We start from the raw sequence: 57,671 nt of genomic DNA, 5'->3' as shown, positions 1-57,671 counted from the left end.
GCCGACCGCAGGGCGCTGCTGCTCCTGGACGACGTCGCCGACATCGCCGCTCCGCCCGTCGCCACGGACGCCGACGGGACCGACGCCGCGGACGAGGCCGAGGACACCGGCGCCGTGCTCGCCGCCGGCGCCGCCGCGCAGGTCGACCCGCTGCTCCCGGACACCCCCGACTGCCTGGTCGTCGCCGTGTCCGGCGGCCCCCTCACCGGCATCCCCGACGTGCGGCCCTGCACGCTCGGCGGCCTGGACACCAAGGCCGCGCTCGACCTGCTGACCCGCAGCGCGGGCTCGGTGCGCATCACCGTCGACCCGCGCTCCGCCGAGAGCCTGGTCGAGGCCTGCGGCGGCCACCCCGCGGCCCTCGTGATCGCCGGGGGTTGGCTCGCCGCCCGGCCCAAGGCGGCCGTCGCCGACCTCACCAAGCAGGTCCGCGAGCTCCCCGAGGACGGCGCGGCCGACTCGGGGCTCGCCCGTGTGTTCCGCCAGGCCTACGCAGGCCTTCCCGGCCCCGCCGCGCGGATACTGCGTCTGCTGTGCCTCGCCCCCGCCGGGTACGTCGACCCGCACACCGCGTCGGCGCTCGCGGGCTGTTCGGTGAGCGCGGCGCGGGCCACGCTCGACGACTTCGTGGCGCTCGGCCTGCTGCGCGCCGTGGACTCGCCGCTGCCGCAGTACGACGTGCCGGGCTGTCTGGTGCCGCTGCTCCGGGAGTTGACGGAGGCCCAGGACCGGCCCGGTGAGGTGCAGTTGGCGCGCGCCCGGATGCTGGAGCGGACCGTGCGCCTTCTCCAGTCCTGCCGCGCGGTCACCGAGCCCGGCGACTCGGCCGCGCGCAAGAAGCTCGCCGGGCTGCCCCGCGCGCTGCGCTTCCCGAACCCGCGCGCCGCCGCCGAGTGGCTGCGCATCCGCAGGCCCGCGCTGCTGGCCGCGGCCCGGCTCGCGGTCGCGGACGGCGAGCTCGACACGCTCGCCCGGCGGCTGATGTCGGCCCTGACCCGGGCGCTCGCCGCGCACTGGGGCACCGAGGCCGCCGCCCCCGACCTGTACGGCATCCACCAGCTCGTCCTCGACGTGGCCGAGCGCCGGGACCTGCCGCGCGAGCAGGCCGCCGCCCTGTTGAACCTCGCGGACCTGGACGCGCGCACCGGCCGCACGCACGAGGCCCTGGCCCGCTACCGCGCCGCCCTGGACTGCGCCCGGGCGGCGGGCGACCCGTACGCGACGGGGCGCGCGATGGAATCCGTAGGCGGCGCCTACCAGGAGCTGGGGGACTACCCCCGGGCCGCCGACTGGTACGGCAGGGCCCTCGCCGAGCACCAGGCCCGGGACGAGCGGGCCGAGGCCGCGCGGCTGCACGGCCGCATCGCCACCGCCCACACCTACGCGGGCCGCTACGGCGAGGCCCTGCGCAACTGGAGCTCGGCCGTCGCGGGCCACCGCAAGACCGGGGACCTCCCCGCCCGGGCCCGCGCGCTCGGCGAGCTGGCGCGGGTCCAGGAGTACGCGGGCCGCCCCGAGGACTGTCTGCGCACCTGCCAGGAGGCGGTCGACCTGGCCCGGCAGGCGGCGGACACCCGGCTGCTCGCGGCGCTCCAGCTGCGGCTCGCCGACACCCTGGACCGGCTCGGCGATCCGGCCGCGGCCCGGCTGCACCGCGCGGCCGCCGAGCGCATGCTTGGAAGTGAGCTGAGCGGTGGGTCCGCCGAGGTCGCGGGGCCTGCCTCAATGGATGGAGCCCCGGCCTCCGCCTACGAAATCCGTAGTGCATCCGGTAGGGATTGATGCTTTGAAAGGCTAGACAGCGAGAACTCCTTCATTAGAATGGCTCCGCCGCGTGTCTACGTGGTGTCTTCCGATGCGCCCGCGTGCGTGCCGGTATGTACTGCATTGCCCTAAATCCCCCTGAGCCAAGGACCGTGATCGACGTGAAGGTCGGCATCCCCCGCGAGGTCAAGAACAACGAGTTCCGGGTGGCCATCACCCCCGCCGGCGTGCACGAGCTGGTGCGCCATGGCCACCAGGTCGTCATCGAGCGCAACGCCGGTGTCGGCTCGTCGATCACGGACGACGAGTACGTCGCCGCGGGCGCCGAGATCCTCGAGACCGCCGACGAGGTCTGGGCCTCGGCCGACCTGCTCCTGAAGGTCAAGGAGCCGATCGCGGAGGAGTACCACCGCCTCCGCAAGGACCAGACGCTCTTCACCTACCTGCACCTGGCCGCCTCCAAGGAGTGCACGGACGCGCTCCTGGAGTCGGGCACCACGGCCATCGCGTACGAGACGGTGGAGCTGCCCAGCCGCGCCCTGCCGCTGCTCGCCCCGATGTCCGAGGTCGCGGGCCGCCTGGCCCCGCAGGTCGGCGCCTACCACCTGATGCGCGCGGTCGGCGGCCGCGGCGTGCTGCCCGGCGGCGTCCCCGGCGTGGCGGCGGGCAAGGCCGTCGTCATCGGCGGCGGCGTCTCGGGCTGGAACGCCGCGCAGATCGCCATCGGCATGGGCTTCCACGTCACCCTGCTCGACCGCGACATCAACAAGCTCAAGGAAGCCGACAAGATCTTCGGCACGAAGATCCAGACCGTCGTCTCCAACGCCTTCGAGCTGGAGAAGGCCTGCCTGGAGGCCGACCTCGTGATCGGCGCCGTCCTCATCCCGGGCGCCAAGGCCCCCAAGCTCGTCACCAACGAGCTGGTCTCGCGCATGAAGCCCGGAAGTGTTCTTGTCGACATCGCGATCGACCAGGGCGGCTGCTTCGAGGACTCGCGTCCCACCACGCACGCCGAGCCGACCTTCCCGGTGCACAACTCGGTCTTCTACTGCGTGGCCAACATGCCCGGCGCGGTGCCCAACACCTCCACGTACGCGCTGACCAACGCGACGATGCCGTACATCGTGTCCCTGGCCAACAACGGCTGGGTCGAGGCCCTGCGCCGCGACCCGGCGCTCGCCCTCGGTCTCAACACGCATGACGGCAAGGTCGTTTACAAGGAGGTCGCCGAGGCCCACGGCTACGAGCACCTCGAGCTGGCCTCCCTGCTCGGCTGATCTCGGCGAACGTCAACAAAAGTCGTCAATCTCACGCCAGCGGCCGGACCTTGCGAGGGGTCCGGCCGCCGGTGGTTCGGCGCGAACACGGTCAACTCGCCGTGAAACTTACCCTTTAACCGTTTCGCGCACCCCGGAAACGTGCCGACGAAGCGGCATACGCCCTTGACACCGGGGTGTTCCGTTGCCGACACATCGGGCCGGGTCCGGCGGATTGTGTTGCTGCGGAGCGGTGACACGCCATAGAGTCGCCAACCGTCGGCATGGTGCCACGCTGACCTATCTAGAAATTTCCTGGTCACCAAGGAGGTAAGACGACTTGTGAATGAGTCGACATTTGCTCCCGGGGGTGGTCAACCAGGAATGTCTGGACGGGGCCAGGGTCCCGTCGGGCTCGAGGCTGTCGGCTCCGTCGCTGTCCACACCTTCGAAGCCCGCCAGAGTCCGACACCGTCAGCACCCCAGAGCATGGATGGCCAACACGTGAACGCCATGGCCGGCGACCGGAGTGGCGACAACACCACCCCTACTTCCCTCGCCGACTACGAGGAACTGCCCCAGGGTCATTTCTACGACCCCGACGCGGAGTACGAGCCCGACCCGGAGTACGCGGCCACGCTCGCCCCCGACGCCGCGCGTCAGCGCCGCGAGCGCATCGGCCCGACCGGGCGTCCGCTGCCGTACTTCCCGATCCCGGGACCCCTGACCGACCACGGCCCCGCGAAGATCATCGCGATGTGCAACCAGAAGGGCGGCGTCGGCAAGACCACGTCGACCATCAACCTGGGTGCCGCGCTCGCGGAGTACGGCCGCCGGGTCCTGCTCGTCGACTTCGACCCGCAGGGCGCGCTCTCGGTCGGCCTCGGCGTGAACCCGATGGAGCTCGACCTCACGGTCTACAACCTGCTCATGGAGCGGGGCATGTCCGCCGACGAGGTGCTCCTGAAGACCGCGGTCCCCAACATGGACCTGCTGCCCAGCAACATCGACCTCTCCGCCGCCGAGGTGCAGCTCGTCAGCGAGGTCGCGCGCGAGTCCACGCTGCAGCGCGCCCTGAAGCCGCTCATGGCCGACTACGACTACATCGTGATCGACTGTCAGCCCTCGCTCGGCCTGCTCACGGTCAACGCGCTCACCGCGGCCCACAAGGTCATCGTGCCGCTGGAGTGCGAGTTCTTCGCGCTGCGCGGTGTGGCCCTGCTCACCGAGACGATCGAGAAGGTCCAGGAGCGGCTCAACCCCGACCTGGAGCTCGACGGCATCCTCGCGACGATGTACGACTCGCGCACGGTGCACAGCCGCGAGGTGCTCGCGCGCGTGGTCGAGGCGTTCGACGACCACGTCTACCACACGGTGATCGGCCGTACGGTGCGCTTCCCGGAGACCACCGTCGCCGGTGAGCCGATCACGACGTACGCCTCGAACTCGGTCGGCGCGGCCGCCTATCGCCAGCTCGCCAGGGAGGTGCTCGCCCGGTGTCACGCCGAGTGAGTCTGCCCGGGGCCGACGAACTGTTCCGTACGACCGGGGGCATGGCGCTGCAGGCCTCGACGCCGCGGCGCCAGACGAATGGCGAGGCGAGGGTGCCCGCACCGGCGGGCGAGAGCGACGAGGCCGCCGCGGAGGAGTCGCACGCCTCCGCCGCCGCACAGGGTGACGGCGAGTCCGCCGAGCACCCCGCGGGCGAGGAGGAGCCGGGCAGCGACGCGCAGGGGCGCCGCCCGGCGCAGGAAGGTTCTGGCAGCTCCGGCGCGGGCAAGAACGCGGGCTCCACGGCCACCCAGACGCGCAAGCGCGGCCGGGCCGCCAACCGGCGCCCCAGCGGGCGCGAGCGGCACGACGAGAAGATCACCGTGTACGTCTCCGCCGAGGAGCTGATGGACCTGGAGCACGCGCGCCTCGTGCTGCGCGGGGAGCACGGGCTCGCGGTGGACCGCGGGCGCATCGTGCGCGAGGCCGTCGCCGTCGTCCTCGCCGACCTGGAATCGCGGGGGGACGCGAGCATTCTCGTACGACGGCTGCGCGGGCGGTAGCGGTACCTTTCCGCGTAATGTCCACCACCTCGACGAGCAGCACATCCGCACCGCCGTCCGCACGCCGACGCGCGCTGGGGCGAGGGCCGGGGGCGGACGCCTCCCCGAGCCCGTCCCCCGTGGAGGAGGCCCCGCAGCGGCCTCCGGAGCCCCGTGACGACGAGCCCACCGAGCCCGACGACGGGCGGTTCACGGTCCGCCTCGCCAACTTCGAAGGCCCCTTCGACCTGCTGCTCCAGCTCATCGCCAAGCACAAGATGGACGTCACCGAGGTCGCGCTCTCCAAGGTGACCGACGAGTTCATGGTGCACATCCGGGCCATGGGCCCGGCCTTCGACCTGGACCAGACCACCGAGTTCCTGGTGGTCGCCGCGACGCTGCTCGATCTGAAGGCGGCCCGTCTCCTGCCCGCCGCCGAGGTCGAGGACGAGGCGGACCTGGCGCTGCTCGAAGCCCGTGACCTGCTCTTCGCGCGGCTGCTCCAGTACCGCGCGTACAAACAGATCGCCGACATCTTCAGCGGCCGCCTCGACGACGAGGCGCGCCGCTATCCGCGGACCGTCGGCCTCGAACCGCACCACGCCGAGCTGCTGCCCGAGGTCGTCATCAGCATCGGCGCCGAGGGGTTCGCCAAGCTCGCCGTGAAGGCGATGCAGCCCAAGGCCGAGCCCCAGGTCTACGTCGACCACATCCACGCGCCGCTGGTCTCCGTGCGCGAGCAGGCCGCCGTGGTCGTGGCGCGGCTGCGGGAGCGCGGCGAGGCCAGCTTCCGGGGCCTGATCGAGGAGCTGGGGCCCGACGACACCCTGACCGTCGTGGCGCGCTTCCTGGCCCTCCTGGAGCTCTACCGGGAGAAGGCCGTCGCCCTGGAGCAGGAGGACGCGCTCGGCGAGCTGACGGTCCGCTGGACCGGCGGGGACGGCGACGGCGAGCCGACCGTGACCGACGAGTTCGACCGGGCCCCCGAGCCGGATCAGGAGAAACCGTGAGCATCGAGAGCCCCGCGGGGGAGCTGCGGGCCGAGGTCGCGGAGCTCGCGCTGAAGCCCGCCCTTGAGGCCGTCCTCATGGTCGTGGACGAGCCGGCGACCGAGGAACACCTGGCGAAGGTCCTCCAGCGGCCCCGGCGGGCCGTCGCGGGCGCCCTGCGCGAGCTGGCCGACGAGTACACCGCTCAGGGCCGGGGCTTCGAGCTGCGCCTGGTGGCGGGGGGCTGGCGGTACTACACGCGCCCCGCGTACGCGCCCGCGGTCGAGGGCTTCGTCCTGGACGGGCAGCACGCCCGGCTCACCCAGGCGGCTCTGGAGACGCTCGCCGTCGTCGCCTACCGCCAGCCGGTCAGCCGCTCCCGGGTCTCCGCGGTGCGCGGAGTGAACTGCGACGGGGTCATGCGCACCCTGCTCCAGCGCGGTCTGGTGGAGGAGGCGGGCGCGGAACCCGAAACAGGTGCGATCCTGTACAGGACGACGAACTACTTCCTGGAGCGGATGGGCCTGCGCGGCCTGGACGAGCTCCCGGAGCTCGCGCCCTTCCTCCCGGAGGCGGAGGCGATCGAGGCCGAGACGCAGGAGGGACTTCCGTCGTTCGATCCGGACGCGCCCGACGCCCCGGACGAGAAGACGCAGACGACCTAAGACGGAACTTTGATGCGAAGCAGCAGCGGCAGGAACAGCAGCGGAAACAACGGCGGGAGCCGTGGTGGCAACAGCGGCGGCCGCGGCAACAGCGGCGGCCGCCCCAGCGGTGGCGGTCGCGGTAACAGCGGTGGTCGCCCCACGGGCGGTGGCCGCGGCAACAGCGGTGGCGGCGGCGCCCGCGGGAACTTCCGTGGCGCCGGCAACGACCGCGACGACAAGCAGGGCAGCGGCCGCCCCAGCAAGCCCCGCCCCGAGGAGCGTCGCTACGACGTAGGCCCCGGCGCCACCCAGGACGGCCCCAAGTCGGGCCGCGGCGCCTCCGCGCGCGGCGGCGCCAAGGGCGGCCCCAAGCGGAGCCAGGACCAGCGTGGCGGCGGCCGCGGCCGTCCGGCCCCGGCGTACTCGCGCGAGTACGAGACGCGGGCGGAGGAGCGCAACCGCGAGCGTTACGCGGGCAAGCCGAAGGTCAGCACGCCCAAGACCTTCCCCGGCGCCGAGCAGGAGGGCGAGCGCCTGCAGAAGGTCCTCGCCCGCGCGGGCTACGGCTCCCGGCGCGCCTGCGAGGAGCTGATCGAGCAGGCCCGGGTGGAGGTCAACGGCGAGATCGTCCTTGAGCAGGGCCAGCGGGTGCAGCCGGAGAAGGACGAGATCAAGGTCGACGGCCTGACCGTGGCCACGCAGTCGTACCAGTTCTTCGCCCTGAACAAGCCCGCGGGCGTCGTCTCCACCATGGAGGACAACGAGGGGCGCCAGTGCCTCGGCGACTACACGAACAACCGCGAGACGCGGCTGTTCCACGTGGGGCGGCTCGACACCGAGACCGAGGGCGTCATCCTGCTCACCAACCACGGTGAGCTGGCCCACCGCCTGACGCACCCCAAGTACGGCGTGAAGAAGGTCTACCTCGCGCACATCGTCGGCCCGATCCCGCGCGACCTGGGCAAGCAGCTCAAGGACGGCATCCAGCTGGAGGACGGGTACGCGAAGGCGGACCACTTCCGCGTCGTCGAGCAGACCGGCAAGAACTACCTGGTCGAGGTCACCCTGCACGAGGGCCGCAAGCACATCGTGCGCCGCATGCTCGCCGAGGCCGGGTTCCCCGTCGACAAGCTGGTGCGGGTCGCCTTCGGCCCGATCACGCTCGGCGACCAGAAGTCGGGCTGGCTGCGCCGCCTGTCCAACACCGAGGTCGGCATGCTGATGAAGGAAGTCGATCTGTAGTGCTCGCGGAGTCGGTGGTGGACGCGCTCGACCTGGGCGCCGTAGCGGCGGAGCAGGCCGATCCGCTGCTGTTCGCGACGGTGTCCGGGGCCCATCTGTACGGGTTCCCGTCCCGGGACTCGGACGTGGACCTGCGGGGCGTCCACCTGCTGCCCGTGGCCGACCTGGTCGGTCTGCGGGAGGCGGAGGAGACGCGTTCGCGGATGTGGCTGCGGGACGGCGTCGAGATGGACCTGGTCACGCACGACCTGCGCAAGTTCGCGCGCCTGTTGCTGCGGCACAACGGCTACGTCCTGGAGCAGCTGCTCTCCCCGCTGGTCGCGCACACCACCGACGCGCACGCGGAGCTGGCCGCCCTCGCGCCCACCGTCCTGACCAGCCACCACGCGCACCACTACCGGGGCTTCGCGCAGACGCAGTGGCGGCTGTTCGAGAAGAACGGCGAGCTGAAGCCCCTGCTCTACACCTTCCGCGTGCTGCTCACCGGCATCCACCTGATGCGCGGCGGCGCCGTCGTCGCGCATCTGCCCACGCTGGTGGACGAGGTCGGCGAGGCGCCCGCCTATCTGCCCGACCTCGTCGCCGCCAAGCGGGAGGCCGAGCACGGCGGTGCCGAGGTCGACCGGCGGCGGGTGGCCGCCGACGTCGAGCGGCTGCACGGCGTCCTGGACGAGGCGCGGGCCGCGTCAGCCCTGCCGGGCGTCCACAGCGCGTACGACGCCCTGCACGACCTGGTCGTCCGCGTACGTCTGGAGGGCTGACGCCCGGCGGGCGCGGTACAGGAAGTCCTCGACGCGGCGGCGGTCCGGCTCCGGCGGCAGCCGGGTGCGGGCCGCCGCCGCGTCGCACTCCGCCGCGAGCCGGGCCATCCGGGACTCCACCTCCGGCCAGGGAACCTCGCCGCGCTTGACGGCGAGCAGCGGCTCGCGCGCGGAGCCCACGTCCAGGGTCAGCTCGCCGGTCAGGAGCAGATCGCGGCAGCTGCCGAGCAGCCGCAGCAGGTGCATGGCGTGCTTCCAGCGCGGGGCGCCGTGGCTGCGGACGTCGGCGTCGAGCTTCTTGCGCTGGCCGAGCGCGTAGCGGGCGAAGGTCTCGTGGGCCTGCCGGGACAGGAAGGCCCCGCGCAGGGCGAGCAGCTCGCGGCCGGTGTCCGTGACGTGTTCGACGAGCGGGGAGTGCAGGCACTCCAGAACGTTCGGATTGGCGCGCAGGGCCAGCGCGCAGAAGCGCTCCAGCTCCCAGCCGAACTGCTCGGCCGCCGGTCCCTCGACGTGCGTGGGCGGCTTCTCGAAGCGCCAGTACAGCGGGGTCGGCGCGAGGAACACGCCCCTGCGGTCGGTGTCGCTGTCGTCCGTGGCCAGGCCGAAGGCGCGCGACCCCATCACGCAGGCGTAGATCGTGTGGTCGCGGACCAGGTCCTGGGGGTTGTCCATCTCCGGAGCGTACGTGGTCGGTCAGGTGAGCCTGATCGCGTTTCCCGTGACGTCGATGCCACGTGGGGCCAGCGCCCGCGGCGCGGGGCCGTCCGTCACCGAGGCGTCCGCCACGCTGAACCTGCTGCCGTGGCACGGGCAGTTGATCGTGCCGTCGGACACGTCGCGGACCGTGCAGCCCTGGTGCGTGCAGATCGCGGAGAACGCCTTGAAGTCCCCCTTCTCGGGCTGGGTGACCACGACCTTCTCGTCCTTGAAGACCTTGCCGCCGCCGACCGGGACCTCGGACGTCTTCGCCAGGGGCGGCGCCTTGGCCGGCCGCTCGCCGGGGGCGCCGCCGCCGGAGGACGGGGGCGTGGACTCCGGCGGGTCCGGCTCCGCGCCCTCGTCGCCGTACTTGTCGCACGCGGCGGCCGCCGCCGCGAGTGCCGCAGCGGCGAGCGCCGCCCGCCGGGTGGGCCGTCCGCCGCCGCTCACGTCGTCACTCCGACCGTGCGGAAGAACCACAGCGCCGACGTCACCCACACCACGGTGAGCACGGCGAAGACCAGGCCGCCGACCAGCGGGAGCAGCCAGCCGGGCAGGCGCGCCGAGCGGAGCAGCAGCATCTTGGCGCTGAACGCGCCGAAGAAGAAGCAGCCGAGGAAGGAATGCCACAGCACGCGCGTCGAGTACGTCTGGTAGCCGAGCGCGTAGAGGCAGTGGACCGCGACCGGCACGGCCACCAGGAACGCGATCCGGCCCGACCAGCGGTGCAGCGCCGCCGACCAGGAGGGCCCGGGCAGCTTGCCGTAGACCATGAGGGCGGAGCCGACCTGGAGCAGCGCGAAGCCGAACGCGGTGGTGGCGAGCCACGACTTCACGGCGCTGGTGGAGCTGAAGCCCGCGAGGTTGAAGGCGGTGCCCTCGGGGTCGTGGACCTTGCCGTACGCGCCGAGGCCGACGGCCACGGCGGCCGCGACCAGGGCTGGCACCAGATAGCGCGCCGGGTGCTCGCGGCGCGGGCCCGCGGGGAAGCCGGCGCCTTGGGTGGGGGCGTTGGGGTCGACGCTCACGGGGCCTCCCGGGGCGGGCGCGGATGGGTGCGTGCGGGGCGCTCAGGGCACGACGGGGCGGGCGGTGAGGCGGCCGCCGCCGGGCAGCCGGACGGTGCCGGTAGCTGGGTCGAGGCGGGGAGCTCCGGTGGGCTCGCCGTCGCGGTTGAGGATGCCGACCTGGCTGCCGTCGGGTTGGACGATCCAGCCGCCGTCGAGGCGCTCGCCGCGGACCTCGGACGTCGCGCGGTAGAGCCCCGCGGGCTTCTTCGCCCTGGGGGCGCTGAAGGCCCGGGGCCTGTCGCGGACGTCGACCGTGCCGCGGACCGTGTCGCCCTCGACGCGCCCGTCGAGCTTCGCGCCGCCCTTGCCGGTGAGGCGCAGCGAGCCGTCGTCCTCGACGTCGCCCTTCAGCCAGGACTCGGTGGTCCTGCCGTCGCAGTAGTACGCCGTGGCCTTGCCTTCGCGCAGCGTGATGGCGACGGAGGCGGTGTCGTCGTCCGTGCGGCCCGTGTACTTGCCGTCGGCGGGCGGTCGCGGCTTCTTCGAGGGCGACGGCTTCTTCGAAGGCGACGTCTCGGAGGGCGACGGCTTCACCGAGGGGCTGGGCGGCGGCGCCGGCTTCGCCGTGCTGGACGAGGAGTCGCCGTACGACGAACCGCCCGACCCCGTGGTCACGTTGAGCGACAGCATGAACAGGGCGAGCAGCAGCCCCCCGAGCAGCGTGAACAAGGGTCCTGAGCGCTTCATACGTCCCCCCGAGGCGCGTGGCCTGCCCCTCCATGCAAGCCGACCCGCACCCCGGCGTCCAGGGGCGCACGGGGGCTGTGCACCCGTGGTGCGAATGGGTTCCGCGCCGGTCGCTCCGAGTGGCGGCGCGCGGCGGTCCGGGTGACATTGGCAGGGTCCGGGGCCCCGGCCCGCGGGGCGGGGCCCGGCCGGCGAAGCGAAAGGCACGACCATGGCGGGTAACGATCTCGGCGGCCTCCTCGGCGGTCTCCTCGGAGGCGGCCAGCAGGGCGGAGGCTCGTCCGGCGGCGGCGCCAACATCCTCGGCGCCCTGCTGGGTGCGCTGATGAGCAAGGGCGGCGGCGGGAGCAACCCGCTGGGCGGCCTCCTCGACGGGCTGACCAAGGCCGGGCTCGCCGACCAGGCCCAGTCGTGGGTCGGTTCCGGCGAGAACCAGCCGGTCTCCGGCGCGCAGGTCAAACAGGCCCTGCCCGACGGCACCCTCCAGCAGGTCGCCCAGGACGCCGGGGTCTCGCCCGAGCAGGCCGCCGACGAGATCGCGCAGCAGCTGCCGCAGGTCGTCGACAAGCTGACCCCGAGCGGACAGGTGCCGACCGGCTCCCTGGAGGACATCATCAGACAGCAGCAGCTCTGAGCCGCACAGCGCCCACCCCCCAACCCCACACCCCGCGCCCGTGTCACCGGCGGTGACTAGGCTGTACGCACTACAGCAGCACGGAAGCTACGGGGACATCGCCCAGTGAGAACAGCCCTCGTCATCGGCACCGGCCTCATCGGCACCTCCGCCGCCCTGGCCCTGGCCCGGCGCGGCGTCGCCGTCCACCTCGCCGACCACGACACCGAGCAGGCCCGCACGGCCGCCGCGCTCGGCGCCGGGACCGCGACGGAGCCGGAGGGCCCCGTCGACCTGTGCGTGGTCGCGGTGCCGCCCGCGCACGTCGCCGCGACGCTCGCCGACGCGATGCGCCGCGGCCTCGCCCGCGGCTATCTGGACGTCGCGAGCGTCAAGGGCGGACCGCGCCGCGAGCTCGAGTCGCTCGGGCTCGACCTGACGCCGTACATCGGCACGCACCCCATGTCGGGGCGCGAGCGCAGCGGCCCCCTGGCCGCGTCCGCCGACCTCTTCGAGGGCCGCCCCTGGGTGCTCACGCCCACCCGGGACACCGACACCGAGGTGCTGAACCTCGCCCTGGAGCTGGTCGCCCAGTGCCGGGCCGTGCCCGTGGTCATGGACGCCGACGCCCACGACCGGGCCGTCGCCCTCGTCTCGCACATGCCGCACCTGGTGTCCAGCATGGTCGCGGCCCGCCTGGAGAACGCCGAGGAGTCGGCGGTCCGGCTGTGCGGCCAGGGCATCCGCGACGTCACGCGCATCGCCGCGTCCGACCCGCGGATGTGGATCGACATCCTCTCCGCCAACCCGGGCCCGGTCGCCGACCTGCTCGCGGACGTCGCCGCCGACCTCCAGGAGACCGTCGCCGCGCTGCGGGGCCTGGAGTCGGCCGACGCGACCAAGCGGCTCGACGGCGCCACGGGCGTGGAGAAGGTGCTGCGACGCGGCAACGCGGGCCAGGCCCGGGTGCCCGGCAAGCACGGCTCCGCGCCGTCCGCGTACGAGGTCGTGGCCGTCCTCATCAACGACCAGCCCGGGCAGCTGGCCCGCATCTTCGCCGACGCGGAGCGCGCCGGGGTCAACGTCGAGGACGTCCGCATGGAGCACGCCACCGGGCAGCAGGCCGGTCTGGTCCAGCTCATGGTGGAGCCCGCGGCGGCGGCACCCCTTGCCGCGGCGCTGCGGGAGCGGGGCTGGTCGCTGCGGCCGTAGCGGTGGCCAGACGAGGGCCGGGGCGCGAGCCAGTAACCTTGTGCGGGGCGTCGCAGACGTCCCCCACCCACCCGCGCCCCGAGAAAGGCACCCGCAGCCCGTGGAATCCCTGGAAAACAGCGCTGCCGCAGGCACCGTGATCGTCGCCATCGACGGGCCGTCCGGCACGGGCAAGTCCAGCACGTCCAAGGCCGTCGCCGCACAGCTCGGCCTGAGCTACCTGGACACCGGCGCCCAGTACCGGGCGATCACGTGGTGGATGGTGACCAACGGCATCGACCTCACCGACCCCGGCGCGATCGCCGCCGCGGCCGGCAAGCCCGAGATCGTCTCCGGCACGGACCCGGCCGCCCCGACGATCACGGTCGACGGCACGGACGTGGCGGGCCCGATCCGCACGCAGGAGGTCACCTCCAAGGTCAGCGCCGTCAGCGCCGTCCCCGACGTGCGCACCCGGATCACCGAGCTGCAGCGCTCCATCGCCCTCGCCGCCGAGAAGGGCATCGTCGTCGAGGGCCGGGACATCGGCACCACGGTCCTGCCCGACGCCGATCTCAAGATCTTCCTCACGGCGTCCCCGGAGGCCCGTGCCGCCCGCCGCTCCGGCGAGCTCAAGGGCGCCGACGTGAACGCCACGCGCGAGGCCCTCATCAAGCGCGACGCCGCCGACTCCAGCCGCAAGACGTCGCCGCTCGCCAAGGCCGGCGACGCCGTCGAGGTCGACACCACCGAGCTCTCGCTCCAGCAGGTCATCGAGTGCGTCGTCACCCTCGTTGAGGAGAAGCGGGCCGGGAAGTGACCACCGCGGCATCCGAGCGCGGGGCCGAGGTCGGGCGGCGCATCGGCGTCGGTCTGATGTACGGCCTGTGGAAGCCCCGCGTGCTGGGCTCCTGGCGGGTGCCGGCGAGCGGCCCGGTCATCCTGGCCGTCAACCACTCGCACAACGTCGACGGCCCGATGGTCATGGGCGTGGCGCCCCGGCCGACGCACTTCCTGATCAAGAAGGAGGCGTTCGTCGGCCCGCTCGGCAGGTTCCTGGGCGCCATCGGCCAGATCCAGGTCGACCGCGCGACGGCCGACCGGACGGCGATCACCGACGCCCTCGGCGTCCTGGCGCAGGGCGGCGTCCTCGGGATCTTCCCGGAGGGCACCCGGGGCGACGGCGACTTCGCCTCGCTGCGCGCGGGGCTCGCGTACTTCGCGGTGCGCTCGGGGGCGCCGATCGTGCCGGTCGCCGTCCTCGGCAGCACGGAGCGCGGCGGCCGCCTGATACGGCAGCTGCCGCCGCTGCGCAGCCGCGTGGACGTCGTCTTCGGGGACCCCTTCGAAGCGGGCGACGGCAGCGGGCGGCGTACGCGCAAGGCGCTGGACGAGGCGACCGTGCGCATCCAGGAGCAGCTGACCGCCCACCTGGAAAACGCCAGGCGCCTGACCGGGCGCTGAGTCAGACTTTCAGTAGTGACCCGCCGCACGGAGGGGTCACCGATCACCACGATGAACGACGAGGTACGGACTTCATGAACGACCAGATCCAGCCCGAGGGCGAGCCGACGGAGCACGTCGAGCACGACCATGGGGCGCTTGGCGACGCCGAGTACGCGGAGTTCATGGAGCTCGCCGCCGTAGAGGGCTTCGACATCGAGGACGTCGAGGGCGCCATCGAGGCGGCCGGGCACGGCCCGCTGCCCGTGCTCGCCGTCGTCGGCCGCCCCAATGTCGGCAAGTCGACGCTGGTGAACCGCATCATCGGCCGCCGCGAGGCCGTCGTCGAGGACAAGCCGGGCGTGACCCGCGACCGCGTCACCTACGAGGCCGAGTGGGCGGGCCGCCGCTTCAAGGTCGTCGACACGGGCGGCTGGGAGCAGGACGTCCTCGGCATCGACGCCTCCGTCGCCGCCCAGGCGGAGTACGCGATCGAGGCGTCGGACGCCGTCGTCTTCGTCGTCGACGCCAAGGTCGGCGTCACCGACACCGACGAGGCCGTGGTGCGCCTCCTGCGCAAGGCGGGCAAGCCCGTCGTGCTGTGTGCCAACAAGGTCGACGGCCCGAGCGGCGAGGCCGACGCCACGGCCCTGTGGTCCCTCGGCATCGGCGAGCCGCACCCGGTCTCCTCGCTGCACGGCCGCGGCACCGGTGACATGCTCGACGCCGTCCTCGAGGCGCTGCCTGAGGCGCCCGCGCAGTCCTTCGGCACCGCCGTCGGCGGCCCGCGCCGCATCGCGCTCATCGGCCGTCCGAACGTGGGCAAGTCCTCCCTCCTGAACAAGGTGGCGAACGAGGAGCGCGTCGTCGTCAACGAGCTCGCGGGCACCACCCGCGACCCGGTCGACGAGCTGATCGAGCTGGGCGGCATCACCTGGAAGTTCGTCGACACGGCGGGCATCCGCAAGCGCGTCCACCTCCAGCAGGGCGCCGACTACTACGCCTCGCTGCGCACGGCCGCCGCCGTGGAGAAGGCGGAGGTCGCGGTCATCCTGATCGACGCCAGCGAGTCCATCAGCGTGCAGGACCAGCGCATCGTCACGATGGCGGTGGAGGCGGGCCGCGCGGTCGTCCTCGCGTTCAACAAGTGGGACACCCTCGACGAGGAGCGCCGCTACTACCTGGAGCGGGAGATCGAGACGGAGCTCGCGCAGGTCGCGTGGGCGCCGCGGGTGAACGTGTCGGCGCGCACGGGGCGGCACATGGAGAAGCTCGTCCCCGCCATCGAGACGGCCATCGCGGGCTGGGAGACGCGCGTCCCGACGGGCCGTCTGAACGCGTTCCTCGGTGAGCTGGTCGCCGCCCACCCGCACCCGGTCCGGGGCGGCAAGCAGCCGCGCATCCTCTTCGGCACCCAGGCGGGCACCAAGCCGCCGCGGTTCGTCCTGTTCGCCTCGGGCTTCATCGAGCACGGTTACCGCCGCTTCGTGGAGCGCAGGCTGCGCGAGGAGTTCGGCTTCGAGGGCACGCCGATCCACATCTCGGTGCGGGTGCGCGAGAAGCGCGGGCAGAAGACCCAGAAGAAGAAGTAGCCGCGGCACCGCGGTCCGCATGCCGATGCCCGGCCTCCGAGTGGAGGGCCGGGCATCGGCATGCGGGAGGTGCGGGTGGTCAGCCCCGGCGCGGGCCCGGGGGGAGGGCGGCCGGGAAGAGGTGGCCGTAGCCGTGGTGGTCGACCTGGGTGGGCTGGCCGTAGCGGGCCACGTTGAAGGCGTTGTGCCGGGGATCGTGGCGCGGGTCGTGCCGGGGGGTGTGGCGCGGGTCGTGCCGTACGGCGCCGTAGGGCGCGGCGTTGCCGTACGGCCCGGGGCCGAAGCCGGTGAACCTCAGCTCCTCCTCGCCGGTCCGGTCGCCCGGAAGGGCCCGGAACGCCCTGAGGTACTCGGTGTACAGGGCGTCGTAGATCGGCGTGGCCGAGAAGGCGCCCGTGGTGTCCTGCGCGGAGCGCATGGACGGGATGGGGCTGGCGTACGGCCGGTGGTGTGTGGCGTCGTATACGTGCACGTCTGAGCCAACGACCTGGGGGGTTCCCGGGATGCGGGGCCCGGGCCCCCAATGTGGCTCAGGTGCCCGCCAGCGGCATCGCGCAGGCGACCAGCTGGCCCCGGGAGGCCGCGCGGTCGAGCGCGCCGCGCAGCAGGTCCTCGCGGGGCTGGCGGCCGACGGTGCCCGACGGGGTCGCGTACAGCAGGACCGACTGGAGCTTGTTGGCCGCCGCGCGCCAGCCGTCGGTGACCTGGAGCGGCTGGTGGGCCTGCCACCAGGCGACCGGGGACCCGCCGCTCGTGCCGGGCTGGAGGATGGCGTGCAGCTGGCCCACGGCGAGCAGCACCGACCAGCCGTGCAGCGTCGGGGGCACGCCCGCGAGCGAGGTCACCGGCATGAAGCCGTGCTCGATCAGGAGCGGCAGGAAGTCGTCGCCGCCGCCGGGGGCCGCGCCCGGCCGTGCGATGGGGCCGGTCGGCTCGACGACGAGCGCGGGGTGCAGCTCGCCCTCGATGAGGACGAGGCCGCTGGTGACGCCGAGCACGGCCTGTTCGGGGGCGGTGTCGGCGGGGCGCTGCGCCGGCACGGTGTCCTCGCCGGTGATGGACCGTACGGCGCCCTGGAGCTGCTCCTCGGAGACCTCGACGATCTGGGACGGCAGGCAGGAGGCGTGGGCGAAGGCGAGCACGGCCGTCTCGTCGCCGACGAACAGGACCGTGCTGGTGCGCTCGCGCTCGGAGTCGCCCGGGGTGCGGCAGGACGTGCAGTCGTAGGCGCCCGGGGCGTTCTCTCCGGCGAGCAGACGGTCGGCTTCTTCGTCGCCGATCTCGGCGCGTACCTCGTCGCTGAGGTCGAGCATGCGCGGCACGGGGACTCCTCGGAATCGATGCGTGGGGTGTCCGGGTGGTGCCCGGCTCATAAAGGAGACAACGGGCGATCAGTGGCCCAAGTCACGCACGAGAGGCGCGGAATTGAACTAACCGAAGCAGAGGGTGAGTTGATGGGCGGAATTCGTCACTCCGCGCCAACACCTGCTGCGTACAAGCAAGTTGGCACGGTGAAGTGAGTCACAGATCGCCAGGTCGGCAACCCGCTAAATGCCGATATGTACGAATGAAAAGGGTGTCCGAAAGTCGCCGATACTCCAGGTAACGGGCAACTGGCCTGGAATGACGAGGAGTCGGTTGATGGCGGGGCGGGACGGCTTCTAGATTCCACGGCCGTGTGCAGCGAGCACCGCTCGGGTACGTCCGCCGGTCGCGCCGGTCAGCTTGATCACGAAGGCGCGGCGGAGCACCACCGTCCCGGCGGACGGGGCTCGGCGGGACCCCGGCGCAGGACGCGTACGGGACCCGCGGGGCCAGGGGGAGCCCGGGTCCTCCGAGAGGGAAATCCATGTCCGAACGTCCCAGGAACATTCGCAAGACGGCAGTGCTCGGCGGAGCCGCGCTCCTCGCGCCGCTGGGCCTGCTCGCCGCGACCGGGCAGGCCGCGGCGGACAGCGGAGTGTGGGACCGGATCGCCCGCTGCGAGAGCGGCGGCAACTGGCAGATCAACACCGGCAACGGCTACTACGGCGGACTCCAGTTCTCCGCCGGGACCTGGCGGGCGTACGGCGGCGGGGCGTACGCGCCGACCGCCGACCAGGCCTCCAAGGCCCAGCAGATCGCCGTCGCGGCGAAGGTCCAGCGCGCTCAGGGGTGGGGCGCCTGGCCGTCGTGCTCGGCACGGGCGGGTGCCTCCGGGCCCGCTCCCGGAGCGGCCGCGCCACAGGCCGCGCCCCGGCCCGCGCCCAAGCCCGCGGTGCCCAAGGCGGCGCCAGGGACCGCGCCGAAGGCCGCCGAGCAGCCGCGCGCGTACCGCGCGCCCGGTCACGCCGACCGGGGCACCACGCGCGGCTCCGGCGGCTACGTGGTGCGCCAGGGCGACACGCTCAGCCGCATCGCCGCCGCGCACGGCGTCGGCTGGCAGCGGCTCTACGCCGTCAACCAGGGCGTCATCGGCGGTGACCCGAACCTGATCGTGCCCGGGCAGCGCCTGGCGATCTGACGGCCCCGACCGTCCTCTCCGGCCCGGCGCCGGAACCCACGTGCGGCCCCGCCCCGTCCGCTGACCGGGTGGGGTCGCGCACGCGGCGGCGCGGCACGGCGGGCCCCCGCGCGGGACCTGCGTAACGTGGCCCGATGCACTCGACGCACCCGATGTCGCACCGACGTCCAAGGTTCGTGACGTCGCTCGCCGCCGCGGCCCTGATGCTCGCGGCGCCCTCGGTCGCCGTGTCCGCCGCGGTGGCCTCGCCCCCGCCCCCACGGCCCGGCCCGGCCGTCACCACGTACCTGTACGACTGCTCCCGCACCGACGGGCCGTGGAACTGTCTCGCCGAGTGCGAGAGCAGCGGCCGGTGGCACATCAACACCGGCAACAACTACTACGGAGGGCTCCAGTTCAAGCAGTCCACCTGGGTGGAGCACGGCGGTCTCGACTACGCCCCGCGCGCGGACCTCGCCACCCGGGAGGAGCAGATCGTGGTCGCCCGCAAGGTGCTGCTCAACCAGGGCTGGCAGGCCTGGCCCGTCTGCTCGAAGAAGGTCAAGGAGGCCAACCTCGACCATCTGGCGCTGCTGCCCGAGGGCCGCACGCACGTCGTGAAGCGCGGCGAGACCCTCAGCTCCCTGGCCCGGCGGTACCGGGTCGAGGGCGGCTGGAAGGCCCTCTACCAGGCCAACCGGCACATCGTCGGGCCGCGCCCCGACCGCCTCGCGATCGGCACGGTCCTCGTCATCCCGGAGCGGGCGAAGGCCTGACACCGCCGTCCGGCGGCCGCCCGAGCTCGGCGAGCTCGCCGCGGAACACCACCTCGCCGCGGCGCAGCTCGTACGCCAGTGCCGCGAGGCCCGCGCGCCCGCGCAGTCCGGGCGGCGGCCGCTGCTCGGCGACGACCACGCACGCGTCCAGGTCCCCGAGCAGCTCGTACGTACGGGACGCGACGGCCGGGGACATGCCCTGGGTCGGCTCGTCGGCGAGGACCACAGGGGCGCGGGAGAGCAGCGCGCGGGACAGCGCCAGCATGCGCTGCTCGCCGCCCGACAGGGTGCCCGCGCGGCGGGCCAGGAGCGGGCGCAGCTCGGGGTAGGCCGCGAGGGCGGGTGCCACATCGCCTCCGGCGTGGGCGAGGTCCAGGTTCTCGCGGACGGTGAGGCTGCCGAAGACGGCCTGCCGGTCCGGTACGAAGCACAGGCCCCGGCGGGCGCGTTCGTACGCCGCGAGCCGGGTGACGTCCGTGCCGTCCCAGACGACGGCGCCCCCGGACAGCGGGACGGTCCCGGCGAGCGCCCGCAGCGCGGTGGTGCGGCCCGAGCCGTTGCGGCCGAGCAGGACGGTCAGGCCGGGGGCGGGGGCGGCGATGCTCACGCCGTGCAGGGCCTCAAGGGGGCCGTAGCGCACGCGCGCGGCCCGCAGTTCGAGGGAGCTGGGGCGGGCCGGGCTCACGGTGCCCCGCCGTCGAGCACTTCGTCCGCCGGGCCCGAGGCGATGATCCGGCCCGCCGTCAGGACGTGCACCGTGTCGGCGAGGCCCGCGACCAGGTCCAGGTCGTGCTCGACCACCAGGAGAGCGGTGCCGTCGGCCGCGAGGGCGCGCAGCACACGGGCGAGCGCGGTCACCTCGCCGGTGTCCAGGCCCGCGGCGGGCTCGTCCAGGAGCAGCACGTGCGGGTCGCCCGCCAGCGCGCGGGCCAGCTCGACGCGGCGCAGCGTGCCCGTCGGCAGCCCCGCGGCCGGGCGGTCGCGCACGGACGCGAGGTCGAACAGACGCAGCGCCCGGTCGACCGCCGCCGCGTCGCGGACCCGGCCCTGTTCGGCGCCCACGCGCACGTTCTCGGCGACGGTCAGCGTCGGGAAGACCGCGAGCTGCTGGAACGTACGGGCCACGCCCGCGCGGGTGCGGGCGTGCGCGGGCAGCCGGGTGAGGTCCCGCCCCCCGAAGGCCACCCGCCCCCGATCGGGCCGCACCGTCCCGGCCAGACAGTGGAAGAGACTGCTCTTGCCCGCCCCATTGGGCCCTACGACAGCGGTCACCTGGCCGGGGACGACGCTGAGGGACACCCCACGCAACACGGCGAAGCCACCGTAGGAGAGGAACAGCCCATCGGCGACGAGAACTTCCCCCTCCTCTCCGCTGTGGGCAATCGTCCCGCTGGGCGAGTGGGGCATCCCCTGCTCGAGCGAAGCCGAGAGCTTGGGGAAGGGTGGGCACAGCGCCGGGCGCCCAGCACCGTTGGCCGGGGCCGGGGCCGGGGCCGGGGCCGGGGCCGGGGCCGGGACGGGAGCTGGGATCAGGGCGACCCGCACCCGGGCCCCCAGCGGCGTGAGCCGGGGCCGCCGCCGAAGCCTTCGGGTAGCCGCGCGCAGCGCCTCGTACGGCCCCCCGGGAAAGCGGCCGATCAGTATGGCAAGCACCCCGATGACCGCGGCCGCCACCCCGCCCCGGGCCCCCGCGTCGAGCCCCACGAGCAGCGCCGCCGCGACCAGCGCGCCGAGCAGGCTGTCCGCGCCGAGCACGACCACCGCCGCGAACCACAGCAGACCCCGCACCGGGTCGTACGCCCCGGGGTCGAACGCCCGCAGGCCCATCCCCAGCATCCCGCCCCCCAGGGCGGCGAGCGCCGCGCCGGTCACGAACGCCGCGAGCTTCAGCGTGCGCACCGCGACCCCGGCCGCCGCCGCCCCTGCCTCGTGGTCCCGCATCGCGGCGAGGGCCCGCCCCGTGCGGCCGCGCCGCAGCGCCGCGACGAGCACCAGCGCGCCGCCGAGCAGGGCCAGTTCGAGCAGGTAGTACGCGCGGTCACCGGTGAAGCCCGCGGGGCGCTCCAGGGTGAGGCCCGACGTCGCGTACGGCTGTGCGAACACGAAGCGGCTGACCCCGACCCCGACCGCGAGGGTCGCGAGGGCGAGGGCCAGGCCGTGCCGGCTGATGGCGGGCCAGCCGGTGAGCAGGCCGAGCGGCGCGACGAGCAGCACGGCCACCGCGAGGGCGGGCAGCGCGGGCAGTTCGGGGAGCCCGGGGAAGCGGCCGCTGGTGAGCAGCGCGGTGAACAGCGCGCCCAGGCCCGCGTACGCCGCCTGGCCCAGGGAGATCTGGCCGCCCCTGCCGGTGACGACGACGAGCGAGAGCAGGATGACGGCGAGGGCGGGGACCTGTACGGACGTGGTGAGGTCCGAGCCCGCGAAGCCGAACGGGAGCAGGAAGAGGACCACGGCCACTATCCACGCGCCGGGCGGGGTGGGGACGCGCGCGGTGGCCGTGCGGGGCAGCGCGTCCCGGGTGCCCACGCCGGGCAGGACGAGCGCGGCGACGAGCAGGGCCACCACGAAGAGGTTCGCGCCCACCGCCTGGAGCAGGGGCTCGCGCCAGCCGGACGGGTGCAGGCGCGTCAGCTGGCTCTGCGCGACGCCGATGCCGAGCGCCACCACGACCGCCACCGGGAGGTTCCGCATCCGGGCCGCCACGGCGACGGCCATCACCTCCATGACGAGCAGGGGCATGCCGTACGGGTCGAGCCGGACGTAGGGGGCGAGGAGCACGCCGGTCAGGCCCGCCGTGAACGAGCCGAAGGCCCAGCCCGCCGCGGCGACCCGGTCCGCGTCGATCCCGGCGAGCACCGCGAGGCGGCGGTCGTCGACCACCGCGCGCAGCTCCTCGCCGAAGCGGGTGAAGCGGGTGAGGGCCCAGACGGCGAGCACGAGCGCCACGGCCGCCGCGAGCTGGCCCCAGGGGTCGGCCGAGACGAGCGTCGGCGCGTCCGCGCGGGCGCCCTGCCCCCACATTAGCGCCGCCCCGCCGACGAGCAGGATGAAGACGCCGATGGAGGCCACCAGGGTCTGCGCGGGGTCGCCGCCCAGGACGGCGAGGGGGCGGAAGACGGCGCGTTCGAGGACCAGGCCGATGGCGGGGGCCACCACGAGGAGCGTGATCGCCGCGGCGAGCGGAAGGGGCACGCCCCACTCGACGGTGAGCTGGCGCAGCAGATAGGCGCAGACCATCGCGATCGCGCCGTGCGCGAAGTTGAGTACGCCGGTCGCGCGGTAGGTGACGACGAGGCCGATGCCGGTGAGGGCGGCCGCACTGCCGACGGAGAGCCCGGCCAGGGTGAGGTCGTAGCTCAGGGAGGCCACCGGGTCAGGCCTCCGGGGGCTCTTGCGGCCGGGGTCCCGGCGGTGCGCAGATCGGGCACGGGGTCAGGCCGTCGGCGGCCGGGGCCGCGGGGTCGACGGCGGCCGCCCCCGGCTTGCCCGCGATCAGCGGGCAGTCCGCGCGGTGCCACAGCGTCCCGTCGGGCACGGCGCGCAGCTCCTCGCTCGTCGCCACCGGGCCCGTCGCCCGTTCGGCCCCCGCGGCCGCCGGGTCCTGGCCCTCGACGGCCACGAGCAGGGCGTACAGCTCCTCGACGCGGGCCGCGGCGAGCGCGCCCCTGCCGTGGGCGAGGAGCACCGCGCCCGCGACGATCAGCGCGGCGCCCGGCACCGTGCAGGACGCGAGGTAGGGCAGCTGCCGCTCGGCGAAGCGCTCGCCGGAGATCCCGTACCAGCCGATGACGCACAGGACCGCGCCGGTCGCGAGCGCGGCGAAGGCCGCCCACAGCATCGGGTGCACCGCCCGAAGCCGGGCCGCGCGCGAGGCGGCGGGAGATGTCATCGAGGCCCCCCTGGGAGACGGCAAGCGACTGACAGATGCTCAACAGGTGCCTGGTGGGTCTGTTCACGGCAGCCAATGGCTTGCACTATGCCTTCTGGAAGCTGACCCTGAAAGCACCGGGCGCTCTTCGCCCGGACCGACACCCGGTGGTGAGCCAGATGGTTCTCTGGACCAGCCCCAGGCGGGGGAGCGATCTTCGGCGGGGGAGGGTGCGGAGCACGGCCCTGGCGGCCGCCGCGGTCCTGCTCCTCGTCCCCGCCGCCGTGGCCTGCGGCGACGACAGCGGGGACGACAGCGGCAGCCCGCCGCCGCAGCCGTCCGTGGAGACGACGAGCAAGGCGGGTGACGCCGCCGAGCCCGAAGACCCGGAGGCGGCCGAGAAGGAGGTCCGCGCGAACTGGGAGAAGTTCTTCGACCCGGCGGTGTCCCTCAAGGACAAGGAGGCCGTCCTGGAGAACGGCGCCGAGATGCGTCAGGTCCTGCAGGGCTTCAGCGGGGACGAGCGCGGCAGGCAGGTCCGGGCGCGGGTGGCGAAGGTCGAGTTCACGTCGGCGAAGGACGCCGACGTGACGTACGCGCTGACCTTGAAGGGCGCGACCGCGCTGCCGAGCGCGAGCGGCACCGCCGTCAACGAGGACGACACCTGGAAGGTGTCCGTCAAGACGCTGTGCGCGCTCGTCAAGCTGAGCGGCAACAAGTCGCCAGGACCGGGCTGCTGAGACTTGGGCCGCCCACGGACCGTCGTGGCCGCGCTCGCCGTGGCGGCGCTCCTGGGGAGCGCCGCCTGCGGCAGCCGGCTGCCGGAGAGCGACTTCGAGCGGCGCGCGCCGTCGGGCGGGGTGCCGTCCGGCGGCGGCCCGCCCCTGCGGGTCGGCGTCATCACCAGCGCCACCAGCCCCGTGGGCGGCTCCGCCTTCACCGGGCCGCGGGACGGCGCCAAGGCCTACTTCGCGCGCCTCAACGAGCGCGGCGGGATCGCCGGACGCGAGGTCGAGGTGCACACCTGCGACGACGGCGGCAGCGGCGTCGGCAACAACGCGTGCGTGCACAAGCTGCTCGACGAGCAGAAGGTCGTCGCCCTGGTGGCCACCACCGTCCTGGACTACGCGGGCGCGCCCCGGGTGTCCGAGGCGGGCGTGCCCGACATCGGCGGCCAGCCGATCGGCTCCGCGTACGACACCTATCCGCACCTGTACGGGATCTACGGCAGCCTCGCACCGCGCGCGGGCAAGCCGGGCTGGGACGGCGAGCTGTACGGCGGCACCGAGGTCTACCGCTACTTCAAACGCGAGCAGGGCGCCCGCACGGCCGCCGTGGTCTCCTACAACCAGGCCGCGTCGGCGGCGTACGCGCGCCTGGTGAAGCGCGGTCTGGAGGCCGAGGGCTACAAGGTCGTCACCGAGCAGGTCGACTTCGCGCTGCCGAACTTCCGCGCGGTCGCGGCCGACCTCAAGGACCAGGGCGCCGATCTGGTCTTCGACGCCATGGACACGCACGGCAACGCGCGCCTGTGCGCGGCCATGGACGACGTGGGCGCGAAGGTCACCGCGAAGGTCACGAACGTACAGAACTGGACAGCCACCGTCGCCGACGACTACAAGGACGCGCCGCGCTGCCGCAACGCCCTGTGGGCGACCGGTTCCAGCCGCAACTACGAGGACACCGGCCACCCGGCGGTGCGGGCGTTCCGCGACGGCATGAAGAAGGCGGGCAAGGGGGCGGGATCGCTCTCGCAGTGGCAGCTGGAGGGCTGGGCGGCGGCCCTGTGGTTCACGGCCGCGGCCCGCTCCTGCGCGGCCTCCGGCGACGACGTCACCCGCGCCTGCGTGGACCGCTTCATGAGCCGTGGCAAGCCCTACGACGCCGAGGGGCTGCTGCTTCCGGTGACGTACGAGCGACGGACCGAGCCGCCGGGGACGCGCCGGACGTGTGTGTCCGTGGCCCGCTGGAAGGACGATGAGGGCTGGGTCACACAGGGGGACATGAACGCCAACTGCTTCCGGGTACCGCAGCTCTCCTACCAGCCATGACCGGTGTACCACTCACGGAGTTCCCCGTTCCGCATTGCGATCGCGCATCCGTTCAGGAACAAGGCGGGATCTCGACCCAACCCTTGGCCTGAGATTCCCGTCTAACCCTTCGGTAGGCGGACGAGACGGCTGTCCGCGGGTATACGCGGAATACGGGTACGTATGCATATCTCTTTCCTGATTCACAACGCGTACGGGATCGGAGGGACGATCCGGACCACGTACAACTTGGCGAACACCCTCGCCGAGCAGCACGACGTGGAGATCGTCTCGGCGCTGCGTCACCGCGACGAGCCGGTCTTCGCGCCGGACCCGCGCATCAGGCTCAGCCACCTCGTCGACATCAGGAAGGACAGTCCCGGCTACGACGGCGACAGAGCGGCCTACGCCGCCCCGGCCAAGGTCTTCCCCAGCGCCGAGGGCCGCTACGCGCAGTACAGCGCGCTCACCGACGAGCGCATCGCGGCCCACCTCAAGTCGCTCAGGGCCGACGTCGTCATCGGCACCAGGCCCGGACTGAACGTGCACGTGGCCCGGCAGACCCGGCGCGGCGTGCTGCGCGTCGGCCAGGAGCACCTCACGCTCGACAGCCACTCCGACGAGCTGCGCCTCCAGCTGCGCAGCGTCTACCCCCGCCTCGACGTCCTCACCACCACGACCGAGGCCGACGCGCGCGACTACCGCAAGCGGATGCGACTGCCCGGCGTGCACGTCCAGGCCGTGCCGAATCCGGTGCCCGCGCCCGGCATCGAGCCCGCCGACGGCTCCCACAAGTGGGTCGTCGCCGCCGGGCGGCTCGCCCCCGTCAAGCGGTACGACCTGCTGATCCGCGCCTTCGACACCGTGCGCAGGGAGCGCCCCGACTGGCGCCTGCGCATCTACGGCGGCGGCCGCCAGAAGGACAAGCTGCGCCGGCTGATCGACGACCTCGGCCTGTACAACCACGTCTTCCTCATGGGCCCCGCCCACCCCATCGAGCCCGAGTGGGCCAAGGGCTCCATCGCGGCCGTCAGCTCCAGCCTCGAGTCCTTCGGCATGACCATCGTCGAGGCCATGCGCTGCGGCCTCCCGGTCGTCGCCACCGACTGCCCGCACGGCCCCGGCGAGATCATCGACAACGGCGTCGACGGCCGTCTCGTCGAGGTCGGCAACGCCGACGCCATGGCGGGCGGCCTGCTCGAACTCATCAACGACGACGCGCTGCGCCACCGGATGGCGGACGCCGCGCTTGAGGACTCCGAACGCTTCGACCCGGCCCGCATCGCCGAGCGCTACGAGGTGATGTTCAACGGCATGCTCCAGCGCGGCGGCTCGCTGGGCGGCCGGGTGCGCGGCACGATGCACCGCGCCAGGGGAGCGCTGCTCGGCGGCGCGTACGCCGTTCGGGACGCCGGAAGAACCGCACCGACGAAGGGGCGCTTGGCATGACGGCCGTGTCCACCCGGGACACCATCGGATCCAGTGACGACGCGCGCGAGGCCGAGCGGGGGCATGCACAGGCGCCCGCGCCCAAGGCGGACTGCATCGCCGACTCCGCGGGCGGGCTCACCTTCGACGTCACCGATCCCGGCGAGACGGAGACCGCGCATCTGCTGCTGCGCCTGCGGGACTCCGACCCCGTCGCGGAGGTGCGGCTTCCGCTCACCCCCGCGGGCGACGGGCGGCTGCGCGCCGCGCTGCCCAGCAGCGTCGAGCTCGCCGAGGGCCGCTGGAACGCGTACGCGCTCGTGGACGGCGGGGAGCCGCGCCGCCTCATGCCCGGCGTCAACGACCTGCGCTCACTCGTCGACCGCGCGCCGAGCGGCAGCCGCGGCCACGTCTCCGTGCGCATTCCGTACGCCACCAAGCAGGGGAACCTCTCGGTGCGCGCCTGGGTGCGGGCGCCGCACGCGGAGGCCGGTGAGCTGCGCATCACCGACACCGGGCTCACCGCGCACGGCCGTGTGTACGGCACGGAGCTCACCCCGGACGCGCGGGTCGAGGCGGTCTTCCGCAAGGAGCCCGAGCGGGTCGTGCGCGCCGGCGTCACGGCCGGGGGCCCGGAGTTCGACGTCACGCTGCGGTACGGCGACCTCGCCGCCGGGCGCGGCCCCTGGGACCTGTGGCTGCTGCCGCGGGGCGACGAGGGGCCGCGCGTGCGCCTGGCCCGGCTGCTCGACGACGTCGCGGACAAGAAGCCGATCTTCACCTACCCGGTGACGGCCGTCGAAGGCCCGGACGGGCCGGTCGAGGCAGGCCCGTACTACACCAACGACAACGACCTGGCGGTGCGCGTACGGGCCGTCGCGGTCTGAGGGCACGCACGTCGTGCGGGCTCACCATCGAGGACCGTAGCTGTCCGCGAGAGACGGCAGAATCGGCTCCATGTTGGAGACTTCCGCACGACTGCTCCGTCTGCTCTCGCTGCTCCAGGCCCACCGCGAATGGTCGGGCGCGGACCTCGCCGAGCGCCTCGGCGTGACCGCGCGCACGATCCGCCGGGACGTGGACCGGCTGCGCGAGCTCGGCTACCCGGTCAACGCGAGCCCCGGCACCGGCGGCGGCTACCAGCTGGGCGCGGGCGCCGAGCTGCCCCCGCTGCTGCTCGACGACGACGAGGCGGTCGCCGTCGCCGTGGGCCTGCGCACCGCCGCGGGACAGGGCATCGAGGGCATCGGCGAGAGCTCGGTGCGGGCCCTCGGCAAGCTCGAACAGGTGCTTCCGCACCGGCTGCGGCGGCGGGTCGGCGCCCTGAACGCCTTCACCGTGCCGATGCTGCACACGCCCCGGCAGCAGGCCGTGGACGCCTCCGTGCTCACCGAACTCGCCGCCGTCTGCCGGGACTCCGAGCGCCTGCGCTTCGACTACCAGGACCACGGCGGCAGTTCGAGCCGCCGCCTCGTGGAGCCGCACCGCCTGGTGTGCACCGAGCGCCGCTGGTACCTCGTCGCCTGGGACCTGGACCGCCAGGACTGGCGCACCTTCCGCGCGGACCGGATCGTGCCCCGGCCGCCGCACGGCCCGCGCTGCGCGCCCCGCACCCCGCCCGCCGACGACCTCGCCGCGTACGTCTCCGCGGGCGTGTCGACCCGCGCCTACGCCGAGCAGTCCACGGTCCGGCTGTTCGTCTCCCTGGAGGAGGCGACGCAGCGGGTGAGGCCGCTGGACGGCACCCTGGAGGCCGAGACCGAGCACACCTGTCTGCTGCGCACGGGGGCGGCGAGCCTGGAGTTCCTGGTCTTCCACGTGATGTTCCTGGGCTTCGAGTTCGAGGTGGTCGAGCCCGTGGAGGTGCTCGACCGGATCCGCTCGCTCAGGGACGTGCTCAGCCGGGCCCTGGACCGGGGTGCCGGGTCTGGTCGTCCGGCGACCGGAACGCCGCGTACTCCGGATGGTGCAGATCGAACGCCGGGGACTCGGAGCGGATCCGGGGCAGCGTGACGAAGTTGTGCCGAGGCGGCGGGCAGGAGGTCGCCCACTCCAGGGAGCGGCCGAACCCCCAGGGGTCGTCGACGTCCACCTTCTCGCCGTACTTGGCCGTCTTCCAGACGTTGTAGAGGAACGGCAGCGTGGAGATGCCGAGCAGGAAGGCGCCGATGGTCGAGATGGTGTTGAGCACCGTGAAGCCGTCCGCGTCCAGGTAGTCCGCGTACCGCCGGGGCATGCCCTCCGCGCCCAGCCAGTGCTGGACCAGGAACGTGGCGTGGAAGCCCACGAACAGCGTCCAGAAGTGCATCTTGCCCAGGCGTTCGTCGAGCATCTTGCCGGTGAGCTTCGGCCACCAGAAGTAGAAGCCGCCGAAGGTCGCGAAGACGACCGTGCCGAACACCACGTAGTGGAAGTGCGCCACGACGAAGTACGAGTCGGTGACGTGGAAGTCGATCGGCGGCGAGGCGAGCAGGACGCCCGTCAGACCGCCGAACAGGAACGACACCAGGAAGCCGACCGCCCACAGCATCGGCGTCTCGAAGGACAGCGAGCCCTTGAGCATGGTGCCCGTCCAGTTGAAGAACTTCACCCCGGTGGGCACCGCGATCAGGAACGACATGAACGAGAAGAACGGCAGCAGGACCGCGCCGGTGGCGAACATGTGGTGCGCCCACACGACCACCGACAGACCGGTGATCGCCATCGTCGCGCCGACGAGCGGCAGATAGCCGAAGATCGGCTTCCGGCTGAACACCGGGATGATCTCCGTGATGATGCCGAAGAACGGCAGCGCGATGATGTAGACCTCCGGATGCCCGAAGAACCAGAAGAGGTGCTGCCACAGCAGCGCGCCTCCGAACTGGGCGTCGAAGACCACGGAGTGGAAGCGCCGGTCCGCCTCCAGGACGAGCAGGGCGGCCGCGAGCACCGGGAACGCGATCAGCACCAGGACCGAGGTGAACAAGACGTTCCAGGTGAAGATGGGCAGCCGGAACATCGTCATCCCCGGGGCCCGCATCCCGATGATGGTGGTCAGGAAGTTCACCGAGCCGAGGATCGTGCCGAACCCGGACAGGGCGAGGCCCATGATCCACAGGTCGGCGCCGATGCCGGGCGACCGCTCCAGGCTGTTGAGGGGCGCGTACGCGAACCAGCCGAAGGCCGCCGGGCCGCCCGGCACGAGCAGCGAGCCGAGCACCATCAGACCGCCGAAGAGGAACAGCCAGTACGAGAGCATGTTCAGCCGCGGGAACGCCACGTCGGGCGAGCCGATCTGCAGCGGCATGATCTCGTTGGCGAAGCCCGCGAACGTCGGTGTCGCGAACAGCAGCAGCATGATCGTGCCGTGCATCGTGAAGAGCTGGTTGAACTCCTCGTTGGACACCACCTGGAGCCCCGGGCGGGCGAGCTCGGCCCGCATCAGGAGCGCCATCACGCCGGCGATCAGGAAGAAGACGAACGACGTGATCAGATAGAGGTGGCCGATCTTCTTGTGGTCGGTGGTGGTCAGCCAGTCGACGAGGATCCCGCCGCGTGTCCGCCGCGCCGGGCGCTCCGCCGCCGCCCGCACCGTCTGCGTCCCCATCCGCCTGCCCCTTCGCTGTCGCGTCCCGGGCTGCCCGAAGCACAGGCCATGATGCTCGCGTGCCCCCGACTCCGACAGGGGGCGTACGGCACTCCGGCGCCGGGGCGTGCTCCGGCTCGCGGGCGGGGAATCATGAATTCCCCGCACTCCGTCACCTTCCGCGCAGCGCCCGGGAATCCGGAATGCGGGGGATCCGCGGAGGGTTTCCAGAAGTATTCGCGCGAGGTTTCAAACGCAACTCGGGCGGGAGTCGAGAGGATTTTCCGACGGTGCCTCAAGAGAGCCGCGAGAGCTTCGGAGTTCGGCCGGAATTCCGCTGCGGCGAGGGCGGAACCGCCCGTACGTGTGACGCGGATAGGGCGAAACGCACGTCGTGATCCTGTGACAAAAGCGTGACCGGAGGGGGACCCGTGACGCATGGTGCGTCGCTCCGGCCTTCCCCCGCGGGATTCGGCCGCCTAACGTGGCGGACATGGCACCCATCCCGACCCCGCCCGCCGAGCCCCAGGACGCCCCGGACTCCTACGTCGGCCTCGACGCCGCCGAAGCCGAGAGCCGGGCGCGCGCCCGCGGCTGGTCCACCGTCAGGTCGCTGCCGCCGGGCACGTTCATCACCATGGAGTACCTCGCGGGGCGGCTGAACTTCGAGGTCGAGGGCGGCCGGGTCAAGCGCTGCTGGAAGGGCTGAGCCCGCCGCCCCGTCCGAGCGCCCCGGCTCCTTGTGCGAAGAGTACGAAGGCCCCGGCTCCTTGGCGGAGCCGGGGCCTTCGTGGTGCGGGAGTCAGTTGTGCGTACCGGTTCCCGCGGTCCTCGGGGGCGGCTCAGGCGCCCGTGACGGGCCGGGCCGACGCGCCGCGCACCCGCTCCGGGTGCGGCGGGCGGCGGGGGCCCGTGGGGGTCACCGGGGTGCGCTCGTAGCGGGCCGTGTGCGGGCCGGGGGCGAGGTAGGCCGGGGTGCGGGGCCTGCCCGCGGCGACGGGCTCGCGCACCGGCGGCTGCTCGCCGCCGGGGCTCGGAGCGTTGCCGGAGGCCGGGGCCGCGCCCGGGGACGTCCGCTGCGGCACCAGCGCGGGGGCCGGGACGGAAGCGGCCGGGGGACGGGCCCGCAGCCGGTCCCGCAGGCCGAGGACGAACGGCTCGACCCGGGCGACGAGCGGCTCGAACCAGGGCAGCGCGAGCAGGATGAGGAGACCCGCGGCCCAGCCGAGGAAGACGTCGCTCAGCCAGTGCGTGCCCAGGTAGACGGTGGTGAGGCCGACGCTCAGGGAGACCACGGCGGACAGCGCCGACAGATAGCGCCGGGTCACCGGCGTCGAGGCCAGATAGGCGAGGATTCCCCAGGTCACGACGGCGTTGGCGGTGTGGCCCGAAGGGAATATATCGCCGCCCTGCCCCATCTCGTTCGAGCCGATCACGGTGGCGTAGTGCGGGCCGAGGCGGCCCATGCCGATCTTGGCGGCGCCGACCGTGGCGTTGAGGAGCAGCAGTGCCGTGCCGAACATCAGGAGCGGGCGGAGCGTGTGCTGCCGCCAGGAGCGCCAGCCCAGCCAGGCCGCGACCATCACGGCGGTGGGGCCGCGCTGGCCGAGCACGACCCAGTAGTCGAGGAAGCCGTGGATCTCGGGCCACTGCTGGTACGGCCGGAAGAACATGACCTGCCAGTCGAACCGCACGAGCCAGGAGGTGACCAGGACGGCGACCACGATGGCGAGGTAGAACGCCAGGGTCGCGCTGAAGAGCACGACTCTGTGCCGGCTCATCCTCGGCACATCGAGATGAACCGGCCGTTCCGGCTCACGGTCAAGACGGGCGAAGAGCCGGTCCAGACGGGTCAGGTTTCGTTCGGTACGCACCCAATCGACGTTACAGCGAGTGAGCGCCGTTCCCGGTCGAATCGGTGGGGTTGTGATGACGATGTGATGTGGCATTGCTCTCAGGCCCCGGCGTATTCCCGCCGTAATGCCTTTTCAATCAGGGTCGTTTTACCCAATTCGTTGATCATCGGCCTCGGGGTTTTAGGGCGCTTATGAATTCGTTCACCGGGATCTGGCGCGGAATTCTCCGGGCGCTCACCGGGCCGCCCGGAGGGCGGCCCCAGGGAAATGATCTTGGCGTGATCAGGGGGGCCCCGAGCCGTTCAGCCAGAACGCCCCGTACACCGCGCCGGCCACGGCCACACCACCGATGACCAGCACCGATCTCGACGTACGACGGCGTGCGAGCGCCACCGCCAGGGGCAGCAGGAGGGGGAAGGCGGGCATCAGGAGGCGTGGTTTGGAGCCGAAGTAGCCCGCGGCGCACAGGGCGAGCACCAGGACGACCCCGGTGTAGACGAGCAGCGGCAGCGGCTGGCGCTGCCGCACCCCGACGACGTACAGCCAGATCAGCAGCGCGACGCCGACGATCAGGCCGAGCCCGGCGAGCGCGCCCGGCACGGAGGTGAACTTGTCGCCGATGAACCGCGCGAAGGCGTAGCCGCCGTCGAAGCCGTTGCCCCACCCCTCCTGCACGTCCAGATAGCCGAAGAGCCCGCCGCCCGTGCGGTGCCCGACCCACAGCACGTACGCCGCGGCGCCGAGCGGGGCGAGCAGCGCGCCGAGCGCGACCCGCGCGCCGATCCGCCCGCGGCGGCGCACCTCGACGACGGCCGCCGCCCACAGCGCCAGGACCACGGCCCCGCCCACAGGGCGGGTGAGCCCGGCGAACGAGGCGAGGAGCCCCGCCGTCACCCAGCGCCCGGTGAGCACCGCGTACAGCGACCAGGCGGCGAGCGCCGTGAACAGCGACTCGCTGTACGCCATCGACTGCACGATGCCGACCGGAAGGACTGCCCACAGCGCCACGGCGCACACGCCCGCCCTGCGGCCGTACAGGCGGTCCGCGACGGCGAAGATCCCGCCCGCCGCGCACAGCGAGGCGACCGCGCTCACCACCAGGCCCGCGTCCGCGTGGCCCAGCGGACCGACCCCCGCCACCAGCCGCTCAAGCCACGGGAGCAGCGGGAAGAACGCGAGGTTGGAGTGCACGCTGCCGTCCGGCAGGGTCACCTCCCAGCCGTAGCCGTGCTCGGCCACGCGCACGTACCAGAGGGAGTCCCAGCGGGCGGAGAGCAACGTGTGCGGGCTCTTGCCCGTCCCCGCGCACCACGCGGCCAGGGCCGCGAGTCCCAGGGCACGCACCCCCGCGTACACGAGCAGCGCGAGCGCTGCCGCGTGGCGCCTTGAGGTGGTGCCCCCTGCGGGGGGCTTTTCAAGATCGGTCACCGGGCGATTATCCCCGTCCGTACGTCCCACCTGGGGGTCCGCCCCAGGTGCCCGGCGCACAGGGGCGGCTGGTTCTGTGGTGCACGCCACATGCCTGTGGGGCAACCGTGAGAGGTCCGCCACGCGCGGTGCGGCGGGACTCGCGTACGCTGACGGCCACTCGCCGTTCACAGCCGCCACAGCCGGACGACCCGATCCCGTTGGGTTCCACCGGATCCCGCTGGGCCGCACTTCGCGAGGTATCACTGGGAGGTACGCACATGTCCGGGACGACCACGGCCGCCGCTCCATCCGGCCGTCGGCCCCCCGGCGCGGGCGCCAACCGCTGGGTCGTGCTCGTCGTCCTCTGCGTCAGCCTGCTGCTCGTCGCCGTCGACGCCACCGTCCTGCACGTCGCCGTGCCCGCCGTCACCGAGGACCTCAAGCCCGGCGCGATCGAGCTGCTGTGGATCGTGGACATCTATCCGCTGGTCTGCGCCGCGCTGCTGATCCTGTTCGGCACGCTCGGGGACCGCGTCGGGCGCAGACGCGTGCTGCTGCTCGGCTACGGCCTCTTCGGCGTGGCCTCGGCGGTCGCGGCCCTCGCGGACACCGCCCAGGTGCTCATCGTCGCCCGCGCGCTGCTCGGCGTCGGCGGCGCCATGATCATGCCCGCGACGCTCTCGATCCTGCGCCAGGTCTTCCCCGACCGGCGCGAGCGGGCGCTCGCCATCGGCATCTGGAGCGCGGTGGCCGCCGTGGGCGCGGCCGTCGGACCGCTGCTCGGCGGCTTCCTCCTCGAACACTTCTGGTGGGGCTCGGTCTTCCTCATCAACATCCCGCTGATGCTCATCAGCCTGCCCGTCGGCCGCTGGCTGCTGCCCGAGTCGACCGGCGAGCGCGACGGGCCGTGGGACGTCGTCGGCGCGCTGATGGCGGCGGGCGGGCTCTTCTGCCTCGTCCTCGGCGTCAAGCGGCTCGGCAGCGGCGAGTCTCCGCTCGGCTCGACGACGCTGCTGGCCCTCGCCGTCGGCACCGGCCTGCTCGTCGCCTTCGTCCGCAGACAGCGGCGGCGCACGCATCCGCTCGTCGACCTGGCGATGTTCACCCGACCCGCGTTCAGCACGTCCGTCGGGTGCATCGTGCTCGCGATGCTCGCCCTCGTCGGCCTGGAGCTGATCGCCGCCCAGTACCTCCAGCTGGTCCTCGGCCTGTCCCCGCTGGAGACCGGCCTCCGGCTCCTGCCGCTCACCATCGCCGCCATGGCCGCGGGCCTCGTCGGCGCCCGGATGCTCCAGCGCTTCGGGCCGCGCCGCATGGTCGCCTCCGGCTTCGGCCTCACCGCGCTCGCCGTGGTCGCGCTGACGGGGATGGGCGGCGACGACAACGCCCCGCTGCTGCTCGTCGGCTTCGTGCTGCTCGGCTTCGGCCTGGAGACCACGCTCTTCGGGGCGTACGAGTCCATGCTCAGCGAGGCGCCGCAGACCCAGGCGGGCGGCGCGGCGGCCATCGGCGAGACCTCGTACCAACTGGGCGCGGGCATCGGCATCGCGCTGCTCGGCAGCGTCATGAACGCGGCGTACGCACCCGGACTCTCCTCGGTGCGGGGCGTGCCCGCGGCGGACAGCGCGGCCGCCGGGCACTCCCTCGGGGAGGCCTACGAGGTCGCGGACCGGCTCGGCGGGGGCCAGGGAGCGGCCCTGCGGACCGCCGCGCGCGACTCCTTCGTGCACGGCCTGCACGTGACCCTCCTGGTCAGCGCGGGCCTGCTGCTGCTCGGCGCGCTCGCGGCGCTGCGGCTGCCGCGGCGCATGGAGTGCGGGGGCCCTGCCGGGCAGGGCGAACCGGAGATGCCGGTGCCCCGTGACGGCGCGGGCGTCCCCGCGGAATCTCTCCGCTGAGGTTGATCGGCCTGCGGCCTCGTCCTCAAACGCCGGACGGGCTGGATCCTCCGGGGCCAGGTCGCTCTGGACGTCGGGTGGTGCGCGTCGTAGCGTCAGCCGGGCCGTATGTGACTACCAGCGCTAGTTAAGAACGCTCCGCCGGAGGCCCGCATGTCGTCCGCAAGCAGCCGTACCCGCCCGCCCTTCGACCCCGCCGACTTCCTCGGCGTCGACGACCTGCTCGAACCGGAGGACCTCGCCGTCCGCGCCACCGTCCGGTCCTGGGCGGCCGACCGCGTGCTTCCGCACATCGCCGAGTGGTACGAGAGCGGCGAGCTGCCCCAGGTGCGCGAACTCGCCCGCGAGCTCGGCTCGATCGGCGCGCTCGGCATGTCGCTCACCGGCTACGGCTGCGCGGGCGCGAGCGCCGTGCAGTACGGGCTCGCCTGTCTGGAGCTGGAGGCGGCCGACTCCGGCATCCGCTCGCTCGTCTCGGTGCAGGGCTCGCTCGCCATGTACGCGATCTGGAGGTTCGGCTCCGAGGAGCAGAAGCAGCGGTGGCTGCCGGGCATGGCCGCGGGCGAGACCATCGGCTGCTTCGGGCTCACCGAGCCGGACCACGGCTCCGACCCGGCGTCCATGCGCACGTACGCGAAGAGGGACGGCACCGACTGGGTCCTCACCGGGCGCAAGATGTGGATCACCAACGGCTCGGTCGCGGGCGTGGCCGTGGTGTGGGCGCAGACCGACGACGGCATCCGCGGCTTCGCGGTGCCCACCGACACGCCGGGCTTCTCCGCCCCGGAGATCAAGCACAAGTGGTCACTGCGCGCCAGCGTCACCAGCGAGCTGGTCCTGGACGAGGTGCGGCTGCCCGCCGACGCGGCGCTGCCCGGCGTCACCGGGCTCAAGGGGCCGCTGAGCTGTCTGACGCACGCGCGCTACGGCATCGTGTGGGGCGCGATGGGCGCGGCCCGCGCCAGCTTCGAGTCCGCCGTGGAGTACGCCAGGACCCGTGAGCAGTTCGGCAGGCCCATCGGCGGCTTCCAGCTCACCCAGGCCAAGCTCGCCGACATGGCGGTCGAACTGCACAAGGGAATCCTGCTCGCGCACCACCTCGGGCGGCGCATGGACGCCGGGACCCTCAGGCCCGAGCAGGTCAGCTTCGGCAAGCTCAACAACGTACGGGAGGCGATCGAGATCTGCCGCACCGCGCGCACGATCCTCGGCGCCAACGGGATCTCCCTGGAGTACCCCGTGATGCGGCACGCGACGAACCTCGAGTCGGTGCTCACCTACGAGGGCACCGTCGAGATGCATCAGCTGGTGCTCGGCAAGGCACTCACCGGAATCGACGCCTTCCGGTGAGGCCCCGCCTCAGCTCTGGTTGAAGAAGCCGTCCGCGCGGCGCCCGGGGCCCTCGCCGTTGACGATCTCGGTGTGGGCCGGGGTCAGCAGGAAGACCCGGTGCGCCACCCGGTCGATGGACCCGCGCAGTCCGAAGATGAGCCCGGCCGCGAAGTCGACGACGCGCTTGGCGTCGCCGGGCTCCATCGCCGTGAGGTTCACGATGACCGGAACCCCGTCGCGGAAGAGCTCGCCGATGCCCCGGGCGTCGCGGAAGCTGTCGGGCGTGACGGTGCCGATCCGCGCGCCCTTGTCCTCGGCCGCGTCCGACGCCACCTTCACGCGCGGGTCCGTGACCCAGGCCTCGGCCTCGGCGCTGTCGGCCCCGTCGTCTTCGTAGCCGTCGTAGTAGCGCTCGTTGTTGTTGTCGTCGACGAGGCCAAGCCAGGCACTCGCCTTGCGCACCGATCCCATGGACGCCTCCTCTCGCTGCGGTCTGCTCGTGTTCCGCACCCCTATCGTCGTCCATGATGCGGATGGTGCGCCAAGGGGATAGACGCCGCACGGGGGTTTCGTGACGGTACTGGTGCACAGTCAACAGGCCGACACGCGTGATTCTTCAAGGGGATTGCCGCGCACGGCTGCTGACTGAGAGTGAAATATGATTTCTCGCGGCGTCCGGGTGACGAGCGGTGCGTCCGGGTGAACGGGCCGGTCGATACGATGCCCCGCGTGAGGTCCGCGCCACGGCGCCGAGACGCCGTTGACGGACCGTCAGTAGTCGTCCGACCACGCGCCGGACCGCCGGTGCGCCGCGCACGCGACGCGTCGGGCGCACGGGGGAGCACACGGGGGAACGTCTTGTTCGGAATCGTCAGGCCCTGCGCCCACCGCCTCGGTGACGGGCTCAAGACCCAGTGGATGGCGCACTTGTGCGGGCTCTGCCTCGCGCTGCGCGGAGACCACGGACAGTTCGCGCGCGTCGTGACCAACTACGACGGGCTCATCATCTCGGTCCTGACGGAGGCTCAGGCCGAGCGCGCCACCGGCCGGCGGCGCACCGCGGGCCCCTGCCCGCTGCGCGGCATGCGCACCGCCTCGGTCGCCCGCGGCGAGGGCGCGCGGCTCGCCGCCGCCGTCTCGCTGGTGCTGGCCTCCGCCAAGGTGCGCGACCACGTCGTCGACGGCGACGGCCTGTTGGCCCGCAGGCCGGTGGCCGCCGCGGCGCGCCGGATCGCCGGGCGCTGGGACCGGGCGGGCGCGCGCACCGGCGCAGACGTGGGCTTCGACACGGCCGTCCTCGTCGACGCCGTGGAGCGGCAGGAGGGCATCGAGGCCCTGGCGGGCCCCGGCACCTCCCTGCTCACCGTCACCGAGCCCACCGAGACGGCCACCGCGGCCGCCTTCGCGCACACCGCCGTCCTCGCGGGCCGCCCCGGCAACGCGGAGCCGCTCGCCGAGGCGGGGCGGCTCTTCGGGCGGCTCGCGCATCTGCTCGACGCCGTGGAGGACCGGCAGGCCGACGCCGCCGCCGGCGCCTGGAACCCGATCACGGCCACCGGCGCCACGGCCGCCGAGGCGCGCCGCCTCGCCGACGACGCGCTGCACGGCATCCGGCTCGCGCTCGGCGAGGTGGAGTTCACCGACGCCGGGCTCGCGCACTTCCTGCTCGTGCACGAGCTGGCCCGGTCGGTGGACCGGGCGTTCGGGACGGCGACCTGCGGGCACACCGTGACGGCGTACGACGGTTCGTACGGCGGCGGGAGCGGGCAGGGGCCCTACGGCGGCTCCGGCGCGTACGGCGGCGGGTCGCCCTACGGGGACGGCGGGGCTCACTACGGCGGCGCGGCCGGGGGCGGTCACGGCGGCCCGGGCGGCGACGGCCACGGCGGTGGCCACGGCGGCGGGGGCTTCGGCCCCTGGTCCGGGGAGCCGAAGAAGCCGCGCGGGTTCTGGGCGGGCTGCCTGGTCGCGATCGGCCTGTGCTGCACGTGCCAGCTGTGCTGCGCCCGCGAGTACGAGGGGCCGTGGTCCCGGAAGAAGCGCGAGGGTGCCTGCCGGGACTGCGACTGCCCGTGCGACTGCTGCGAGTGCTGTGCGTGCGACTGCTGAGCGCGGTCCCGGGGGGTGCCGGTCAGTCCTTGATCTCCGGCGGTGAGATCCGGGACGCGTCGATCGCCGACGCCCGGGTGCCCCACTTCTTGAGGATGCGGTCGTACGTCCCGTCCTCGATGAGCTGATTGACCGCCGCCTGGAACGCGGGCGCCAGCTTCGTGCCCTTCTTGAACGCGAAGCCCACGTCCAGGCGGTGGAACTCGCCGAGGAACCTCAGGCCCGGCTGCTGCTCGACCGCGTACCGCAGGCCGTTGATGGTCGACATCACCACGTCGCTGCGGCCCTGCTGGAGCGAGCCCCAGAGCGCGCCCTGCTCGGTGTACGTCTTCACGCTGTACGGCTTCTCGCCCGCGTCCGCGCACACGTGCTTGTTGTCCTCCAGGGTCACCTCGAACGTGGTGCCCGCGCCGGTGGCCACGGTCAGGCCGCACAGCCGGCGGAAGTCCGTCACCTTCTTGAGCTTGCTGTCGTCGCGGACGGCGAAGCCCTGGCCGTCGTTGATGTAGGTGACGAAGTCGATCGTCCTGCGCCGCTCGTCGGTCACGCCGAAGTTGCCGGTGCCCAGGTCGTACTTGCCGCTGCCGAGGGCCGGCAGGATCGCCTCGAAGCTCGCGGTCTCCCGCTGCAGGCGCAGGCCGAGGACCTTGGCGACGGCCTGGGCGAAGTCGATGTCCTGGCCGACGACGGTCTTGCCGTCCTCCAGGTACGCGGAGCCCGGTGGGGTGCCGCCGACGCTGGTGGCGATTCTGAGGGTGCCGCGCTCGCGGACGTCGGGCGGCAGGAGCGCCGCCGCCTTCCCGTCCTTCTCGACCGAGGACACCACGTCCGTCGTCGGGAGCCCGGCGCTCTTGCCCGCGGGCGCCGAGGCGTCGGAGGAGCCGCCGGAGCCGCACGCGGTGAGCGCGAGCGCGGCGGCGGTGATCATGGCGAAGGCGGAAAGGGACGTGCGGGACGTGCGCATGGCGTGACGTTCTCCGGGGTCGGGGCACGAAGGCGGGGCGGAAGGCGGGGCGAGCGAGGGGAGGGGTGTGGCCGCGTACGCGTACGCGTGGGAAGGCGGGGGCAACCGCGCACGGGGGCGCGGGAGTTACGGATGTGCGGACGTACGGGACCGCGCGCGTACGGGGGTACGGGCGCGCCGCGTGCGGACGAGCGGGAGTGCGAGGTGCGGGAGTGCCGGAGTGCCTGAGCGCCGGAGAACGTGAGACGACCGGTCCGGATGGTGGGACGCGGTGGACTTGGTGGGCGAAAGGCCCAAAGGCGCGGCGGGGCGGTCGGCTCAGAAGAGCATCAACAAGACGCCGACCACACACGACCGAAGTCGATGTGGGAGCGTGTGACCAGCCACTGCTGCGGATGCATGAGCACAAGTGGAACAGGCATCCGGTAGGGCGTCAACTGCGTTGAGACGTACGGCTCATATTCTGGACAGGTGCGGGGGACGGCTCCCGGGACGGCCTTGACAGCGGGCGCGACGTGCCGCGTAGTCTCAGGAGACGGACTCGTGCTGAGGGGCTCGGTCCGTGCGGGCCGGTCGGCCCGCCGTGGCCCGCGTGGCGCACGCGGCGCATGTGAAGGCATCACTCGCACCATCGGAGCCTTCGCATGCCATCCGACGCCCTCACCAAGGCCGACGCCCTCACCAAAGGCGGCGCCCTCACCAAGGCGGCCGTCCAGCGGCCCGACCCTCCCCGGCGGCATCCGGACGAACCCCGCGTCGTGCCCCGGCGCCATCTCGGTCAGTGGACGGCGGCCGTCCTCGTCGTCGCGGCGCTCGCGCTCGCCCTGAACTCCGTCGTGCGCAACGACGCCTTCCAGTGGAGCGTCGTCGGCGACTACTTCACCACCGCCGCCGTGCTGCGCGGACTGTGGCTCACGCTGTGGCTGACCGCCGCCGTGATGGTGCTCGGCTTCGCACTCGGCACCCTGCTCGCCCTCGGCCGACTGTCCACCAACCCCGTTCTGCGGGCGGTCAGTTGGGGCTACGTCTGGTTCTTCCGGTCGATGCCGATCCTGGTGCAGCTCCTCTTCTGGTTCAACATCGGCGCGCTGTACCCGACGCTGCTCGGCGTCAGGACCGTCGACCTGCTCGGGCCCGTGACCATCGCCGTCATCGGGCTCACCCTGCACGAGGCCGCGTACGCCGCCGAGGTCGTGCGCGGCGGCATCCTCTCCGTCGACCGGGGCCAGACCGAGGCCGCGCAGTCCCTCGGGCTCGGCCGGTGGCGCCGCTTCCGGAGGATCGTGCTGCCGCAGGCCATGCGCTCCATCGTGCCCCCTGCGGGCAACATGCTGATCGGCACGCTCAAGGGCACCTCGATCGTCAGCGTCATCGCCGTACAGGACCTGCTGTACTCCGTGCAGCTCGTGTACCACCGCACCTACCAGGTCATCCCGCTCCTGCTCGTCGCCACGCTCTGGTACGTCGTCGTCACCTCCGTGCTCAGCGTCGGCCAGTACTACGTGGAGCGGCACTACGCGCGCGGCTCGGAGCTCGCCCGATGAGCACCGCGGCCCCCTCGGCGGTGGCGGGCACGCCCACGCTCGTGATCGTGGGAGCGGGCCCGCGCGCCACCGGCATCATCGAGCGCATCGCCGCCAACGCGCCGACCCTGTACGCCGGTGCGCGCCTGGACATCCACCTCGTCGACCCGTACCCCCCGGGACCCGGGCGGATCTGGCGGGAGCGGCAGTCGCCGCTGCTCTGGATGAACTCGCACGCACAGGACGTCACCCTCTTCACCGACGACACGGTGGAGGTGGCGGGCCCCGTCAGACCCGGTCCCGCGCTGCACGAATGGGCGGGTGTCGACGGGCAGACCTTCGCCGGACGCCCCACGCAGGGCGCCTATCTGCGCTGGGTGTACGAGACGTCCGTGGCCGCGCTGCCGCCCGGCATCGCCGTCCACCACCACGCCCGCCGCGCCCTGCGGCTCACCGGGCCCCGCGCGGGCCGCCAGCGCGTGTGGCTCGAAGGCAGCCCGCGGCCCCTGCTCGGCGACCTCGTGATCCTCGCCCAGGGCCACCTCGACGCCGAACCCGACGCCGAGCAGCGGCACCTGGCGCGCCACGCCCGGCGGCACGGGCTCGTGCACCTGCCACCCGACTTCACCGCGGACAGCGACCTCGGCGCCCTCGAACCCGGCCAGGACGTGCTGGTGCGCGGCTTCGGCCTCGCCTTCGTCGACCTCATGGTGCTCCTCACCGAAGGGCGCGGCGGCCGCTACGACGGCGACACCTATGTGCCGTCGGGCCGCGAGCCGGTCCTGCACGTCGGCTCGCGGCGCGGCGTGCCGTACCACTCCAAGCTCGGCTACGCCTGGGACGACGGCGAACGGCCGCCGCTGCCGCGCCACTTGGGTCCGGCGCAGATCGACGAGCTGCTCGCCAGGCCCGGCGGCTTCGACTTCGCGCGCGACGTGTGGCCGTTGGCCGAGAAGGAGCTGGGCTTCGCCCACTACCACCGCCTGTTCAGCGCGCACCCCGAGCGCACGGCCATGGCCTGGCACGACTTCGACGAGAAGTACGCGGCCTGCCCGCCCGGCAGCCCCGAGCTGCACGCCCTGGTCTCCGCCGCCGTGCCCGACCCCGCCGACCGGCTCGACCTCACCGCCCTCGACCACCCGCTCGACGGCGTCCGCCACTCCTCGTACGAAGGGCTCCAAGAGGGGCTCCGGGCCTACATCACCGCCGACCTGGCCCGCCGTCACGACCCCGCGCACAGCCCCGACCTCGCCGTCTTCCTCGGGCTGCTCTCCGTCTACGGGCAGCTCACCCGGCTCGGCGACATCGGGCCGTGGTGGCACGGCTACTTCAGCTACCTCGCGTCGGGGCCGCCCGGGCCGCGCCTGCGCCAACTGCTCGCCCTGTCCCGCGCGGGCATCGTGCGGTTCCTCGGCGCGGACCTGCGCATCGAGGCGCGCGACGGGGTGTTCCGGGCCACCAGCGCCACCGTGCCCGGACAGCACACGGAGGCCCGCGCCCTGGTGGAGGCGCGCCTTCCGCAGCCCACGCTCGCCCGCACCCGCGACCCGCTGCTGCGCGCCCTGCACGCCGAGGGGGTGGCCGAGACGCCCGACGGGCTGCTCGCCGTCGACCCCGCCGACGGCCGGGTCCGGGACCGCGCGGGAAGGCCGCATCCGCGCCGCTTCGCCCTCGGCCCGCACACCGACGCGCGCGGCGCGGGCGCCTTCACCCGGCCGCGGACCAACAGCCCGTCCTTCCGGCAGAACGACGCCACCGCGCGCGCCGTTCTCACCTTCCTGCACGAGGCCGGGCGGTGACCGCCGCCCGAGAGAGGTGTTCTCCGATGTCCGCACGCCCACCCGCCTGCCGCGGCCCGCTGCATCTCGCCGCCGCCGTGGACCTGCCCGGCGCCCACGACGCCGCGCCCTTCGTCGAACTCGCCCGGCTCGCCGAGCACGGCGCCCTCGACTTCGTGACGCTCGGCGACGGCTTCGCCCGCCCCGGGCTCGACGCGCTCGCCGTGCTCTCCCGTGTCGCGCCCGCCACCGGCCGCGTCGGCCTGGTGCCCACCGTCACCACCACGCACACCGAGCCCTTCCACGTGCAGGCGGCCGTGGCCACGCTCGACTGGGTCAGCCACGGCCGGGCCGGCTGGACCGTCGACGTGTCCACGACCGAGGCCGAGGCCAGGCTCTTCGGCCGCCGCCGGGCGGCGCCGCGCGACGCGCTGTGGCGCGAGGCGGGCGAGGTCGCCGACGTCGCCCGGCGGCTGTGGGACAGCTGGGAGGACGACGCCGAGATCCGGGACGTGGCCACCGGCCGCTTCGTGGACCGGGACAAGCTGCACCACGTCGACTTCGAGGGGGCCGCCTTCTCCGTGCGCGGGCCCTCCATCGTCCCCCGGCCGCCGCAGGGCCACCCCGTGGTCGTCGTCGACGCCACCGCCGAGCACACCCGCGACGTGGCCGTCCGGTACGCGGACGTCGCCCTGGTCAGGGCCGCGAGCCCGGCCCTCGCGGGCGCCGCCCGCGCCGATCTGCGCGCCCGCGCGACCGCGGCCGGCCGGGACCCCCGGGAGCTGCGGGTGCTCGCCGCGCTCGTCGTCGACCTCGGCGGCGGCGAGCACGCCGCGCAGCCGGGGCACGGCGGCGGCCCGCACCCCACCGCCGAAGGACCGCTCTACCGCGGCGGGCCCGTCGACCTGGCCGACCTCATCGCCTCCTGGCACGCGGCGGGCGCCGCCGACGGCTTCCACCTCACGCCCGTGGAGCCGCGGCGCGACCTGGAGCGCCTGGTCAACGGCACGGTCTCGCTGCTCCAGCACCGCGGTCTTTTCCGCACCTTCTACCCGGGCGCCACGCTCCGGGAGCACCTGGGCCTCACCCGGCCCGCCAACCGCTACGCCGCGCACGCGGGGGAGGCGTCATGACGGCCGGTACGCACGGGTCCCCCGCGCGCAGGCGGATCCACCTCGCCGCCCACTTCCCCGGCGTGAACAACACCACCGTGTGGGCCGATCCCAGGTCGCGCTCGCAGATCGCGTTCTCCTCGTTCGAGCACCTGGCCCGCACCGCCGAACGCGGGCTCTTCGACTTCTTCTTCCTCGCCGAGGGCCTCAGGCTGCGCGAGCACAAGGGCCGCATCCACGACCTGGACGTCGTCGGCAGGCCCGAGTCCCTCACCGTCCTGAGCGCCCTCGCGGCCGTCACCGAGCGGATCGGCCTGGCCGCCACGGTCAGCGCGACCTTCAACGAGCCCTACGAACTGGCCCGCAGACTCGCCTCGCTCGACCACCTCAGCGGCGGCCGCGCGGCCTGGAACGTCGTCACCTCGTCCGACGCCTTCACCGGCGAGAACTTCCGGCGCGGCGGCTTCCTCGACCGCGCGGAGCGCTACACGCGCGCCGCCGAGTTCGTCGCCACCGCACGGGAGCTGTGGGACTCCTGGGCACCCGGGGCGGACGGCGCCCCGGGCGGGCCGCGGCCGTTCGCGCACAGCGGGCGGCACTTCACCATCGCGGGGGAGTTCGGCGTGGACCGGCCGCCGCAGGGCCACCCCGTCGTGATCCAGGCGGGGGACTCGCCCGAGGGCCGCGAGTTCGCCGCGTCGGCCGCCGACGTGGTCTTCACCCGGCACGGCACCCTGGAGGAGGGCCGCGCGTTCTTCGCCGACGTCAAGGGCCGCCTCGCCCGCTACGGCCGCCGGCCCGAGGACCTCAAGATCATGCCCGGCGTCACCTTCGTCCTCGGCGACACCGCGGCCGAGGCGCAGGAGCGGGCCATCGAGATCCGCCGCCGCCAGGTCTCGCCGCAGAACGCCCTCCTGACCCTGGAGCAGGTGTGGGGCGTCGACCTGTCCGCGTACGACCCGGACGGGCCGCTGCCCGACATCGACCCGGACCCGGACCCGGACCCGACGCTCGTCCAGGGCCGCGTGCGGATCGGCGACCGGCTCGCCGTCGCCGAGAAGTGGCGCGCGCTGTCCCGCGCCAAGGGCCTGTCCCTGCACCAGACCGTCATCGAGACGACGGGGCGGCAGTCCTTCATCGGCACGCCCGCCGCCGTCGCCGAACAGCTCGACGAGTTCGTACGGACCGACGCCGCCGACGGCTTCATCCTCGTCCCGCACCTGACGCCGGGTGGCCTCGACGAGTTCGTCGAACGGGTGGTGCCGCTGCTCCAGGAGCGCGGCGTGTTCCGCACGGAATACGAGGGCGCGACGCTGCGCTCACACCTCGGGCTGCCCGAGCCCGCACGGAAGGGCTGATCACCATGAGCACGACCAACACCAGCGAGGACACGCTCCGGAACTGGCAGCAGTGGCACGAACAGCGCGTCGAGACGGTGTCCGCGCCCTACGGCCCGCTGTCCCTCACCGGCACCCACTGGCTCGCCGACCACCCGGACGGCGCCCTGCCGGGCCTCGGGGGCCACTGGGCCGACGACGGCGACGAGCTGGTCCTGACCGCGGCCGCCGATGACGGCCTCACCCTCGACGGGCGGCCCTTCTCCGGCACGGCCCGGCTTACCGCGGACCCCGGCCCGGTCGCCGCCGCGCGCCTCGCGCTCGGCGAGCGCCGCCTCGTCGTGCTGCGCCGCGAAGGCCTGTGGGCGGTGCGCGACTTCGACCCCGGCGCGCCGGCGCGCCGCGCCTTCGCCGGCATCGAGGCCGCCTCGTACGACCCGCGGTTCGCGGTGGAGGGCCGCTTCACCCCGTACGGGCAGGACCGCACCGTGCGGGTGTCCAACGCGGACGGCGTGGAGCGCGGGCTCGGGCTCGGCGGCGAACTCGCCTTCCACCTCGCCGGGCGGGACCACACGCTCCAGGTGAGCGTCGAGGCCGACGGTTCGCTGTGGGCCGTCTTCGCCGACGCCACCAGCGGCGGGTCCAGCTACCGCTTCCGCTTCCTGCGGCCCGCCGCGCCCGGCGCCGGCGGCCGGGTCACGGTCGACTTCAACCGCGCCCTCCTTCCGCCGTGCGCGTTCGCCGACCACTTCATCTGCCCGTTCCCGCCGCCCGGCAACACCCTGACCGCGGACATCGCCGCGGGCGAGCGGCACGTGTCGCTGCGCTGAGCTGGGGCCCCGGTGACGTGGGCCGGTGGTGCGGCACCGGGGCCGCCCTGCGCTGCGCGGGTTCTGCCGCCAGGGGCCGTCGGTTGGCTGCTGCTCTGTCGTGGCTGGGCGCGCCCGCGCGGCGGAGCCGCTAAGAGACACGGCCCCGCGCCCCTACGGGCGCTGAGATCTGGCCTCGGCGACCGGAAACGGGCCCTTGTGCGATGTGACACCCCGCCGAATACTCCCGTGCAGCGCTTGTCAGGGGCACGGCTAACCGGAATCGGTTGTGCCCGCATGGCTGCGCCTCACGGGCCCGGCCCCCACGGGCCCCCTGACTTCCCTCGGGAGGAACCAGCAGTGAGGATCAAGCGCACCACCCCCCGTGGCGGCACAGCGAGACACTCCCGCACGGTCGCCGTCGCGACCGGCCTCGTGGCCGCCGCCGCCCTCGCCGTACCCGCCGCCAGCGCCGACGAGGCGCGTACGTACAGCGCGTCCGACCTCACGGCGGCCAGTGACGCCGTCCTCGAAGCGGACGTGGCGGGCACCGCCTGGGGCGTCGACGCGAAGACCGGGAAGGTCGTCGTGACCGCCGACAGCACGGTCTCCGCGGCCGAGATCGCCGCGCTGAAGCAGGCCGCGGGCGACAAGGCGGGCGCCCTGAAGATCGAGCGCACGCCCGGGAAGTTCCAGAAGTACGCCTCCGGCGGCGACGCCATCTACGCGGACAGCTGGCGCTGCTCCCTGGGCTTCAACGTCCGCAACAGCAGCGGTGCCTCCTTCTTCGTGACCGCGGGCCACTGCACCGACGGCGCGGGCACGTGGTGGGCGAACTCGGCGAAGACCACCGTGCTCGGTACGACGGCGGGGTCCAGCTTCCCCGGCAACGACTACGGTCTCGTGCGGTACACGAACAACTCGATCTCCAAGCCGGGGACCGTCGGCAGCCAGGACATCACCCGTGCCGCCAACCCGACCGTCGGCCAGAACGTGACGCGCCGCGGTTCCACCACCGGCACCCACACCGGCCGTGTGACCGCCCTGAACCAGACCGTCAACTACGGCGGCGGCGACGTCGTGAGCGGCCTGACGCGGACCACGGTCTGCGCCGAGCCCGGCGACAGCGGCGGCCCGCTCTACGCCGGCTCCACCGCGCTCGGTCTGACCTCCGGCGGCAGCGGCAACTGCTCCTCCGGCGGCACGACGTTCTTCCAGCCGGTCGTCGAGGCGCTGAACGCGTACAACGTCAGCGTGTACTGACGCCGCACCTCCAGCTGTTCCCGACGAGCCCCCGCCCGACTCCCGGGCGGGGGCTCTCCCTTGGCGTGCCGGGGGCCTCGCCCTCGGATGGGCGGCGCGTTACCTTCGTACTGCATGCCCTGTTCGCCCCATGAGACCCCCGGGGGCCGTCGTGGTCGAGGAACTGGTGGCGGCCGGAGCGGCCGTCGCGTCCGCCGGAGCGGTGTACCTGCTGTCCGCCGCGCGCGTCGTCAAACAGTACGAGCGGGGCGTGGTGCTGCGCCTCGGGCGGCTGCAGCGGGCGGTGCGCGGGCCGGGCTTCACGATGATCGTGCCGCTCGTGGACCGGATGCGCCGGGTCAACATGCAGATCGTGACGATGCCGGTGCCCGCGCAGGAGGGCATCACCCGGGACAACGTCACGGTGCGCGTCGACGCCGTCGTCTACTTCAAGGTGGTCGACGCGGCGGAGGCCGTGATGCAGGTCGAGGACTACCGGTTCGCGGTCTCGCAGATGGCGCAGACCTCGCTGCGCTCCATCATCGGCAAGAGCGACCTGGACGACCTGCTCTCCAACCGCGAGAAGCTCAACCAGGGCCTGGAGCTGATGATCGACAGCCCCGCCATCGGCTGGGGCGTCCAGATCGACCGCGTCGAGATCAAGGACGTCTCCCTGCCCGAGACCATGAAGCGCTCCATGGCCCGCCAGGCTGAGGCCGACCGCGAACGCCGCGCTCGCGTCATCAACGCCGACGCCGAACTCCAGGCCTCCAAGAAGCTCGCCGAAGCCGCCAAGGAGATGTCGGAACAGCCCGCCGCCCTCCAACTCCGCCTGCTCCAGACCGTCGTGGCCGTCGCAGCCGAGAAGAACTCCACCCTCGTGCTGCCCTTCCCCGTCGAGCTGCTCCGGTTCCTGGAGCGCGCGCAGGCGGGTCCCGGCCCCGGGCCGTCGGACGCGGGCCGCCCGGCACCCTCCGCCGCCCCGCCGGAAAGCGGAGTGGAATCTTCAACCATCGGCCCTGCCGCGCCCTCCGGCACCGCCGAAGCATCGGAATCGAGACAGGACTAGTCCTCACCCGCTGCCCATCACCCCCTCGCACCCGGTGTTTGCAACGGGGACCGGCTCCGGCGCGACTAGGCGTGACCACGCTGGGTCAACAGGCTTGGGGCGGCGGTGTGTTGCCGTGCGGGCGTCCTGAAGTCGACCTTGTGTGCGAGCTGTGGGGCTGGGAATAGTGGGCCGCGTCCTATTTGGCATGGACGCGGCTTCACCAAGGTCGCGCCGCCATGCGCTCACGCTTTCCGGCCGCCGAGGTCCCCACACCGGAGCGGGCCGCCCCCCCACAGGAGGACATGAGTTGAAGCACCGACGCATACCCAAGCGGCGTGCCGCCATGGCGGGCGCGGGCGTCGTCGCCCTGATCGGCGCGGCAGTCACCTTCCAGACTGCGAACGCGAGCGACGACACGCCCACCCCCACACCGGACACGCTGTCGGTGGCCCAGGCCGGAAAGCTCGCCTCGTCGCTCGACCGGGAGCTGGGCGCCGACGCCGCGGGCACGTACTACGACGCCCAGGCCAAGCAGCTCGTCGTGAACGTCCTGGACAAGGACGCGGTGCGCACCGCCGAGTCGGCGGGCGCCAAGGCCAGAGTCGTCGAGAACTCCCTGGCCGAGCTGAAGAGCGCCCGCTCCACGCTCAGCGGCAAGGCGTCGATCCCCGGCACGTCCTGGGCCACCGACCCGGCCAGCAACAAGGTCGTCGTGACCGCGGACCGCACGGTCAAGGGCGCCGCGCTCCAGAAGCTGGACGCGGTCGTGAAGCAGCTCGGCGGCAAAGCCGAACTCCAGCGCTCCAAGGGGGAGTTCAAGCCCCTCATCGCGGGCGGTGACGCCATCTTCGGCGGCAGCAGCCGCTGCTCCCTCGGCTTCAACGTGGTCAAGGACGGCGCCCCGCACTTCCTGACGGCGGGCCACTGCACCGAAGCCGTCTCCAGCTGGTCCGACAAGCAGGGCGGCTCGGCCATCGGCGAGAACGCGGGCTCCAGCTTCCCCGACAACGACTACGGCATCGTCAAGTACAGCGGTGACACGGCCCACCCGAGCGAGGTGAACCTCTACAACGGCAGCACACAGAAGATCACTAAGGCGGGCGCGGCGACCGTCGGCCAGCAGGTGCAGCGCAGCGGCTCCACCACGAAGCTGCACGACGGCAAGGTCACCGGCCTGGACGCCACCGTGAACTACGGCAACGGCGACGTCGTCAACGGCCTCATCCAGACCGACGTCTGCGCCGAGCCCGGCGACAGCGGCGGCGCCCTCTTCGCGGGCGACACCGCGCTCGGTCTGACCTCCGGCGGCAGCGGTGACTGCTCCGCCGGCGGCGAGACGTTCTTCCAGCCGGTGCCGGAGGCCCTGGAGGCCTTCGGGGCGAAAATCGGCTGACGCCTGGTTTGGTGCTTGAGGGTCCCGGAAACCTTTCGGTTTCCGGGACCTTCCGCATTTCCGGGAGCGCGCCGGGCGGATTTAAGCAGCGGGGTTGAATAATTCCCCTTCCCTGAATTCCCAAGGGGTGACGCGCGTAGACGTCTGGCGAAAGTCAAGGCGTGCGGCACTGCTGACCTTGCTAAGCAAGGAGCAAGAGGGTTCAGACCTTCCATGGTGCGGATGCGTGATGCAGATCTCAATGCGGGCAAGATGCCCGTTTGGCCCCTCTATGGGGCCCTGGAATGTTGCGCCCCTGTAAATCTCCGCAGCATTCCGGAAATGTCTTCTGTGGAGGATTTGCAAGGGCGCCGTATTGCTGGCTCTAATGATGCGCACCCCGACGCGGGAAACCTCCGCGTCCGCACGTCATCAGGAGTTGGGCAGCATGGCCGACGCGCCACGAACCGAGCCCCGCGGCCCGCTCGCGGCGGCCGTCGGCGCCTTCCGCAGGGACCGCGTCGGCCTCGCCGCGCTCGGCGTGGTGGTCCTCTTCGTGCTGCTCGCGCTCGCCGCGCCGCTCGTCGCCGCGCTCTACGGCAAGAACCCCACCGAGCACTACGGCCAGAACGAGGCCGGGCTGCTCAGCCCGGAGGGCCTGCCGGTGCTGCCCAACGGCGGCATGTCCGGCGAGTTCTGGTTCGGCCTCGAGCCGGGCCTCGGCCGCGACGTCTTCACCCAGCTCCTGTACGGCATCCGCACCTCGCTGCTCGTCGCGGGCGCCGCCATCGCCGTGATCGCGGTCCTCGGGATACTCCTCGGCGTGACCGTCGGCTATCTGAGCGGCCTCGCCGACCGGGTCTTCACCTTCGTCTGCAACGTGCTGCTCGCCTTCCCGACGCTGCTGCTCTTCCTCGCCCTGAGCCCCATCGTGCAGACCCGCTTCGTCGACCCCGGCGAGAACGAGCCCGCCTGGATGCAGTTCACCGTCCTGGTGCTGATCTTCGCCGCCTTCGGCTGGGTGCCCCTCGCGATGGTCCTCAGGACGACCGTGCGCTCCCTGCGCGAGCGCGAGTTCGTCGAGGCCGCGCGGGCCGTGGGCGCCTCGCGCCGCCACATCGTGCTGCGCGAACTCCTGCCGAACGTGTGGGCGCCCGTCCTCGTGCACATCACGGTCGCCCTGCCGGGCATCGTCACCGCCGAGGCCGCCCTGTCCTTCCTCGGCGTGGGCATCAGCGAGCCCATCCCCGACTGGGGCCGCATGATCGCCCGCGGCTCCGAGGTCTTCTACGACGACCCGACCTACATGATCTTCCCCGGCGTGACGATCCTGCTCTTCGTCCTCGCCTTCAATCTGCTCGGCGACTCCGTACGGGACGCGCTCGACCCCCGTACCGGCCGCTGAGACCCGGCGCGCCCGCGCGCCACCCTCAACCCGCACCATCCGCAATGGAGTTCACCATGCCCAGGATCACCTCGCGCACCGTGGCCGTCCCCGTCGTCGCCGCCGCTTCCGCCATGCTCGTGCTGTGCTCCTGCTCCGCCGGGGCGGGCTCCAAGAGCGATGCGGCCGCGCCCCGCGAGGAGGCCGACCTGGTCGCCGGGGTGGGCAGCGCCAAGGACAGCGCGGGCCCCGCGCCCGCCGTCGCGGGCGCCGCGAAGGGCGGCACGATCCGCGTCGCCAACCTGCGCGACTTCTCCCATCTCGACCCGCAGAAGATCTACGCGGGCGAGGCGTACAACACCTCGCTCCTGTGGGGCCGCCAGCTCACCCAGTACCAGGTGGTCGACGGCAAGCCCAAGCTCGTCGGCGACCTCGCCACCGACATCGGCAAGTCCTCCGACGGCGGCCGCACCTGGACGTACAAGCTCAAGGACGGCCTCGCCTGGGAGGACGGCAAGCCGATCACCTCCCAGCACGTCAAGTACGGCATCGAGCGCACCTTCGCGCCCGGCTTCGAGGTCGGCCCGCCCTACTGGCCGCAGTGGCTGACCGGCAAGCCCGACCTGGCCCAGGCCCGCAAGGTCTACGGCGGCCCCGAGAAGGACGGCGACTTCGACCGCATCGAGACGCCCGACGCCAAGACCGTCGTCTTCCGCTTCCACAAGCCGCAGTCCGACGTGCCGTTCATGGCCGCCCAGTCCTCCTCCTCGCCGGTGCGCCCCGACAAGGACACCGGCACCCGCTACGACCTCAAGCCGTTCGCGTCCGGCCCCTACCGGATCGTCGAGCACCGGCAGAACCAGTCGCTGACCCTGGAGAAGAACCCGCACTGGAAGGCGGAGACCGACCCGATCCGCCACCAGTACGCCGACAAGTTCGAGTTCACCTTCGAGAAGAAGGAGCTCAACACCGCCCAGGAGATCCTCAACGGGCGCGGCGACGGCGCCGACACCGTCACCACCAAGAACGAGTTCCCGCCCGAGCTGATCGGCGAGGCCGAGCGCGACCCGAAGAAGAAGGACCTGATCGTCGACGGCCGGCGCGGCGCGTTCACCTACCACCTGATCATCCGCAACGACCGCGTCGCGGACCCCGAGGTCCGCAAGGCCATCCACTACCTGCTGCCGCGCCAGCAGGCGCGCCAGGCCCTCGGCGGACCGCGCGTCGGCGACATCGCCACCACGTACTCCTCGCCCGCCATCGTCGGCTGGGAGAGCTACGACACCCACCCGGTCCGGCCCACGGGCGACATCGAGAAGGCCAAGCAGCACCTGGCCAAGGCCAAGAAGAAGGTCAAGCGCCTCTCGTACGCGTACGAGTCCACCGCCGTCAACGACCGCATGGCGCAGGTCCTCGTGGACGCCTTCGCCAAGGCGGGCATCGAACTGGTCGCCAAGCCGCTGCCGCTGCCCGCGTACACCAACGAGGTCCTGCGCGGCGCCGACCCGAAGTACGACCTGTGGATGTCCGGCTCCTCCGTGGACTGGCCGACCCCGGCCACCGGCGTGCCCTACCGCTTCGACAGCCGTCGTGACTCCCTCGACAACGACCCGCGCTACAAGAACCCGGCCGTCGACAAGGAGCTCGACCGCATCGCCAAGATCGGCGACGCGACGAAGAAGGCCAAGGAGCTGATCGCCCTGGAGAAGAACACGATCATGAAGGACGTGCCGGTCGTGCCGTTCCTGCACCAGCGCGTGCAGCAGGTCCGCGGCGCCAACGTCGGCGGCGCCTTCATCCACCCGATCTACGGCACCATCAGCCCCGCCTGGCTGTACCTGAAGAAGTCCTGACCCATGCTCGCCTACGTCATCCGACGGGCCCTGCAGGCGGTCGTGGTCCTCCTCGCGATCTCCGCGACCGCCTTCGCGCTGTTCTACGCGGCGCCGTCCGACCCGGCCGTCATCGCCTGCGGCCCCAAGTGCGACGCCTCCCAGATCGCGGCGGTGCGCGAGTCCATGGGCCTGGACGAGCCGGTCCTCGCGCAGTACGCCGACTATGTGCGCGGCCTGTTCGCGGGCCGCACCATCGCGGACGTCGACGGCACCCCGATCGCCTGCGACGCCCCCTGCCTCGGCTACTCCTACGCCCTGCACGAGCCCGTCCGCGCGGCCATCACCAGCCGCTTCCCGGTCACGCTCTCGCTCGCGGCGGGCGCGCTCGCCGTCATCCTGGTCGTCGGCGTCGGCGCGGGCTTCGTGTCCGCGCTGCGCCGCGGCAGGCCCACCGACCGCCTCCTGTCCGCCTTCACCCTGGTCGGCGCCAGCGTGCAGATCTTTTTCCTCGGCTACGCGCTCCAGTACCTGCTCGTCTACCGGACCGGCTGGTTCGCGCTGCCCGGCTACACCTCGCCCGGCGACGACCCGGGCGCCTGGCTCGCGGGCCTGCTGCTGCCCTGGCTCGTGCTCGGCTTCGTCAACGCGGCCGTCTTCGCCCGGCTCTCCCGCGCCCAGATGCTGGAGGTCATGCACGAGGGCTACGTCCGCACCGCGCGCGGCAAGGGCCTCAGCCCGCTGCGCGCCCATCTCAGATACACCGCGCGCGGGGCCGCTCCGCCCCTGGTGCAGCTCCTCGGCCTGGAGGTGGGCGCGCTGCTCGGCGGCGCGTTCATCACCGAGACCGTCTTCGGGCTCAGCGGCGTCGGCAAGCTCGCCGTGGACGCCGTCGTCCAGAACGACCTGCCGACCGTCGTGGGCACCGTGCTGCTCGCCGCGTTCTTCGTCGTGGTGTTCGTCGCCGTCGCCGACCTCGTGGTCGCGTGGCTCGATCCGAGGGTGAGGCTCGCATGACCGCCCCTGCTCCGAAGGGCGCCGCTCCGCAGGCCGCTCCCGCGCTGCGCGTACGCGATCTGAGCGTGACGTTCACCGGGCCGCGCGGCGCCGTCACCGCCGCCGATGGCGTCACCTTCGACCTGGCGCGCGGTGAAGTGCTCGGCCTGGTGGGGGAGTCGGGATCGGGCAAGTCCACCGTCGGCCTGGCCGCCATGGGCCTGCACGACCCGGCGCGGACCCGCGTCACCGGCAGCGTCCAGGTCGGCGGCACGGAGGTCGTCGGCGCGTCCGACGCGGCGCTGCGCGCGCTGCGCGGCTCCCGGGTGGCCATGGTGTTCCAGGACGCCCTCGCCGCCCTGTCCCCCTTCCACTCGGTGGGCGCGCAGCTCGCCGAGGCCTACCGCGTCCACCACCGCGGCGCGTCGCGCGCGGAGGCCGGGGACCGGGCGGTCGACATCCTGGAGCGGGTCGGCATCGCCGCCGCCCGCTCCCGTGAGTACCCGCACCAGTTCTCCGGCGGCATGCGCCAGCGCGTGATGATCGCGATGGCGCTGATCAACAGCCCGGACGTGCTCATCGCGGACGAGCCGACGACCGCGCTCGACGCCCGCGTCCAGCGCCAGGTCCTCGACCTGCTCGACGAGTTGCGGCACGAGCACGGCACCGCCGTCGTCCTGGTCACCCACGATGTGGGCGTGGTCGCGCACGCCGCCGACCGCGTCCTGGTCATGCGCGACAGCCAGCAGCTGGAGCTGGGCCCCGCCGAGCGGGTGCTCACCGCCCCCGAGCACCCCTACACCCGCGCCCTGATCGGCGCGGCCCCCACGCTCGCCACCGTCCCGGGCACCCGTCTGCCCACGGTCGACGAGCCGGAGCCGAAGCCGCGCACGGCCGCTCGGGGCCTGGTCACGCCCCCCGAGCGCCCGCTCGCCGAAGTCGCCGGGCTGCACGTCGAGTTCGGCGGCGGCCGCACCCTGCTCGGGCGGCGCCGCGAGCCCGCCCGCGCGGTGCGCGGCGTCAGCCTCCAGGTGCGCGAGGGCGAGACCCTCGGCCTGGTCGGCGAGTCCGGCTCCGGCAAGTCCACCACCGCCCGGGTGCTCGCCGGGCTCCAGCGGCCGACCGCGGGCGAGGTCCGCTTCGACGGCCGCGACATCTCCGGCGCCGCCGGCTCCGCCGCGCTGCGCCGCGCGCTCAGCCGCGAGGTGCAGCTGGTCTTCCAGGATCCGTACGCCTCGCTGAACCCGCGGCGCACCGTGCAGGAGATCGTCACCACGCCGCTCAGGGTGCACACCCGGGCCGGCGCGGGCGAGCGCCGCGAGCGCGCCGCGGAACTCCTCGAACAGGTCGGCCTGTCCGCCGACCACCTGGACCGCTACCCGCACGAGTTCTCCGGCGGCCAGCGCCAGCGCATCGGCATCGCCCGCGCGCTCGCCCTGCGCCCCCGGCTGATCATCGCGGACGAGCCGGTCTCCGCCCTTGATGTGTCCGTGCAGGCACAGGTCCTGAACCTGCTGATGGACCTGCGCGACGAGCTTGGCCTCTCGCTCCTGTTCGTCTCGCACGACCTGGCCGTCGTACGGCACTTCTGCGACCGGGTCGCGGTCATGCGGGGCGGCACGGTCGTCGAGACCGGCACCCGGGACGAGGTCTTCGGCCGGCCGAGCGCCGCGTACACCCGCGAGCTGCTCGACGCCGTGGTCTGACCTGCCCCTACGTCCCGGACCACCGCCCCGTGGAGGGGGCGGGACGGTGGTCCGGGCATCCGAAGGCGGTGCCCCGCCCCCCCTCACCGGGGGGCGGGGCACCGCCGTTTCGCGTACCGGGATCAGCAGGTGCCCGCCGGGCGGGCCCGGGTCACCAGGTCCGTGTGGCCCGTCGTGCCGTCGATCCACACGACGCGCTTGCCGGTGTCGGCGGCGTGGCCTGTCTGCTCACCGCGGTTGCAGGAGACCCGCTTCAGGCCCTTGCCGTCCAGATCGGTCTGGACGAGCTTGGTGAGGTTGCCGTTGCTCCAACCGCGCTGCGGCTGCCACTGGGTGAGGGTGACCGCCGAGTCCGAGGCGTCCACGTTCCAGAAGTACGCGCTGTCGGAGTCCTCGGGGACGATGTCGGTCAGGCCCGTGCCGTCGAGCTTGGCGCGGCGCAGGCCCATGCGGTTGTCGTCGGCGATGTCGTCGACCAGCCAGTACAGGTACGTGCCGTTGATCGCCGGGGTCGCGATGCCTCCGTGGGCGCCCTTGGCCGGGACCAGGGTCTGCTTGCCGGTCCTCACGTCCGTGATCTCCGTGGAGATCTGCTGGTAGCCGTCCTTGTCGACGTACACCTTGGCGTAGCCGAGCTTGTCGCCTTGAATCGAGGGCAGGGCGGTGGCCACGTCGTAGCGGCCGCCGTCCACGAACACCGGCTCGCGCTCGCCCTTGCGCAGGTACGCGACCCGCTGCTGGCCGTGCGGGCTGGACTCCTGCCAGGTCACCGCCGAGCCCGAGACGTGCACGTTGGCGACGGTGGTGCCCGCCGACCACAGCTTCTTGACCGGGCCGCCGGCCAGCGGCCGGGACAGGACCTCGACGCTGGTGGGGCCGTACGCCACCCAGGCCACGGTCCTGCCGTCGGTGTCGGGGTAGACGTGGTAGCGGCCGTCGTTGGGGCTGATCAGCTTCTTCGCGCCCTTGCCGGCGGTGCGGCCCGCCCAGACGGAGAAGGCCTCCTGGCCCTCGTCGTCGGACTTCGACGCGGCCCACCAGCCGCCGCCCGCGCCCGCGCCGGTGTTCGGAAGGCGGCCGCCGACGCGGGTGGCGTTCACGTCGCCGAGCAGCTTGTCGGAGTCGGCGCCGATGGCCTTCTCCCAGCCCTTGGTGATGCCGTGCGCGTCGAAGGCCCGGTGCACGGCCCGCAGCTTCGCGCCCTTGACCCCGAGGTCCTTGGCCGCGGCGACCACCGCGTTGCGGGCGTCGGTGTAGCCGTCGAGCGGCGTCAGGTACGCGGCGAGCGCCTTGTAGACGATCCGGTCGGCCAGGGTGCCGCCGAGGTCCTCACGGATGTCCCACAGGGCGCCCGAGAAGATCGTCGAGTTGAGGTGCACGCCGCCGCTGTCGGTGCCGATGGTGACGCCGAGGAAGTCCTTGGCGGTGGTCCGCCCGTCGTTGAGGTTCCGGAAGGCGCAGTCCTCGGGAGCCTTGGTGCGGCACAGGTCCTCACCGATGAGGGCGGCCTTCGGGTCGCTCATCGGGGTCTTGGAGGCGTTGACGTCGATGGCGTTGCCGAAGTAGTCGGCGACGGCCTCGTTCAGGGCGCCGGACTGGCCGACGTAGACGAGGCCCGCGGTGTGCTCGACGACGCCGTGCGTCATCTCGTGGCCCACCACGTCCAGGTCGGCGGAGAGGGTCTTGGTCTCCTCGTCGCCGCCGCCGTACACCATCTTCTGGCCGTCCCAGAAGGCGTTGACGAACGGGAACCCGCCGTCGGTGACGCCCACCAGGGAGTTGATGGCCATGCCCTTGTCGTCGAGGCTGTCGCGGCCGTGCTTC

The 57,671-nt window shown here is 73.0% G+C and carries 50 protein-coding genes and 1 pseudogene (2 of these 51 only partly in view); 36 read left to right on the top strand and 15 right to left on the bottom strand.

Annotation, left to right across the window (positions count from 1 at the left end; translation table 11 throughout):
- The 8 genes from CP982_RS10435 to CP982_RS10400 form a co-directional block, all read left to right on the top strand.
- On the top strand, nt 1–1,782 hold the 3' portion of the coding sequence (locus CP982_RS10435) for a tetratricopeptide repeat protein (RefSeq protein WP_150510260.1). The gene continues 420 nt to the left of window position 1, outside the view; 1,782 of the gene's 2,202 nt are visible here — the last part of the coding sequence; its start codon lies beyond the left edge, outside the window; its stop codon occupies nt 1,780–1,782.
- A 134-nt stretch (nt 1,783–1,916) separates the two neighbouring features.
- Complete coding sequence (gene ald, locus CP982_RS10430; RefSeq protein WP_150510259.1) at nt 1,917–3,041, top strand: alanine dehydrogenase; 1,125 nt, start codon at nt 1,917–1,919, stop codon at nt 3,039–3,041.
- A gap of 363 nt (nt 3,042–3,404) precedes the next feature.
- Entirely contained in the window at nt 3,405–4,532 is a 1,128-nt protein-coding gene (locus CP982_RS10425; RefSeq protein ID WP_078869119.1) for a ParA family protein, read from the top strand.
- Nucleotides 4,517–5,074, top strand: a complete 558-nt coding sequence (locus CP982_RS10420) for a hypothetical protein (protein WP_170316399.1) — start codon at nt 4,517–4,519, stop codon at nt 5,072–5,074. Before CP982_RS10425 ends, CP982_RS10420 begins: the two co-directional genes overlap by 16 nt.
- A gap of 17 nt (nt 5,075–5,091) precedes the next feature.
- Nucleotides 5,092–6,063 carry a segregation and condensation protein A gene (locus tag CP982_RS10415; RefSeq protein WP_150510258.1) on the top strand — a complete coding sequence of 324 codons (972 nt, stop codon included), beginning with the start codon at nt 5,092–5,094 and terminating at the stop codon, nt 6,061–6,063.
- Nucleotides 6,064–6,065: 2 nt separating this feature from the next.
- Nucleotides 6,066–6,707: an SMC-Scp complex subunit ScpB gene (scpB, locus tag CP982_RS10410; RefSeq protein WP_150515408.1), complete on the top strand. Its 642-nt coding sequence runs from the start codon at nt 6,066–6,068 to the stop codon at nt 6,705–6,707.
- Nucleotides 6,708–6,719: 12 nt separating this feature from the next.
- A complete protein-coding gene (locus tag CP982_RS10405) occupies nt 6,720–7,931 on the top strand; it encodes a pseudouridine synthase (protein WP_150510257.1) in 1,212 nt (403 codons plus the stop codon).
- A gap of 14 nt (nt 7,932–7,945) precedes the next feature.
- Nucleotides 7,946–8,692, top strand: a complete 747-nt coding sequence (locus CP982_RS10400; RefSeq protein WP_150515407.1) for a nucleotidyltransferase domain-containing protein — start codon at nt 7,946–7,948, stop codon at nt 8,690–8,692.
- Here the strand turns inward: CP982_RS10400 and CP982_RS10395 are convergent.
- Genes CP982_RS10395 through CP982_RS10380 form a run of 4 tightly spaced genes read right to left on the bottom strand, consistent with a single transcriptional unit; the run spans nt 8,618 to nt 11,148 of the window.
- The gene (locus CP982_RS10395; protein ID WP_150510256.1) at nt 8,618–9,364 is read right to left on the bottom strand and encodes a nucleotidyltransferase domain-containing protein; all 747 of its coding nucleotides are present in this window, start codon (nt 9,362–9,364) and stop codon (nt 8,618–8,620) included. The two genes, CP982_RS10400 and CP982_RS10395, sit on opposite strands and share 75 nt — an antisense overlap.
- A gap of 21 nt (nt 9,365–9,385) precedes the next feature.
- Nucleotides 9,386–9,841, bottom strand: a complete 456-nt coding sequence (locus CP982_RS10390) for a Rieske (2Fe-2S) protein (protein ID WP_150510255.1) — start codon at nt 9,839–9,841, stop codon at nt 9,386–9,388.
- Entirely contained in the window at nt 9,838–10,419 is a 582-nt protein-coding gene (locus tag CP982_RS10385; protein ID WP_150510254.1) for a DUF6529 family protein, read from the bottom strand. The genes CP982_RS10390 and CP982_RS10385 overlap by 4 nt, the downstream gene beginning before the upstream one ends.
- A 42-nt stretch (nt 10,420–10,461) precedes the next feature.
- Nucleotides 10,462–11,148, bottom strand: coding sequence for a hypothetical protein (locus CP982_RS10380; RefSeq protein ID WP_150510253.1), 687 nt, complete (start codon nt 11,146–11,148; stop codon nt 10,462–10,464).
- Nucleotides 11,149–11,326: 178 nt separating this feature from the next.
- Here CP982_RS10380 and CP982_RS10375 point away from each other — a divergent pair.
- From CP982_RS10375 to der, 5 genes and pseudogenes are all read left to right on the top strand, one after another.
- Nucleotides 11,327–11,782, top strand: a pseudogene (locus CP982_RS10375) (YidB family protein); the annotation flags it as partial.
- A gap of 105 nt (nt 11,783–11,887) precedes the next feature.
- A complete protein-coding gene (locus CP982_RS10370) occupies nt 11,888–12,973 on the top strand; it encodes a prephenate dehydrogenase (RefSeq protein ID WP_150510251.1) in 1,086 nt (361 codons plus the stop codon).
- 109 nt (nt 12,974–13,082) lie between these two features.
- On the top strand, nt 13,083–13,772 hold the full coding sequence (gene cmk, locus CP982_RS10365) for a (d)CMP kinase (protein ID WP_150515406.1): 690 nt from the start codon (nt 13,083–13,085) through the stop codon (nt 13,770–13,772).
- 56 nt (nt 13,773–13,828) lie between these two features.
- Nucleotides 13,829–14,416 (top strand): lysophospholipid acyltransferase family protein, encoded by a 588-nt coding sequence (locus CP982_RS10360; RefSeq protein ID WP_170316631.1) that lies wholly within the window; start codon nt 13,829–13,831, stop codon nt 14,414–14,416.
- Nucleotides 14,417–14,490: 74 nt separating this feature from the next.
- On the top strand, nt 14,491–15,987 hold the full coding sequence (der, locus tag CP982_RS10355; RefSeq protein ID WP_144002647.1) for a ribosome biogenesis GTPase Der: 1,497 nt from the start codon (nt 14,491–14,493) through the stop codon (nt 15,985–15,987).
- 79 nt (nt 15,988–16,066) lie between these two features.
- Here the strand turns inward: der and CP982_RS10350 are convergent, their stop codons facing one another.
- Together CP982_RS10350 and CP982_RS10345 are read right to left on the bottom strand one after the other, a co-directional pair.
- Entirely contained in the window at nt 16,067–16,405 is a 339-nt protein-coding gene (locus CP982_RS10350) for a hypothetical protein (RefSeq protein ID WP_150510249.1), read from the bottom strand.
- Between the two features lie 112 nt (nt 16,406–16,517).
- Nucleotides 16,518–17,309: a hypothetical protein gene (locus CP982_RS10345; RefSeq protein ID WP_150510248.1), complete on the bottom strand. Its 792-nt coding sequence runs from the start codon at nt 17,307–17,309 to the stop codon at nt 16,518–16,520.
- 527 nt (nt 17,310–17,836) lie between these two features.
- Between CP982_RS10345 and CP982_RS10340 the strand changes: the two genes are divergently transcribed.
- A complete protein-coding gene (locus CP982_RS10340) occupies nt 17,837–18,490 on the top strand; it encodes a LysM peptidoglycan-binding domain-containing protein (RefSeq protein ID WP_150510247.1) in 654 nt (217 codons plus the stop codon).
- Nucleotides 18,491–18,624: 134 nt separating this feature from the next.
- Nucleotides 18,625–19,245, top strand: a complete 621-nt coding sequence (locus CP982_RS10335; protein WP_229879720.1) for a LysM peptidoglycan-binding domain-containing protein — start codon at nt 18,625–18,627, stop codon at nt 19,243–19,245.
- Here CP982_RS10335 and CP982_RS10330 read toward each other — a convergent pair.
- Genes CP982_RS10330 through CP982_RS10320 form a run of 3 tightly spaced genes read right to left on the bottom strand, consistent with a single transcriptional unit; the run spans nt 19,220 to nt 23,134 of the window.
- Entirely contained in the window at nt 19,220–19,930 is a 711-nt protein-coding gene (locus CP982_RS10330; RefSeq protein WP_150510246.1) for an ABC transporter ATP-binding protein, read from the bottom strand. The two genes, CP982_RS10335 and CP982_RS10330, sit on opposite strands and share 26 nt — an antisense overlap.
- Nucleotides 19,927–22,614, bottom strand: a complete 2,688-nt coding sequence (locus CP982_RS10325; protein WP_150510245.1) for an ABC transporter permease subunit — start codon at nt 22,612–22,614, stop codon at nt 19,927–19,929. The genes CP982_RS10330 and CP982_RS10325 overlap by 4 nt, the downstream gene beginning before the upstream one ends.
- Before the next feature lie 4 nt (nt 22,615–22,618).
- Nucleotides 22,619–23,134, bottom strand: a complete 516-nt coding sequence (locus CP982_RS10320; RefSeq protein WP_150510244.1) for a hypothetical protein — start codon at nt 23,132–23,134, stop codon at nt 22,619–22,621.
- A gap of 158 nt (nt 23,135–23,292) precedes the next feature.
- On the opposite strand from CP982_RS10320, the gene CP982_RS10315 reads away from it, so the two are divergent.
- From CP982_RS10315 to CP982_RS10295, 5 genes are all read left to right on the top strand, one after another.
- Nucleotides 23,293–23,853: an MTB12 C-terminal domain-containing protein gene (locus CP982_RS10315; RefSeq protein ID WP_221515433.1), complete on the top strand. Its 561-nt coding sequence runs from the start codon at nt 23,293–23,295 to the stop codon at nt 23,851–23,853.
- A 3-nt stretch (nt 23,854–23,856) separates the two neighbouring features.
- Complete coding sequence (locus tag CP982_RS10310; RefSeq protein WP_150510243.1) at nt 23,857–25,164, top strand: ABC transporter substrate-binding protein; 1,308 nt, start codon at nt 23,857–23,859, stop codon at nt 25,162–25,164.
- A 162-nt stretch (nt 25,165–25,326) separates the two neighbouring features.
- Nucleotides 25,327–26,592, top strand: a complete 1,266-nt coding sequence (locus CP982_RS10305) for a glycosyltransferase family 4 protein (RefSeq protein WP_150510242.1) — start codon at nt 25,327–25,329, stop codon at nt 26,590–26,592.
- Complete coding sequence (locus CP982_RS10300; protein ID WP_221515432.1) at nt 26,589–27,458, top strand: hypothetical protein; 870 nt, start codon at nt 26,589–26,591, stop codon at nt 27,456–27,458. Before CP982_RS10305 ends, CP982_RS10300 begins: the two co-directional genes overlap by 4 nt.
- A gap of 70 nt (nt 27,459–27,528) precedes the next feature.
- Nucleotides 27,529–28,584, top strand: coding sequence for a helix-turn-helix transcriptional regulator (locus CP982_RS10295; protein WP_150510241.1), 1,056 nt, complete (start codon nt 27,529–27,531; stop codon nt 28,582–28,584).
- Here CP982_RS10295 and ctaD read toward each other — a convergent pair.
- Complete coding sequence (gene ctaD / locus CP982_RS10290; protein WP_150510240.1) at nt 28,469–30,157, bottom strand: aa3-type cytochrome oxidase subunit I; 1,689 nt, start codon at nt 30,155–30,157, stop codon at nt 28,469–28,471. The genes CP982_RS10295 and ctaD overlap by 116 nt on opposite strands.
- Nucleotides 30,158–30,629: 472 nt before the next feature.
- Between ctaD and CP982_RS10285 the strand changes: the two genes are divergently transcribed.
- Nucleotides 30,630–30,845, top strand: a complete 216-nt coding sequence (locus tag CP982_RS10285) for an I78 family peptidase inhibitor (RefSeq protein WP_150510239.1) — start codon at nt 30,630–30,632, stop codon at nt 30,843–30,845.
- Between the two features lie 133 nt (nt 30,846–30,978).
- Here the strand turns inward: CP982_RS10285 and CP982_RS10280 are convergent, their stop codons facing one another.
- The gene (locus tag CP982_RS10280) at nt 30,979–32,010 is read right to left on the bottom strand and encodes a phosphatase PAP2 family protein (protein ID WP_150510238.1); all 1,032 of its coding nucleotides are present in this window, start codon (nt 32,008–32,010) and stop codon (nt 30,979–30,981) included.
- A 264-nt stretch (nt 32,011–32,274) separates the two neighbouring features.
- A complete protein-coding gene (locus CP982_RS10275) occupies nt 32,275–33,420 on the bottom strand; it encodes a glycosyltransferase family 39 protein (RefSeq protein WP_150510237.1) in 1,146 nt (381 codons plus the stop codon).
- Between the two features lie 260 nt (nt 33,421–33,680).
- Here CP982_RS10275 and CP982_RS10270 point away from each other — a divergent pair, with 260 nt between their 5' ends.
- Both CP982_RS10270 and CP982_RS10265 read left to right on the top strand, forming a co-directional pair.
- Entirely contained in the window at nt 33,681–35,300 is a 1,620-nt protein-coding gene (locus tag CP982_RS10270) for an MFS transporter (RefSeq protein ID WP_150510236.1), read from the top strand.
- A 153-nt stretch (nt 35,301–35,453) separates the two neighbouring features.
- On the top strand, nt 35,454–36,650 hold the full coding sequence (locus CP982_RS10265) for an acyl-CoA dehydrogenase family protein (RefSeq protein WP_150510235.1): 1,197 nt from the start codon (nt 35,454–35,456) through the stop codon (nt 36,648–36,650).
- A 9-nt stretch (nt 36,651–36,659) separates the two neighbouring features.
- On the opposite strand, the gene CP982_RS10260 is transcribed toward CP982_RS10265, so the two are convergent.
- Nucleotides 36,660–37,103, bottom strand: coding sequence for a cell division protein SepF (locus CP982_RS10260; RefSeq protein WP_150510234.1), 444 nt, complete (start codon nt 37,101–37,103; stop codon nt 36,660–36,662).
- A 387-nt stretch (nt 37,104–37,490) separates the two neighbouring features.
- Between CP982_RS10260 and CP982_RS10255 the strand changes: the two genes are divergently transcribed.
- Nucleotides 37,491–38,741: a DUF5685 family protein gene (locus CP982_RS10255; protein ID WP_184925441.1), complete on the top strand. Its 1,251-nt coding sequence runs from the start codon at nt 37,491–37,493 to the stop codon at nt 38,739–38,741.
- A 22-nt stretch (nt 38,742–38,763) separates the two neighbouring features.
- Here the strand turns inward: CP982_RS10255 and CP982_RS10250 are convergent, their stop codons facing one another.
- Entirely contained in the window at nt 38,764–39,705 is a 942-nt protein-coding gene (locus tag CP982_RS10250) for an ABC transporter substrate-binding protein (RefSeq protein WP_150510232.1), read from the bottom strand.
- Nucleotides 39,706–40,349: 644 nt separating this feature from the next.
- On the opposite strand from CP982_RS10250, the gene CP982_RS10245 reads away from it, so the two are divergent.
- From CP982_RS10245 to CP982_RS10190, 12 genes are all read left to right on the top strand, one after another.
- A complete protein-coding gene (locus CP982_RS10245) occupies nt 40,350–41,249 on the top strand; it encodes an amino acid ABC transporter permease (protein WP_150510231.1) in 900 nt (299 codons plus the stop codon).
- Entirely contained in the window at nt 41,246–43,027 is a 1,782-nt protein-coding gene (locus CP982_RS10240; RefSeq protein ID WP_150510230.1) for an FAD/NAD(P)-binding protein, read from the top strand. Before CP982_RS10245 ends, CP982_RS10240 begins: the two co-directional genes overlap by 4 nt.
- Before the next feature lie 26 nt (nt 43,028–43,053).
- Complete coding sequence (locus tag CP982_RS10235) at nt 43,054–44,139, top strand: LLM class flavin-dependent oxidoreductase (protein ID WP_150510229.1); 1,086 nt, start codon at nt 43,054–43,056, stop codon at nt 44,137–44,139.
- Nucleotides 44,136–45,476 (top strand): NtaA/DmoA family FMN-dependent monooxygenase, encoded by a 1,341-nt coding sequence (locus tag CP982_RS10230; RefSeq protein ID WP_150510228.1) that lies wholly within the window; start codon nt 44,136–44,138, stop codon nt 45,474–45,476. The genes CP982_RS10235 and CP982_RS10230 overlap by 4 nt, the downstream gene beginning before the upstream one ends.
- A gap of 5 nt (nt 45,477–45,481) precedes the next feature.
- On the top strand, nt 45,482–46,285 hold the full coding sequence (locus CP982_RS10225) for a DUF1684 domain-containing protein (protein WP_150510227.1): 804 nt from the start codon (nt 45,482–45,484) through the stop codon (nt 46,283–46,285).
- Nucleotides 46,286–46,624: 339 nt separating this feature from the next.
- Nucleotides 46,625–47,527 (top strand): S1 family peptidase, encoded by a 903-nt coding sequence (locus tag CP982_RS10220; protein ID WP_150510226.1) that lies wholly within the window; start codon nt 46,625–46,627, stop codon nt 47,525–47,527.
- A gap of 130 nt (nt 47,528–47,657) precedes the next feature.
- Nucleotides 47,658–48,575, top strand: coding sequence for a slipin family protein (locus CP982_RS10215; RefSeq protein WP_150510225.1), 918 nt, complete (start codon nt 47,658–47,660; stop codon nt 48,573–48,575).
- A 289-nt stretch (nt 48,576–48,864) separates the two neighbouring features.
- A complete protein-coding gene (locus CP982_RS10210) occupies nt 48,865–49,950 on the top strand; it encodes a S1 family peptidase (protein ID WP_170316398.1) in 1,086 nt (361 codons plus the stop codon).
- A gap of 427 nt (nt 49,951–50,377) precedes the next feature.
- On the top strand, nt 50,378–51,334 hold the full coding sequence (locus tag CP982_RS10205; RefSeq protein ID WP_229879032.1) for an ABC transporter permease: 957 nt from the start codon (nt 50,378–50,380) through the stop codon (nt 51,332–51,334).
- A gap of 56 nt (nt 51,335–51,390) precedes the next feature.
- Entirely contained in the window at nt 51,391–53,166 is a 1,776-nt protein-coding gene (locus tag CP982_RS10200; RefSeq protein WP_150510222.1) for an ABC transporter substrate-binding protein, read from the top strand.
- Nucleotides 53,167–53,169: 3 nt separating this feature from the next.
- Nucleotides 53,170–54,162 (top strand): ABC transporter permease, encoded by a 993-nt coding sequence (locus tag CP982_RS10195; RefSeq protein WP_150510221.1) that lies wholly within the window; start codon nt 53,170–53,172, stop codon nt 54,160–54,162.
- Complete coding sequence (locus CP982_RS10190; protein WP_150510220.1) at nt 54,159–55,847, top strand: dipeptide ABC transporter ATP-binding protein; 1,689 nt, start codon at nt 54,159–54,161, stop codon at nt 55,845–55,847. Before CP982_RS10195 ends, CP982_RS10190 begins: the two co-directional genes overlap by 4 nt.
- Before the next feature lie 122 nt (nt 55,848–55,969).
- On the opposite strand, the gene CP982_RS10185 is transcribed toward CP982_RS10190, so the two are convergent.
- Nucleotides 55,970–57,671 carry the 3' portion of a M4 family metallopeptidase gene (locus CP982_RS10185; RefSeq protein WP_150510219.1) on the bottom strand. It continues 1,103 nt past the right edge of the window, so the window shows 1,702 of its 2,805 coding nt (coding positions 1,104–2,805); its start codon lies off the right edge, out of view — the gene reads right to left on this strand; it ends in the stop codon at nt 55,970–55,972.

This window comes from Streptomyces spectabilis (assembly GCF_008704795.1).
In the GTDB taxonomy this organism is placed as follows: Bacteria; Actinomycetota; Actinomycetes; order Streptomycetales; family Streptomycetaceae; genus Streptomyces; species Streptomyces spectabilis.
This window is presented reverse-complemented; position numbering and strand designations above follow the sequence as displayed.

What these genes read in the sequence shown, in the direction of transcription:
- CP982_RS10425 (WP_078869119.1), top strand. Translation starts at nt 3,405, where the DNA reads ATGTCTGGACGGGGCCAGGGTCCCGTCGGGCTCGAGGCTGTCGGCTCC.
- CP982_RS10415 (WP_150510258.1), top strand. Translation starts at nt 5,092, where the DNA reads ATGTCCACCACCTCGACGAGCAGCACATCCGCACCGCCGTCCGCACGC.
- CP982_RS10405 (WP_150510257.1), top strand. Translation starts at nt 6,720, where the DNA reads ATGCGAAGCAGCAGCGGCAGGAACAGCAGCGGAAACAACGGCGGGAGC.
- CP982_RS10395 (WP_150510256.1), bottom strand. Translation starts at nt 9,364, where the DNA reads ATGGACAACCCCCAGGACCTGGTCCGCGACCACACGATCTACGCCTGC.
- CP982_RS10380 (WP_150510253.1), bottom strand. Translation starts at nt 11,148, where the DNA reads ATGAAGCGCTCAGGACCCTTGTTCACGCTGCTCGGGGGGCTGCTGCTC.
- CP982_RS10360 (WP_170316631.1), top strand. Translation starts at nt 13,829, where the DNA reads ATGTACGGCCTGTGGAAGCCCCGCGTGCTGGGCTCCTGGCGGGTGCCG.
- der (WP_144002647.1), top strand. Translation starts at nt 14,491, where the DNA reads ATGAACGACCAGATCCAGCCCGAGGGCGAGCCGACGGAGCACGTCGAG.
- CP982_RS10350 (WP_150510249.1), bottom strand. Translation starts at nt 16,405, where the DNA reads ATGCGCTCCGCGCAGGACACCACGGGCGCCTTCTCGGCCACGCCGATC.
- CP982_RS10340 (WP_150510247.1), top strand. Translation starts at nt 17,837, where the DNA reads ATGTCCGAACGTCCCAGGAACATTCGCAAGACGGCAGTGCTCGGCGGA.
- CP982_RS10335 (WP_229879720.1), top strand. Translation starts at nt 18,625, where the DNA reads ATGCACTCGACGCACCCGATGTCGCACCGACGTCCAAGGTTCGTGACG.
- CP982_RS10320 (WP_150510244.1), bottom strand. Translation starts at nt 23,134, where the DNA reads ATGACATCTCCCGCCGCCTCGCGCGCGGCCCGGCTTCGGGCGGTGCAC.
- CP982_RS10315 (WP_221515433.1), top strand. Translation starts at nt 23,293, where the DNA reads ATGGTTCTCTGGACCAGCCCCAGGCGGGGGAGCGATCTTCGGCGGGGG.
- CP982_RS10305 (WP_150510242.1), top strand. Translation starts at nt 25,327, where the DNA reads ATGCATATCTCTTTCCTGATTCACAACGCGTACGGGATCGGAGGGACG.
- CP982_RS10300 (WP_221515432.1), top strand. Translation starts at nt 26,589, where the DNA reads ATGACGGCCGTGTCCACCCGGGACACCATCGGATCCAGTGACGACGCG.
- CP982_RS10295 (WP_150510241.1), top strand. Translation starts at nt 27,529, where the DNA reads ATGTTGGAGACTTCCGCACGACTGCTCCGTCTGCTCTCGCTGCTCCAG.
- ctaD (WP_150510240.1), bottom strand. Translation starts at nt 30,157, where the DNA reads ATGGGGACGCAGACGGTGCGGGCGGCGGCGGAGCGCCCGGCGCGGCGG.
- CP982_RS10285 (WP_150510239.1), top strand. Translation starts at nt 30,630, where the DNA reads ATGGCACCCATCCCGACCCCGCCCGCCGAGCCCCAGGACGCCCCGGAC.
- CP982_RS10270 (WP_150510236.1), top strand. Translation starts at nt 33,681, where the DNA reads ATGTCCGGGACGACCACGGCCGCCGCTCCATCCGGCCGTCGGCCCCCC.
- CP982_RS10265 (WP_150510235.1), top strand. Translation starts at nt 35,454, where the DNA reads ATGTCGTCCGCAAGCAGCCGTACCCGCCCGCCCTTCGACCCCGCCGAC.
- CP982_RS10260 (WP_150510234.1), bottom strand. Translation starts at nt 37,103, where the DNA reads ATGGGATCGGTGCGCAAGGCGAGTGCCTGGCTTGGCCTCGTCGACGAC.
- CP982_RS10250 (WP_150510232.1), bottom strand. Translation starts at nt 39,705, where the DNA reads ATGCGCACGTCCCGCACGTCCCTTTCCGCCTTCGCCATGATCACCGCC.
- CP982_RS10245 (WP_150510231.1), top strand. Translation starts at nt 40,350, where the DNA reads ATGCCATCCGACGCCCTCACCAAGGCCGACGCCCTCACCAAAGGCGGC.
- CP982_RS10240 (WP_150510230.1), top strand. Translation starts at nt 41,246, where the DNA reads ATGAGCACCGCGGCCCCCTCGGCGGTGGCGGGCACGCCCACGCTCGTG.
- CP982_RS10235 (WP_150510229.1), top strand. Translation starts at nt 43,054, where the DNA reads ATGTCCGCACGCCCACCCGCCTGCCGCGGCCCGCTGCATCTCGCCGCC.
- CP982_RS10230 (WP_150510228.1), top strand. Translation starts at nt 44,136, where the DNA reads ATGACGGCCGGTACGCACGGGTCCCCCGCGCGCAGGCGGATCCACCTC.
- CP982_RS10225 (WP_150510227.1), top strand. Translation starts at nt 45,482, where the DNA reads ATGAGCACGACCAACACCAGCGAGGACACGCTCCGGAACTGGCAGCAG.
- CP982_RS10215 (WP_150510225.1), top strand. Translation starts at nt 47,658, where the DNA reads ATGAGACCCCCGGGGGCCGTCGTGGTCGAGGAACTGGTGGCGGCCGGA.
- CP982_RS10205 (WP_229879032.1), top strand. Translation starts at nt 50,378, where the DNA reads ATGGCCGACGCGCCACGAACCGAGCCCCGCGGCCCGCTCGCGGCGGCC.
- CP982_RS10200 (WP_150510222.1), top strand. Translation starts at nt 51,391, where the DNA reads ATGCCCAGGATCACCTCGCGCACCGTGGCCGTCCCCGTCGTCGCCGCC.
- CP982_RS10195 (WP_150510221.1), top strand. Translation starts at nt 53,170, where the DNA reads ATGCTCGCCTACGTCATCCGACGGGCCCTGCAGGCGGTCGTGGTCCTC.
- CP982_RS10190 (WP_150510220.1), top strand. Translation starts at nt 54,159, where the DNA reads ATGACCGCCCCTGCTCCGAAGGGCGCCGCTCCGCAGGCCGCTCCCGCG.